The following is a 57,671-nucleotide window of genomic DNA, read 5'->3' as shown; positions in this document are numbered from 1 at the left end:
ATTCCTGATTGCTAATACCAAGCAGATTATGGGTTACGGCGAAACCGCCGATGAGCCATACGTCAGCATGGAAGGTAAACGCGTTGTCGTACTGGGTGGTGGTGATACGGCGATGGACTGTGTGCGTACCTCTATTCGTCAGAATGCCGCGCACGTAATCTGTGCTTATCGTCGTGACGAAGAGAACATGCCGGGCTCTAAGCGCGAAGTGAAAAACGCGCGTGAAGAGGGCGTGGAGTTCCAGTTCAACATCCAGCCTCTGGGTGTTGAAGTGAATGCCAACGGTAAAGTGAGTGGCGTGAAGATGGCGCGTACTGAGATGGGTGCGCCAGATGCGAAAGGCCGTCGTCGTGCGGAAATCGTGGCAGGCTCAGAACATGTGATCCCGGCCGATGCCGTTGTGATGGCGTTCGGTTTCCGTCCTCACAGCATGGAGTGGCTGGCGAAGCACAGCGTGGAGCTGGACTCTCAGGGCCGCGTGATTGCACCGGAAGGCAGCGACAACGCTTTCCAGACCAGCAACCCGAAAATCTTCGCCGGTGGCGATATCGTTCGCGGCTCTGACCTGGTGGTCACCGCGATTGCCGAAGGTCGTAAAGCGGCAGACGGGATTATGAATTTCCTGGAAGTGTAATTCGCAGAAAGTAAAAAGCCGGATGGGTAACCATCCGGCTTTTTTTCGCCAAAATAACGGCACTATTTCGCCGCTAATCGCCAGGTTAACTCGCTTTCCAGGGACGTCTCATCAGTATTATTACTAAAAGCAGAGTCATTAAGGACGGGGAAAACCGTCACCTTAAAACTCATCTGTTGGCCTGAGGGAACTTGATCATTCTCTACGGCGATCACGCCTTCGTTATTGCGAATATAGAAAGGTGATTCCGTTTTGCTGTCAGGCGTAAAGTTCACCTGGTCGTTCGTCTTGCCTACACTGTAGCTTTTTCCGTCAAGGGTCAAATTATCGACTTTTACCCCAAGTCCCCCATTCAGTCCAAACTGGAAACGCCCTTTCTCTCCCGCGGTACCTTGCACAAAAACGGCCATTTTCTGTTTTTCCGGGCAAAAAACATTCACGTTCACTTCACGTTCGGACATTTTGTGCCAGTTTTGTTGGGTAGTTACGACGTTATCTCGTCTCATCTGTCGATAATCCACCAACGGCTGCGATAGCGTGATCTGACAATCTTCAGCGTAAGTCAGGCCTGGCAGGCACAGCGTCATTAAAAACAGGATCCCGGTTAAACGCTGCATTTTCATCGGCACACTCCATTCACTTCTTCGTAGAAAACGTCTTCATCCCGCTTGTCGCTTAATGTGTAATCAATCTTACAGAGGCGGTTGTTGTTATCATCCATGGCATAAATGGCGCTGAGCTGCTGAGCAGCATTAATAAAGACGTGCCCATCATCAACCGTGGTAACAATGTAGTTTCCTTTGTCATCCACAATCGAGAGCCCTTTAGCCAGAGGTTTACCGTCGGCTCGTTTTACACGCAGCATGACACGTCGACTATTCAGGACGTTAAATGTCACTTCGCTTACTGACGCATTGGCGGCGGCGATATATTTTGTCCCGTTAGCTAACGTCATACTTGGGGGTAACTTGTTGGCATTGACCTCAATGCGGGAATTTCGCCATTCATTCAGGCCAGGAACGACGGCCTGTCCCCAGCGATCCGTCCAGACGGTTCCCTGAGGCGTAGATATTTCTACGCCACTTTTCGGCTCATTCAGTTTGGCAATCGCGAAGGTGTCTCTGATGGTATAAGGCGAGAAGGTGACACCATCTTTGTGCATCGCAATACCGCCGGACAGCGTGGTGCTGTAGTTACGCTGTTGACTACCGTTACTGCCAGCCCCCACACTCAACTGCGTATAGTGCAGGTTAGTATTGATGTTGCCGTTAAAGCTATTGTCCTGTGACTCTTGATCGCGATCGGCAGAAATATAGTAGTTCGTGTTATCTCCCAGTGAGCCACTGTTCGCGACGCCATAATTCGTTCTGTCACCTTGTTTGCGCATATAAGTGCTGACGCTTTGTGCCCCTCCAAGCGGGATGCTCAGGTTCACGTACAGCAGATCATCGTCCTGATCGTCATCGACGTTGCCGACCGCACTTTGCCAGTTAACCGTCACAGAAGCATATTTGAAGGTTTTCCCCCATGAGAGCAGGACGTAACGGGTGTCTTTTTCACCGCTGTTGCTTTGGTTGTAGTTAAATCCAAAACTGAAACTACCGGCCAGAGGGGAAGCAAAATTCAACGTTGATGAGTACGTATTGTCATACCCCTGGTAGCCATCATCCATCGCCTCAGCCAGTTCGCGGTAATTCCCGCTAAAGTGTGTAGCGCTTGCCGACAGTCCAACCTGCTCAGCCAACGCAATCGTGCTTTGTAATTCCGTTTTCAGCCCACTGTTTTCATCACCGAACTGTTCTTTGCTTGCCGCCACGGTGGAGGAAACACCCCATCCCTCTATAAGCTGGAGCTCAGCACTCCCTCCTGCCGCCTGATACTTTTCAGCCGCGACACCCGAAGCCAAAAAATTCATCCAGGGCAGAAGTCTCCAGCCGTTTGAAATATTCAGGACCAGCGGATCACCATAATCGCTGTCAATACTGCGCACCTGACCAGCTGACACAGTAAGCCCCTGTGGGCGCGATAAATTCTGAGCTTTTACTGCAGAAGCCGGAACAATGTAGTGACTAGTTGACCCATCGGATTCTACAACGGTGACATCCAGATCCACGTTACTGCGGACCATTGGGACATCATCTAAGGTGAACGGCCCTGCGGGAACTAACGTACTGAAGATAAGCCGGTTGTTTTGCCGTACCTCAACGCGCGCCTGCGCGGAGCGAGCAATACCTGAAACACTGACACCGGAACCCTCTTTCTGTAATTCACGGGTTGGCATAAGTTGCACCCCCGTGATAGGCACACCGCTCAGGACTGTAGAATAGGCATTAATTTCACCGACCTGCATAGTCAGCTTCTGCAAAGCAAAAACATGCTCAGCGTAGGTGTAAATACTGTCAGCATTTTTTTCGCCATCATCATCCGTCAGGATATAGCGACTACGCAGCGACCAGTCCATGGCGTTCAACCCAGCTTCAAGGCTTGCCTGCGAATAACGACTGGCATCACTGCCTTCATACTCGTTTCGCGTGCTGAAAAGAGAGTAATTAAGCAACCCCGCTGTGCCACCATGCTGGAAATTTTTGATATCCGTATCTAGGCCATTGATCGCTTCTTGTGGCAGATACAGTTCAACCGCTTCCTGATTAGGCAACGCATTCACTACCGCCTGCGCATAATCATGGCGAATATCATGGCAAGCGTCATCTGCCTTCAGCGGAACAGGCACCAGCCCTGCAAACTCAATAAAATCTACATCAATACACAGCACACCGTCATCGTTAAAGCGTACAGCAGCCGTTCCACGATCTTTACCATTCACCTTCACAGAAACTGAGTGTACACCAGGCAGAAATCGAGGTGCCTTAGCGAAATAGCGGTTAAGATCAGCGCTCAACCCACGCGATTCCAGAATACCGGTGTCGAATGTCACTTCCCTCGCCATGACGCAGGAAGAAGAAAGGAATACCAGAGGTAAGGTGCCGCAAAGAAGAGCGCGGACACAAAATACGAGGTGGTTTATTTTACACACCGTTATTTCCCTTTTTTATTTATTGAGCTCAGAGACAAAACTTGGCACTTCAACGCCATAGCGGCTCGCTGGGAAAAACTTGACTTTATTGTCGTTACCAAAGGATTTTTTTAACGTAATAGGCAATGTTTCGCCGGGCAGAATATACGTTTTTGCCAGCGTCCCGCTGATACCTGAAGGTTGTAATACAACATTCTGTGCAAGACGAACCACATACTTGCTGGGGTTAGTCACCTGAACTGACGCCCCCGCAGCTGACCATTTCAGCATCTTCCAGGCATCTGTCACGACGGCTAACTTTGCCGGACGAATGAGTACAGGAATATCCTGTCGAATATTGATGCCGATTTTAATTTTATTCTCATTGTTTTTAGGGGGAATACCTTCAAACGTCACCCGTTTATAATGTTCAACGTCCAATGGAACATTATTTTGTAAAATGAAGCGGAGCTGCTGTGTTTGTCCGGGTTCCAGACGTACCACAGGCTGAGTGACAACCAGCTTCAACCCGTTATCATCCGTTAGGTCGATGACATTCGTATACAGAAGCGAAGGATAGCTATCCGAGTTCTTAATATTAATTGTGCCGCTGTGGGTGGCTTCATCGATAACAAGCAAGCTGGTTTCCGGAACCATTCCTGCGGAATGAGCTGAAAACTGCAGTGATAATATAGCCGTCGCAAAAATAGCTTTAAGTAAATTCGATTTTAAAATGAACATAGCCAAATTCCTTGAATATTACACTCCAACACTCCGTGTTTATCGTGCATTTAAAAAGAGTAAATGCAGCGCATTTACTCTCAGTATAAACTCCCTGGCTAAATACCTACTTCGCCAATTACAGGTATTTCAGGCTAATAGTCAGTTGACCATCCAGCGGGGTATCGTCGGTAATGGCCAGAGTTGTGGTGTCTCTAATCGCCAGAGACGTTACCATCGGGAAAGTCGCGGTCTGGAATGCCAGCGGCTCTAAACTACCCATTGCCGCCACGGTGAAGTCGCGGTAGTTATCGCCCTGGGTGGAACCGTTGGTGCTCTTAATCCAGGTGGTGCTACCATTCTGTTGATACACGGCGTCAACTGCGTTACCGTCGGCAGTTACGCTGTCAAGTTTGACAAACATAGCGTAGTTACCAATATTGACGTCACCGGCAGTTTTACCTACACCATAAATTTGGGATGCTGATGCTGGAGTTACAGACCCGCCTGTAAACAGAGCATTATCTACAGTGATCCCTGCACGAGATGACGCGCGATCGTCAACCATATTCCAAGAAACTTTAGTTGCTGCAGTACAGTTGATTTTCAGATCGATATTTTTCTGGCCCAACTGGTTATTTGCCGAAGCGCTCAGTTCTCCCAGCCGAATGAAACCATAATCAACCACACCGCCATTGCTTAATTCCGGTGTACAGGCAGCATTAGTCAACGTACCCTTAACTTTCAGAACAGCCGTTGGTTCTGCTGCAAGTGCAGAGCTAACAGAAAGTGCTAGCGTGGTGGCGAGAATAACGTTTTTCATTTGTTAATCCTTAACTAAGACTAATAATTTAATAAATAATCCAGACGAATTGAATTAGATGCAGTCTAAAAAATATTATTTAGCGCGTGCAATGTTATTGATTTTGTAAATGTTATCAAGTTAGAAAAATTAATTATGAAATTTAGAAGTTATAAATAAATAGATAATAGATATCAAATAGTCGAGATATCAGGTCAATGAGTATTTTATGTATTAGAAAATGTGATATATAAAATAAATTTTGAGTAATAAGATTAAGCTCAACTATTTGAAATATTTATATTATGTTTCATTACCAATAAATTTTATACATAAAAAAACCAGCCAATATGTAATTGACTGGTTTTCATAACGATTAGAAAAATATATATTTATTTCACAACACGTAACGCCGGACGACCACCGCGCGGAGGCGGATCGTCATCAGGATCATTGTCGTCATGATGATCAGGTTTATCGCCATCGATAAGTGACATCACCGTGTCGCTTTCGCGCTCATCGGATGCATTGTCATCATTCAGGCTGGCAACATCCTCGTCGTATGCCGCTTCCGGCTCAAACATCGTACCCGCGCCGTTTTCACGCGCGTAGATCGCCAGTACCGCAGCCAGAGGAACGGACACCTGACGCGGCACACCGCCAAAGCGCGCATTAAAGCGCACTTCGTCATTCGCCAGTTCCAGGTTGCCCACCGCGCGCGGCGCGATGTTCAGCACGATCTGTCCGTCACGCGCATATTCCATTGGAACCAGCACACCTGGCAACGTCACATCCACAACCAGGTGCGGCGTGAGCTGGTTATCCAGCAGCCATTCATAGAAGGCGCGCAGCAGATACGGACGGCGTGGGGTAAGTTGTGACATTTCCACAGTCATTAGCCTCGGCCAAGACGCATTTCACGTTCAGGTTCAGTTAACGATGCCAGGAATGAATCACGCTCAAATACGCGAGTCATGTAACCCTTCAGCTCTTTCGCACCCGGACCGCTGAACTCTACGCCCAGAGTCGGCAGACGCCAAAGCAGCGGTGCCAGGTAGCAATCCACCAGGCTGAACTCATCGCTCAGGAAGAATGGCTTCTGACCAAACACAGGGGCAATTGCCAGCAACTCTTCACGCAGTTGCTTACGTGCTGCGTCGGCTTCAGAAGAGGAACCGCTAACGATAACGTTCATCAGCGAGTACCAGTCTTTCTCGATACGCTGCATGTACAGGCGGCTTTCACCACGCGCGACAGGGTAAACCGGCATCAACGGCGGATGTGGGAAACGCTCATCCAGATATTCCATAATGATACGGGATTCCCACAGGGTCAGCTCGCGATCCACCAGCGTCGGTACGCTTTGGCTCGGGTTGAGATCGATCAGATCCTGAGGTGGGTTATCCTTTTCCACATGCTCGATCTCAAAACTGACACCCTTCTCGGCCAGCACGATACGAACCTGATGGCTATAAATGTCAGTAGGACCAGAAAACAGCGTCATTACCGAACGTTTGTTGGCAGCGACAGCCATGAAAACCTCCAGGTATATTCAGAATTTTTACTGCTACCGGCCCAACAGGGGCCAGCCAGATGTTGTATCGCCCATCCCAGAGAAGACACATTGTTCAAGAATCGAACAAAAATCGAGTATTCACCGATATTTGGGCAGAAAATTGGATGATAGTTTACCAGATTTTGATGGCTTTGTGGTGAGGGGATTCTGGAAATGTGGAAAAAGAGGAGATATATGAATTTATATTGTGGATAACCTGCACATTATCCATAAAAAAACCCGCCGAAGCGGGTTTTTCGCCAATCGTTCTGCGTAAGCAGAAAATGATTAACGTTTGGAGAACTGTGGACGACGACGTGCTTTACGCAGACCCACTTTCTTACGTTCAACCTGACGAGCGTCACGAGTAACGAAGCCAGCTTTACGCAGTTCAGAACGCAGGGATTCGTCGTACTCCATCAGAGCGCGGGTGATACCGTGACGGATCGCACCAGCCTGACCGGAGATACCACCACCTTTAACGGTGATGTACAGATCCAGTTTTTCTACCATGTCAACCAGTTCCAGCGGCTGGCGAACTACCATGCGGGCAGTTTCGCGACCGAAGTATTGTTCCAGAGAACGCTGGTTGATTACGATTTTACCACTGCCCGGTTTGATGAAAACGCGAGCTGCGGAACTTTTGCGGCGACCAGTGCCGTAGTATTGATTTTCAGCCATTGCCTATAATCCCGATTAGATGTCAAGAACTTGCGGTTGCTGTGCCGCGTGGTTGTGCTCGTTACCTGCGTAAACTTTCAGTTTACGGAACATAGCACGACCCAGCGGGCCTTTTGGCAGCATGCCTTTAACCGCGATTTCAATCACACGCTCAGGACGGCGAGCAATCATCTCTTCAAAGGTCGCTTCTTTGATACCACCGATGTGGCCGGTGTGGTGGTAGTACATTTTGTCAGTACGCTTGTTGCCGGTTACAGCAACTTTATCAGCGTTCAGAACGATGATGTAATCACCGGTATCAACGTGCGGAGTGTATTCCGCTTTATGCTTACCGCGCAGGCGACGAGCCAGTTCAGTAGCCAGACGGCCCAGAGTTTTACCGGTCGCGTCAACAACATACCAGTCGCGCTGTACGGTTTCTGGTTTAGCTGTAAAAGTTTTCATTAAAAGCTTACCCAAATAATAAGTTACACGTTGGTGAACACCCAAACGTTTAGTCAGTTGAGGTTCACACGACAAAGTCCGGCAAACCTACCCCTTCGAATAGCTAATGCCGACACATAGAAAGTTTCGGGAAAAAAACCTTCTCGTAACGTGGGGTCGCAAGATTATAGAGAAGTTGAGGTCAAAGATCGACCCTTAAATGTGATTTGGAATGGGTTTTTCGAGGGTGGGTATTGTGCGGTCGGGTGCCCTTACCCCCAGCCCCTCTCCCACCGGGAGAGGGTGGCATTTGTTACGGCATATGCTCAAGCTTGAGGTATTCCTCGCTCTGCATCTCCTGCAGGCGCGAGAGGCAACGCTGGAACTCAAACTTCAGCCGCTCTCCCTGGTAGATCTCATATAAAGGTACCTCAGCGCTAATCACCAGCTTGACGTGACGCTCATAAAACTCGTCCACCAGCGCAATGAAGCGTCGTGCTTCGCTCTCCATCAGCCGCGTCATGACCGGAACATCCAGCACCATCACGGTATGAAACAGGCGTGAAAGCGCAATATAGTCATGCTGACTGCGGGCATCCACACACAGTGTTGTAAAGGAGACGGCCAGCGTTTGATTCTCTACGCCAAGCGTGGGCAACGGGCGGTGGTTAATCTCAAGCTCCGGAGCGTTTTCACGTTTTGCCCCCGCCAGCGCCAGCCAGAGTTTATCCATTTGATGGGTAGTCTCGGCATTCAGTGGTGAGAGCCACAGGTGCGCCTGGGTCAGTGTGCGCAGCCGGTAATCCACCCCGGCATCCACATTCATAATGTCACAATACTGTTTGATGGCATCAATGGCAGGCAGGAAACGCGCCCGTTGCAAACCATTGCGATACAGTTCATCAGGCGGGATATTTGACGTGGCAACCAGCGTAATCCCGCGAGCAAACAGCGCTTTCATCAGGCCGCCTAACAGCATGGCATCAGTGATGTCAGAAACAAAAAATTCATCGAAGCAGAGCACGTCCGTTTCCGCCTTGAACCTGTCGGCCACAATCTCCAGCGGATCACTTTTGCCCTGCAGTGCGGTCAGTTCTTCATGAACCCGCAGCATAAAGCGATGGAAGTGCAGACGCTGCTTACGTGCGCCCGGCAGACTCAGATAAAACAGATCCATCAGCCAGGTTTTTCCGCGCCCTACGCCGCCCCACATATATAAGCCGCGCACCGGAGCATGAATCTGTGGCTCTTTTTTCCCGAGCAACCGCCCTAACGCCACCTTCAGCCCACCACGTTGTTCCGCTTCTGCGGGTTTTACCGTGAGTTCCTGATAAATCATCTCCAGGCGGCTTACCGCCTCACGTTGAACGTCATCCGCTTGATGAGTTCCCTCGTTAAGGGCCAGTTGATAACGCGATGCAGGGGACAGGTTTTGCATAATCTTATTGTTATTCCTTCAATTAAACCTCACCAGCAGCCGTGACTGATGAAAAAAAGGCCGTTCTACACTACGCGATGATACGTCAGGATTCCACTTCTACAGAAATAGCGGTTATAGTGGCATTATCAGGCACAGGCAGGAGCCGAGCCAACACCCTACGGAACAACAAGACAACGGGAGAAGTTCATGACCTGGGAATATGCGCTAATCGGTTTAGTCGTCGGCATCGTCATCGGTGCTGTAGCCATGCGTTTCGGTAATCGCAAATTGCGTCAGCAGCAGTCACTGCAGTACGAACTGGAAAAGAACAAAGCGGAACTGGAAGAGTATCGTGAAGAGCTGGTCAGCCACTTTGCCCGTAGCGCCGAGCTGCTGGACAACATGGCGACCGACTATCGTCAGCTGTATCAACATATGGCAAAAAGCTCCAGCAGCCTGCTGCCGGAAATGACCGCGGAAACCAATCCGTTCCGCAACCGTCTGGCAGACTCTGAAGCTGGTAACGATCAGGCGCCCGTTCAGATGCCTCGTGACTATTCAGATGGTGCTTCCGGCCTGCTGCGTGGCGGTGTAAAACGCGATTAATCGCACAACCTGAATTTATTTTACGGGCGCAGCGATTGCGCCCGTCCTTTCTTCATGACCCCAGCTATCATTTAGTTAAACACCTCATTGTTCAGCGGTTTAAAATTCAATAACATCAACGTGTTTTTGGGGCCGTTTTTCCTTTATTCCAGGTTACGAGAGTCAACATCGATGAAGAAAAAAAACCAGCTGTTGAGCGCTATCGCGTTAAGTGTCGGGTTATCTCTCTCGGCGTCCTTCCCTGCCCTTGCCGCCATCCCCTCTCAGGTGCCCGGTCAGGCGGCCATTCCAAGCCTCGCGCCGATGCTGGAAAAAGTGTTGCCTGCGGTCGTCAGCGTACAGGTTGAGGGTACGGCTGTACAAAGCCAACGCGTACCGGAAGAACTGAAAAAATATTTTGGCGATGAGGCTCCCGACCAGCAGGCTCAGCCTTTTGAAGGTCTGGGTTCAGGTGTCATTATTGATGCGGCCAAAGGCTATATTCTGACCAACAACCATGTCATCAGCCAGGCCGATAAAATCAGCGTACAGCTTAATGATGGACGTGAATTTGATGCCAAACTGATTGGCGGCGATGACCAGAGCGACATCGCGCTGTTGCAGGTGCAAAACCCGAGCAACCTGACTCAGATTGCCATTGCGGACTCCGACAAACTGCGTGTTGGTGATTTTGCCGTTGCCGTAGGCAACCCCTTTGGTTTAGGACAGACCGCCACCTCCGGGATCGTCTCGGCACTGGGTCGTAGCGGCCTGAATCTGGAGGGGCTGGAAAACTTTATTCAGACGGATGCCTCCATCAACCGTGGGAACTCCGGTGGGGCATTGCTCAACCTGAATGGCGAGCTGATTGGGATTAACACGGCTATTCTGGCCCCGGGAGGCGGCAGCATTGGGATTGGTTTCGCCATCCCCAGTAACATGGCCAAAACGCTGGCCCAGCAGCTGATCCAGTTCGGTGAAATCAAGCGCGGACTGTTGGGGATCAAGGGAATGGAGATGAGCGCGGATATCGCCAAAGCGTTCAACATCAACGTGCAGCGGGGCGCATTTGTGAGTGAAGTGCTGCCAAACTCCGGTTCGGCAAAAGCCGGCGTGAAGTCAGGCGATGTGATCGTCAGTCTGAACGGTAAACCGTTGAGCAGCTTCGCAGAGTTGCGTTCACGCATTGCCACGACAGAACCTGGTGCCAAAGTGAAACTGGGACTGATTCGTGACGGCAAGCCGCTGGACGTTGAAGTCACACTGGATAAGAGTACCTCGTCATCTGCCAGTGCTGAGCTTATCGCCCCGGCGTTACAAGGGGCAACGTTAAGCGATGGGCAACTGAAAGACGGTACGAAAGGCATTAGCATCGACACCGTTGAGAAGAGCAGCCCTGCCGCGCAGGCCGGATTACATCAGGATGATGTCATCATTGGCGTAAACCGCAATCGCGTGCAATCCATCGCCGAGCTGCGCAAGGTACTGGAAAGTAAACCAGCGGTCATTGCCCTGCAGGTTATGCGTGGTAATGAGTCTATCTATATTCTGTTGCGCTAAGCATTTGCGATGCCGGACATCACCGCTGCGTGTGATGTCCGGATAACTCATGTTATGCTGCAAATCGTCCCTTTTTTAACGACACGCGCATCATGCTTTTAAAGCTCTTACGTTCAATTGTCATCGGTTTGATTGTCGGCGGCCTGTTGCTGGCGGCAATGCCGTCTTTACGTCAGTTCAATAAGCTGACGGCTCCCGAGTTCGACAGCACGGATGAAACGCCGGCTACCTATAACCAGGCCGTTCGCCGTGCCGCACCTGCCGTGGTGAATGTCTATAACCGCGGCCTTAATAGTGCAACCCATAACCAGCTGGAGATCCGCACCCTCGGCTCCGGGGTGATTATGGACGAACGCGGCTACATTATTACCAACAAGCACGTGATTAACGATGCCGACCAGATTATCGTTGCCCTGCAGGATGGCCGCGTGTTTGAGGCGTTACTTGTGGGGTCTGACAGCCTGACCGACCTGGCCGTCCTGAAAATCAACGCCACGGGCGGTTTGCCGATCATTCCAATTAATCGTAAACGCACCCCTCACATTGGTGACGTCGTCCTGGCTATCGGTAACCCTTATAACCTGGGCCAGACGATTACCCAGGGAATTATCAGTGCGACGGGTCGTATTGGCCTCAACCCATCCGGGCGGCAGAACTTCCTGCAAACCGATGCGTCGATCAACCGCGGTAACTCCGGCGGTGCACTGGTTAACTCACTGGGTGAGTTGATGGGCATCAATACCCTCTCGTTCGACAAGAGCAACGACGGCGAGACACCGGAAGGGATCGGCTTTGCCATTCCGTTCCAGCTGGCGACCAAAATTATGGATAAACTGATCCGCGATGGACGGGTGATCCGTGGTTATATCGGAATTGGTGGCCGTGAAATTGCACCAATGCATAACCAGGGCGGCGGTATTGATCAGATTCAGGGCATCGTGGTCAACGAAGTGTCACCTGGCGGCCCGGCAGACAACGCGGGAATTCAGGTTAACGATGTCATTGTGTCGGTTAATGGTACGCCAGCGGTCTCGGCACTGGAAACCATGGATCAGGTCGCAGAGATCCGTCCGGGGTCTATCATCCCTGTTGAAGTTATGCGCAACGATAAGAAACTCACGCTGCAGGTGACGGTTCAGGAATACCCGGCAACAAACTGACAGCCATAAAAAAACCGAAGCCAGTGAGTGCTTCGGTTTTTTTTGCCGGGTGGCGCTAACGCTTACCCGGCCTACGTGAGACGGTTCGTTTTACTTGTTAACGAACTCTTCGCCCAGGGTGATATCTTTCTTCAGGGTATCCAGCATGCCTTCCATCGCGTGTTGTTCAAACGCGCTCAGCTTGCCGATAGGCTGACGTTCTTCGATACCATTTTTACCCAGCAGCAGCGGCTGAGAGAAGAAGCGAGCGTGTTCGCCATCGCCTTCAACATAAGCGCATTCTACAACGCCTTTCTCGCCCTGCAGAGCGCGAACCAGTGACAGGCCGAAACGTGCAGCCGCCTGGCCCATAGACAGGGTTGCAGAACCGCCACCCGCCTTCGCTTCCACCACTTCGGTGCCCGCGTTCTGGATACGTTTGGTCAGGTCAGCCACTTCCTGCTCGGAGAAGCTTACGCCTGGGATCTGCGACAGCAGAGGCAGAATGGTGACACCAGAGTGTCCACCGATCACCGGAACTTCAACGTCTGTTGGCTGTTTGCCTTTCAGCTCAGCCACGAAGGTGTTGGAGCGGATGATATCCAGCGTGGTCACGCCGAACAGTTTATTTTTGTCGTAAACACCGGCTTTCTTCAGCACTTCTGCTGCGATAGCAACAGTGGTGTTCACCGGGTTAGTGATAATACCGATGCACGCTTTCGGGCAGATTTCAGCGATCTGCTGTACCAGGTTTTTCACGATGCCCGCGTTGACGTTGAACAGGTCTGAACGATCCATACCTGGCTTACGCGCCACGCCTGCAGAAATCAGCACCACGTCGGCACCCTGCAGAGCAGGACGCGCGTCTTCACCGGAGAAGCCTTTGATTTTCACAGCTGTCGGGATGTGGCTCAGGTCAACCGCCACACCAGGGGTTACCGGAGCAATATCGTACAGGGAGAGTTCTGAGCCTGAAGGCAGTTGGGTTTTCAGTAGTAGGGCAAGCGCCTGGCCGATACCACCAGCAGCGCCGAGGACTGCGACTTTCATCCTAAACTCCTTATTATGGTTAACTTAAGTATCTGTAACTCCGTTGCGGCGACCATAATTCAGCGAGTAAATAATTACAATTTTCGTAGCTAAAGAATTTGAGGTCACGCGACTTTATCTCTCACCAGAAGACTATCTGACGACAGACGGCAACGAATTAAGAGGTGGTTACAATACACCCTGCCCCGCCACCAAAACAACATCATTTTGATAACATTTAATTTACTTTTAAGCTTATTTGCGCGGCGTGACCCAGGCATGTTTTCTGATAACGAAATCTGATAAAATCACTCCCTTTCATAACATTATTTCAGACTACCTCCCGGTAGATAATTTGCATAAAAATTCATCCACATGCATAATAATGTTGTTTCTATCGTCATATTCCGGGTGACTTATGCGAAGCTCGTCTAAGCAAGAAGAATTAGTAAAGGCGTTTAAAGCGCTACTCAAAGAAGAGAAATTCAGTTCTCAGGGAGAGATTGTTCAGGCGTTACAGGAACAAGGCTTCGATAACATCAATCAGTCGAAAGTCTCCCGCATGTTAACTAAATTTGGCGCGGTGCGTACCCGTAACGCCAAAATGGAGATGGTCTATTGCCTGCCAGCTGAACTTGGCGTGCCGACGACCTCCAGCCCGCTGAAGAATCTGGTACTGGATATCGACTATAACGACGCCGTGGTGGTGATCCACACCAGCCCTGGTGCTGCGCAGTTGATTGCTCGCCTGCTGGATTCCTTAGGTAAAGCGGAAGGTATTCTCGGCACGATTGCCGGGGATGACACTATCTTTACCACCCCGGCAAATGGTTTCTCCGTCAAAGATCTCTACGAGGCAATTCTGGTTCTGTTCGAACAGGAACTCTAATCTCCTCTCCCCGTAGCACCGCTGCGGGGATCGTTCTGCTCCCGCTGCGTTTCCCTCTCGATTCCACTGCCCTGACTTTGACAAATAGTGCTTTTTACTACCTATTAACATTCATCTGGTGAATGCTAAATCAAAAAATCGCACAAAAAATCAAAATCAGATATCCATATGATTTAATTAGAGTTCAATACATAAAGTGGACAAAAAACACCCAATATTATGCAATTTGGTTATAAAAAACGCATTGGTTAACACGTAATAACAACTGGAACAATTAGCCTGGTATTAATTTTTACCGTTATTAGTGTATACTTGATTTTGTGATGAGGGTCACGAAACAAGACCCCACTAAAAAATTCGACGAGGTAAAAATCATGAACATTAAAACTACTGTAGCGGCGCTGAGCGTCCTGTCTGTCCTGTCATTCGGTGCTTTCGCTGCTGACTCAATCAATGCTGAACAGGCGCAATCCCGCCAGGCAATTGGTACGGTTTCTGTCGGTGCGATCGGTACATCCCCGATGGACATGCATGAGATGCTGAACAAGAAAGCGGAAGAACAGGGTGCATCATCCTACCGCATCATTGAAGCACGTTCAGGTGACCACTGGCACGCGACTGCTGAGCTGTATAAATAAGTTTTAGCAATAACTGAAGACATAAATCTCCACTCAACGGCACCAGGCATAAAAATAGCTTTTCAACCCTTCTCGCCGTTGAGCAACAACCCTATTCAGGAGTAAAGACTATGAAAACCAAATTGATCATCGCAACCCTCGGTCTGGCCTCAGTTCTCTCTTTCGGCGCAAGTGCAGCCGTACAGCAAGTGAATGCCGACCAGGCACAAAATCTGCAGTCTATGGGCAGTGTATCCGTAACGTCTGTCACTGGTTCACCCATGGATATTCGTCACGAACTGGCCGCAAAAGCTGAAAAAGCAGGCGCCAGCAGCTATCGTGTCACCGAACTGAATCAGGGTGACCACTGGCATGCAACAGCAGAGCTGTACAAATAAACCCTCGTCGTATTTCATCATACGACTTGCCCCTGACCTGCTGGTCAGGGGCTTTTTTTATGCAATTCAATGGCGCGCGTTAAAACGCAGTTGCCCTTCCAGCTCTTCTTCCGCTTCATCGAACAGTAATATCAATGCGCCAAAACGTCTGCGCAGCTTATCGGGTAAATGAATGAACTCAATCTCCAGCGGGAGTGGCAACAGACTGCCGGTCACCACGTCCCACAGGGTATCCAGATTCGTCACGCTTTCCCGTTCAAGATCAAACACCCGGATAAATTCACGATAGAAGTCTTCCTGACTGTCGATCTCGTCAAAATCAAAGGTATAGGTTTTCATTGCCAGCCACCCAGTCCACGCGAACGGCAGCTGCCGCCGCCCTGTCTATTATAATCCCCCGATATGCAGGGTTTTGACTTCCAGATACTCTTCCAGCCCAAGCACGGAGCCCTCGCGTCCAAGACCTGACTCTTTTACGCCGCCAAAGGGTCCCAGTTCCGTGGAAACGGCACATTCGTTAATGCCAATCATCCCGCTCTCGATAGCCTGAGAAACACGGAAAACGCGTGAAAGATTCTGGGTATAGAAGTAAGCCGCCAGGCCATAAGGCGTGTTGTTGGCACGCTGAATGACCTCATCTTCTGAGGTGAAACGGAAGCATGCCGCTACCGGGCCAAACGTCTCTTCTTCTGCCAGCTTCATGCCTTCATGGCAGTCACCCAGTACGGTTGGCATCCAGAAATTTCCGCCAAGTGGATGGGGTTTCCCCCCTGCCAGTACGGTTGCCCCGCGGGCAACGGCATCGTCGACATGCTCACGTACCTTGTTGACCGCAGCAGGTTCAATCAGTGGTCCGACGACAACCCCCTCTTCAAGACCATTACCCACCTTCAGCGCCTTCACCGCATCGGCAAGTTTATTCACAAACTTGTCGTAGACGGTTTCCTGAATATAGAAACGGTTAACGCTCACGCAGACCTGCCCGGCATTACGGAATTTGTTGGCGATAGCACCTTTAACCGCTGCGTCGATATCCGCATCCTCAAAAACGATATACGGGGCATTTCCCCCCAGTTCCATCGAGACTTTTTTCATGGTGTCTGCGGCGTTACGCACCAGCGTTTTGCCGACGGAAGTCGAACCGGTAAAGGAGATTTTACGTACGTCCCGGCTGGCCATGATCGCGTCACTGATTTCATGGGTATTCCCGGCCACGGCGTTGAGGACACCGTCGGGCACACCGGCCTGTTTAGCCAGGGTAAGCAGCGCAAAAGCACTGAGCGGCGTGTTATTGGCTGGTTTGATCACCCCGGTACAGCCCGCAGCAAGCGCCGGGCCTAATTTACGGGTGAGCATCGCCATCGGGAAGTTCCACGGTGTAATCGCCGCGACCACACCAATGGGCTCGCGGGTTGCCAGAATGCGGGAACCGGGTTTGATCGGCGGAATAATTTCCCCGTTAGCGCGCTTGGCCTCTTCGGCAAACCACTGGATAAAGCTGGCGGCGTACTCTACTTCACCTTCCGCTTCTTTAAGAGGCTTGCCCTGCTCGGAGGTCATTAGCTGCCCGAGCCAGTGTTTATTTTCAATAATCAGTTCGTACCAGCGGTAAAGGATCGCCGAACGCTCTTTCGCGGTTTTGGCTCGCCATGCCGGGAAAGCATTAGTGGCTGCGGCAATCGCAACTTCGGTTTCCGCTTTACCCGCTTTCGCGACTTTAGCGATGACCTCGCCGGTCGCCGGGTTAAGCACATCAAACGTCGTGTCCAGCGTTTTCCAGATGCCATTAACCAGATAACCGGTCTGAAAAAGGATGTGGTCCTGAAGCGTCTCAGTCGTCATGTGTCCTCCCTTTCTGAATGTAAGAACGTGCTGGAATTAAGTATAGCCACAAAAAAACCGACGCTTTTGGCGTCGGCTTTTTTACTTCAGTCAGTTATCTGTGAGGGCATTCTGGTAGCGATGCAGCATAAACACCAGCCGTCCTACTGGCTCGGTCACCTGAGGCGGTGCTTCCCAGACCTTCAGCTTCTCCTGGTAGATATCGAGCTCTTCAAGCAGTTGCGTAAAGTAACGACGACGTTTGTCATCGCTGGTCGCGGAAAGCACATGGTCGGCAGTGCGGCGTAGCTGACGGTGGAAAGCCGACAGATCGTCGTTGATCGGCACAGGCGCGTTACGCAGACGCTGGTGCGCGATGATCATGGTTAATGCCAGCCGGAACTTAGCGATGTCACCCGGGAACTTGTTCAGTAGTAAAAACAACTGCTGATAGAGCGCTGGTAAGTGGTTTTCTTTGCGACGTGCGGTATTGGTGGTCATCGACGACACGGCAGCTGAAACAAACTGGTTCAACAATACACGGCCCGTTCTTGCCTGTGAGTTATCGCGCACCAGCAGAATAACCATCATTGCCAGGAAACACCCCACCAGTTGACCCAATGCGCTGTCGAGGAACTGGCTGAAATGGAAGGTCATCGGGTTATCCAGCACAATGATGTTAATCGTACTGGCCAGCGCCCCCAACGATCCCAGACGGCGCTTTTGCACTTCTATACCGATAAAGAACGCCATTACCGCCAGGCTTATGCAGAGCAGCAACATGCTCTGTTGCGTGGAAGGGATGATCACCAGGAAATAGAGCGCGCCTATTGGCAGAGCGGCAATGGTGCCGTACAGGAAATCAATCGCGACCATACGCGGGTTAGGCAGACGCATCGCCAGTGCAGTCACAACGGCGATCATCACCATTGCACCGCTGCCGGACGTCCAGCCGGTCCACAACCAGAACAGCGTACCGAGCATGCAGGCGAGCGTCGTACGCCAGAAGTTGACCATCGCGTGATGACGCTCGGCGGATTCCGCCTTAATCACCACTTCTCCCTGCAGCACCTCTTCTTCCGTAGCGCTGATTTTGGTATTGCTAACCACGCCGCGTTTCAGCAGCAGGTAACGCGTCGCGGCCCCGACCCAGGTGTAGATGGTCACTGGTGTGTCACGTTCCCCTGTCCAGGCAATGACCCGGCGCATGCGCTTAAGCTGCTTATGCACGTCCTGCACGGTTTCCACCGGCTCGGCAAACAGTTCTCGGAAGGTATTGGTGACCGCTTCCGGACGGGTGTTCTGGATCAGATAGGTTTCGCACGCCTGGGTAATCAGCGTTAAGGAGACCGTATTGAGGGCTTTAAGGCGACGGTTAGCCCGGGCCCAGCGCGAAGACTCCATATTAAGGTTACTGCGCATTCCTTCCAGCGCCTGCGTGCGACGTACCAGCCCGCTCCAGGCCTTATCCACCTCTTCACTGTCACCATGCTTGATGCAGAGCTGCATCAGCTGGTACTGGGCAACAATCAGCGCATCCAGCTCGCGATCCACCTCTTGCTTGATAGAGCGAGGGGAGAAAAGCAGGTCAGCAACAATCGCGCAGACAATACCAATCACAATCTCACTGCAACGCTCCACCGCAAACTGTGGTGCAAGCAGCGGCTCGCTTTGGATAGTGATGACGATAATCAGCGCGGTGTAACCCGCCAGTCCCCAGGCGTAGGAGTTTTCCACTTTCACCAGAGACGAGACCCAGGTGCAGAAGCCCGCCCAGATACAGCACACCATCAGCATCAGCAGTGGGGTGCGGATCATCAAAATAATAATGGTCAGCGCCGCGAAACAACCGATAAACGTCCCAATGATACGCAGCATCCCGCGATAGCGGATCGCGCCAGAGTAAGGTTCACCACCGGCCGCGAATGCCGGACCAGCCGCGACAATTGCCGCCGTCAGCACCGCCCAGCGCGGGGTTTCAAGCTGGAAGTGGAAGCCGACAAACAGTGCCAGCACAATGGCACTCGCCAGCTTCACGGCAAAGCGAATGTGCTGGTTGGCGATGGAAAAGATACCCATAGCGATTAGCCAAACTCGCGCAGACGGTGGGCAATTTTACGGAAGATCGACTCCTGGCTGGCATCCCGGTCTTTCGCGCCGGTAATCACCACCGTCGCCGTGGTACCCGCAGGCCACACATTTCCTTGCTGTTCGTCCAGATGGATACGCACCGGCACACGCTGAGCCAGACGCACCCATTCCAGATTGGAGTCCACTGTCGCCATCCCTTTTGCATCCTTAGAACTGCTGGCGTTGGTCACCCCTGCGGCGACGCTGTCGACGGTACCTTTAAAGACGCGGTTGCTGCCCAGCGGTGTAATTTCGGCACGATAACCCGGACGCACGCCCTCGAGCTTAGTCTCTTCCATATAGGCGAGCACGTAGAAGGAGTTCTGTTTAACCAGTGCCACGGCCGTTGAGCCGCGGGTGATAAATTCCCCGGCATAGACATTAAGGTTAGTGACCCAGCCATCGGCCGGCGCGCGGATCACGGTGCGCTCCAGATCGAGCTTTGCCAGATCGCGCGTCGCTTGCGCTTTGGCCATCTGGTGCAGCACGGTTTGCAGTACGTTATTGGACTGGTCAATCTCTTCGCGGGACATGGCCTGAACACCCAACTGGTTACGACGGCCAGCCTCACGGCGTTTCTCTGCCGCCAGCGCCTGATAATAGGCCACGTCAGCTTCCGCTTCTTCCAGTGCTTTCTGGTAGCGAGGCTGGTCGATGGTGAACAGTACCTGATCTTTTTTTACCAGTTGGTTATCGTGAACGTTGACCGCCGTGATAAGACCGGCCACGTCGGGGGCTATGGCCACGACATCGGCGCTGAAACGCGCATCACGTGTCCACGGTGATTCTGTGTAATAGACCCAGGCCCGAAAAATAGCGATGAAGGCGAGGATAACCAACGCCATGGTGATGGCGGTTCGGGAGATTTTTCTTGTTAGTGTTTTCACATCAACCTCAGACAAACATGCGCGATATCAGGTAAAACAGGCAGCAATACAGCGCGGTATTGAACAATGCAGGGTGCCAGACGAAATCGTAGATCCCGGTAGGAACCAGCACCTTGCGCACCAGCCAGAAGATCGCCAGTGATAAAAGAAGCTCGAAAAATATCGGTGGGAACGACAGACCGAACACCACGATAACGGGAAACAGACTCATGTTGACCTTGATAAGAGAGAGTGCAGGCTACAGAATTTTTTAGCGCACGCCATCGCAGGAGAGCAAGATATGCCGGGCGAGAATGGCGCAGCCGTTAAGTAATTAATAATATATTAACGTAACTGTTATGCTGTTATCTATAATATGTGATCTAAATCACTTTTAAGCCAGAGTGAACAATGGAACGTTTAAAACGCATGTCGGTTTTCGCCAAAGTGGTTGAACTGGGCTCTTTTACCGCTGCTGCACGCCAGCTTCAGATGAGCGTCTCTTCAATCAGCCAGACGGTGTCCAAACTGGAAGATGAGCTTCAGGTCAAGCTGCTCAATCGCAGTACCCGCAGCATTGGGCTGACAGAAGCGGGTAAAATTTACTATCAGGGTTGTCGCCGCATGCTGCTTGAAGTGCAGGATGTCCACGAACAACTCTATGCTTTCAACAACACACCTATCGGCACACTGCGCATCGGTTGTTCTTCAACTATGGCACAAAATGTCCTCGCTGCCATGACAGCGGACATGCTGAAAGAGTATCCCGGATTAACCGTGAATCTGGTGACAGGTATTCCGGCACCGGATCTGATTGCCGATGGTCTGGATGTGGTTATCCGCGTTGGAGCGTTGCAGGATTCCAGCCTTTTCTCGCGCAGGCTGGGCAGCATGCCGATGGTGGTTTGCGCCTCGAAAAGCTATCTGGCGCAGTACGGGGTCCCTGAGAAACCCGCCGACCTCACCAACCACTCATGGCTGGAATACAGCGTTCGACCGGATAATGAATTCGAACTGATTGCTCCGGAAGGGCTCTCCACCAGACTGTTGCCAGAAGGCCGCTTTATCACCAACGATCCAATGACCATTTCACGTTGGTTAGTGGCAGGAGCCGGGATCGCCTACGTACCGTTGATGTGGGTGATCAACGAGATCAACAGCGGTGTACTGGAGATCCTCTTCCCTCGCTACCAGTCCGATCCGCGCCCGGTATACGCCCTGTACACAGAAAAAGACAAGCTACCACTCAAGGTGCAGGTGTGTATTAACTATCTGACCGACTATTTTGTGGACGTGGCGGAGTTATTTCAGGGGATGCGCGGAAGAAGTAAGGAATAATCTATTAGTCGCGGAACACATATTTTGCACGAATATGTCCTGGATGAGACGCGCATTCATTCAGGAATTTTCCCTCGCCACTATCAGTAATAGCTAATTGACACTTCAGTTACCCTCCCATTACCTTATAAGAAGTCTGTCATTCAGACTGTTATTAATTTGTTACTAATATGAATAATAAAATGTATTTCGCAGGATGACATTAAACAAGGAAAAGAAATGAATATATTTGAACAAACACCACCTTCGCGCAGGCGCTATGGACTCGCCGCGTTCATTGGTTTGATAGCCGGAATTGTCTCGGCCTTCGTGAAATGGGGAGCCGAGGTTCCGCTTCCGCCACGTAGTCCCACCGATTTATTCACTGGCGCATGCGGACCAGAGCAATTAATTAGAGCCGCAAGTCAGATTGATTGTTCGCGCAATTTTCTCAACCCACCTTATGTATTTTTACGCGACTGGCTGGGTATTGCCGATCCTAACGCGGCGGTTTATACATTTGCCGGTCATATATTTAACTGGGTCGGCGTAACACATATTATTTTCTCAATTGTATTCGCTGTAGGATATTGTGTAGTTGCGGAAGTCTTCCCGAAAATTAAACTCTGGCAAGGTTTGCTTGCAGGTGCGTTAGCCCAGCTTTTTGTCCACATGATCTCCTTCCCGCTGATGGGTCTGACACCGCCGCTGTTCGAACTTCCATGGTACGAACACGTCTCAGAAATCGTGGGTCATTTAGTCTGGTTCTGGTCGATCGAAATCATTCGTCGTGATTTGCGTAATCGCATCACACACGAGCCCGATCCGGAAATACCATTAGGTAACTTGCGTTAAAAAAAAGGCGCTACCTCTGTAGCGCCATTTTTTATGCATCGTCAGATCAGGCGGTGCCACCCACCGTCAAATTGTCGACTTTCAGCGTCGGCTGGCCTACGCCAACCGGCAGGCTCTGGCCCTCTTTACCACAGACTCCCACACCGTTATCCAGCTTCAGATCGTTACCGACCATGGAGATCTGCTGCATGGCTTCAATACCGGAGCCAATCAGCGTCGCACCTTTCACCGCTTTGGTCACTTTGCCCTTCTCAATCAGATACGCTTCTGAGGTAGAGAAGACAAATTTACCGGAGGTGATGTCCACCTGGCCGCCGCCAAAGTTTGGTGCGAAGATACCGTAATCGACGGATTCGATAATCTCCTGCGGTGTGGATTTGCCCGGCAGCATGTAGGTGTTAGTCATACGCGGCATCGGCAGATGCGCATAGGACTCACGACGACCATTACCCGTTGGCGCTACGCCCATCAGGCGCGCGTTGAGTTTGTCCTGCATATAGCCTTTCAGCACACCGTTTTCGATCAGCACATTGTACTGGCCAGGCGTACCTTCATCGTCGATAGCCACCGAGCCACGGCGATCGCGCATGGTGCCATCATCCACCACGGTGCAAAGCTCAGACGAGACAAGCTGCCCCATCTGGCCGCTGAATACGGATGTACCGCGACGGTTAAAGTCACCTTCCAGACCGTGGCCCACCGCTTCGTGCAACAGCACGCCCGGCCAGCCAGCACCCAGAACGACCGGGAATGTCCCCGCCGGTGCTGCAACGGCATTCAGATTCACCAGCGCCATGCGCACGGCTTCTTTTGCCCACGCGTCAGCGCGTGCTTCACCGTCAACATCGCCCAGGAACCAGTCATAGCCGAAACGACCGCCACCGCCGCTTGAACCGCGCTCGCGTTTGCCGTCGTCATCAACCTGTACGCTGATGGAGAGACGGACCAGCGGACGAACATCCGCCGCCAGAGTACCGTCCGTCGCCGCAACGAGAATCAGCTCATAGACACCGCTCAGGCTGGCAGAGACTTCCTGCACACGCTTGTCGGCAGCACGCGCCACTTTGTCCACGCGGCGCAGAATATCCAGCTTCTCTTCACGGCTCATGCTCTGCAGCGGATCAATGCTGGTATAGAGCGCAGAGTGCTGCACTTCACCCAGCGTTTTCACACGACCATCGCCGGTATCACGCACAATGGTACGCGCAGCCTGAGCACTCTGCTCCAGGGCGGCCAGGCTAATCTGATCGGCATAGGCAAAACCGGTTTTCTCGCCGCTGACGGCACGGACACCGACGCCCTGGTCGATGTTATAAGAGCCGTCTTTGATGATGCTGTCTTCTAAAACCCAGGATTCGTGATAGCTCGACTGGAAATAGAGATCGCCGTAGTCGAGACGGCGTTCGGTCAGTTGACCAAGAATGGAGAACAGGTCCTGATGGCTCAGGCCGTTCGCTGCGAGCAAATGTTCACTTACCAGGTTCAGACTCATCGTATTGCTACTCGTTCGTTGCCGCCTGTGGCGGTATAAAGATCGTATTTATTGAGAGTGAGGCAATTACCTGCCCACGTCAAATCATTGCTGTGCTTCTTTGCGCGGCTGGCGCAGCACTTCATTAATCTGCGGTTTATCTACCGGGCCGGTAATGTGGTAGCGCAGAATGGAGACCTTGCTCCACAGCGGCCCCAGCACTTTACTGGCGGCAAACACCGCCGCACCGACAATCGGGTTCACCACAAAGGCTGCTGCCACGCCAACGCTCGCGGAAATTTCCGGCGCCACCACGGCTTCCATATCCAGCTCGCGACGCACGAGGTTGACCGAGCCTTTCATCGCGATATCCGCTTCCAGGCCGTCCACCAGCGTGTCGTCCGTATGCATAACGCCGTCTTTGATCCACGCCGTGCTGCGGATGGAATCGTAGTAGAACCCTTCGCTGAAGGTATCGCTAAAATCAAAGCGCAGCTTGCGCAGCAGCGCATCAAAACTCAGCAGTCGCAGGATCTGCCCGGCGCGCCCTGTGCTTACGTCGGCGATTTCACCTTTACCGAAGCGGGTTTTCAGGATGCCGTTCAGCGAGGCTTCGTCCGGCGTCCACGGCGCGGCACGCCAGTGAAGATCGTAATCAACGTCAAATGATGAGCCACGCAACGGTGTGGTGATGCCAAAGAAATTGGCCGCAGCATCCAGTTTGTTGCCTTTAAGGTCGCCCTTCAGAGAGGTACGTTGCTCGCCCGGGTTATTCACCCATTCTCCGGCAGCCGTCATGCGACCAAAACCGGTATCGACCAGGCCGCCGGTGAGCGTGAGCGTATTTCCCTGAATAGCGAAATCACCGTCGATACGGCCATATTTTTGCCCCCACAGCCAGCATTCGGCACAGCGCAACTGGAGATCAGGCCAGCCAGTAAAATCGACGCGGGATGTATTACTTAACGGCGATGTATTTGCCGGTTGACCGTTCCCGCTCGCAGCTGTCGGGTTGTAGTAGAGGTAGCGGATCGCTGCCTGCCACGGCGCGTGATTACGCATGGTCAGCGCGCCGTTGATCTCTCTGCCCTGGGCCTCGACTTTCGTGCCGTTAGCCGTTGGCTGAGAAACAATACTCAGGTTGTTCCACTGTTGCCCACCCAACATCAACGACGGTGTACGTACGGTAATGGTCTGCGGGAACTGAGCGGTTTCATCAACGTTTTGTCCAACGCCTTTCTGGAACAGCGCCAGCCACTCTGCACCGTCCAGCGGTGGGAGATTCAGCTCAATGCCCGCCTGCTCCGGCAGCGGCGGTGTCGAGCGGCTATCTGTTGTCCAGATGGCTTTGTCGAGTGTGAGCTTATGGTTAAGCAGCCAGCGGCTGTTGAAGTGATTTTTCCCGGCCGTGCTTCCGGTCAGCTCGAAGCTGTTCAGGTTGCCATCGACGTTAAGCTTGACTGGCAGCGGCTGTCCGGCCTGTTTATCCAGCGGCGCAGGTAGCTGGCTATGGAGGTTTTTCAGGTCTCCCGTGATGTCGACCTTATAATGTGCGCCAGCGTGATAAGGCAGTTCGATTGCCACGTTCCCCTTCCAGGATGCCGACCCATCCACTGACGCTTCAATCGGCTTCGGCAGGACATCCATACGCGCTGGCTGCCAGTTACCATCGAGATTGACAGCCACCTGATACGCCTTTTCACCCTCAGTGGTCGTAAAGTCGATATTTACGGGCTGATTAAACCAGCTGGCAGTGAGCGGCTCGCTCTTCAGGTTACCGTTCACAAAACTGAACTGCCCACTGAGATTTTTCAGCGTACTTTCAAGCGGTTTGATATACAGGCTGTTATTCTTCAGACGGACGTCGCCTTTGGCAGTGGTCATCTCACCGTCCAGCGGGATATCGAGATGTAAGCGAGCATTCACATCGCCATCAAGCTGCAGTTGCTGAAGCGTCGCCGCCAGCGACGCTTTCAACGGCGTCTCCTCAAAATACGGTCCTACTGCTTTGCCCGGGCCGTTGATGTCGGCATCAATCAGCAGTTTTTCTTTTGAATAATCCGGGATGTTGGCCGTCAGATTGCTGGCCGTCACGCCACCCAGCGCGACGCTGTCTGACTTCATCCATAATCCGTCATTGAGGAAGTTAAGCTCGATATCCAGGTTTTTCAGTGCTGGCCAGCCTGGCTGGAACGCAAAGGTGGCATTGTGCAACGGCACAAGGACCTGGAACTGACCTTCATTATGTTTGTACGGGAAAAGATGCGGGTTACCGCCATAGACCAGCGTGGCGTTATCCGCCTGTCCGCCCTGGATCGCGCCGCTCAAATAGTCCACCAGCGCTTTCCCCATCAGGTTTTCCGGGAAATAGCGCCAGGCCTGAGAACCATCGTTGGTACTGATCCCGGCCAGAATCCCCAACCACGGCTCATCACCTTCTGGTTGCAGATAGCGAAAATCACCGCGCGCATGCACGGCTTTGGCTTTTACGTCGATATGGCGGCCATCAAGCTGGAAGCCCTTATCATTCTTGAGCCAGTTAAGTACCGCACTGCCTTGTTCAATTTCCAGTGGCGCGCGGAAGACCGTCTCGTAAGGCATTCTGGCGTCATGCATATCGACCGTCAGCCTGCCGTTCTCTACGCTGCCTTCCAGCTTGCCGCTAAAGTGCTCCGCGCCTGGCAGTAACTTCCACTGCTTCCAGGCAAGATCTTTCCAGGTAGCCTGGAAGCGGGTTTTTTCCGTCGCCTGGAGCGGAATATCCAGCGCCAGCGTATCAATCTTTCCGCTCGGCTGCGTGGCCTGCCAGATTTCCCCGAGATCCGAAGAGAGCTTCGCCGCCATTGAGCGCAGACCTTCTATTGCGGCCAAATCCAGGTTACTGGCGCGAATGCGCAACTCATCACTGCGTTTACTGGCCGCTCCTCCCACATCCTGCTCCGGCATCCAGGCAAGCATCAGCGCGCCACGCGGCCACGGCTTGTTGTCCATGGTGATGCGCGTATCCGGAATAGCAAACTGCCAGCCCCCTTTCTCCTGCGTCACGTGCGCGGTGAGGTTATCGACGGAAAGCTGATGCTGCTGTTTCTCACCCTTCCAGCTTGCTCCACCCTTTTTCAACCAGATATCGCCGCTGGCAAATTTCCCTTTCGTCAGGGTCATCCAGCCTTCAAGGCTGAAACGGGCGGTTTCCAGCTGCATATTTTGCTGAAGCCAGTCTCCCAGCCACGGTTTCACATCCACATCGTCGGCCTGAAGCCATACCTTGCCGTTGTTGAGCAAGCCGTCATCGTCTCGCAGATCCATGCGCACCTGCATCACGCCGTGCTGACCGTTCAGACTGGAGAGATTCACCTGTCCTTCCGCGCGGTGCCGATCCTTACCGTTGAGCCAGGTCAGTTGTGGGATCGCCAGTTCAGCACGCTGGCCAGAAAGCGTAATAAAGCTCACTTCGCTGTCACGAAGATCGAAATGATCGAACTGGCGCAGGAAGAGATCGCTGAAACGGTTGGCTTCAAGACCCTGGCTACTGTCTCCACCGGACAGCGGCGTATTGGTCAAAAACTGGAGTTGATAAAAGGTGAGATCGCGAAACTGCCAGCGAAGATGCAGCAGGCTTTGCCAGACGTCCAGCGCCAGGGTCACGCGTTTGATTTTCAGGTAGCCGCCATCTTTCAGGCTGGCGTTGATATCCCGGACATCGAGCGTCGGGCCAAAATTCTGCCAGTTAGCACTGATCTGGCTTACGTCCACCGGCACGCCGGTGGTGGATTCGATTTTCGCCAGCAGTTGCGGACGCCAGCTGTCCAGATGCGGTAAAACGAGGCGTAGCCCGCTCACGAGCAACGCGACAATCACGACCAGCGTTGCCCCTGTAAGCAATAAAATCCCCGGCAATCGCCTCACGCATCTCTCCTTGTCAGCTTTGGTCACGCAGCGTACTGCGTCTTACATCATCACGACGTCAAACTGCTCCTGGTTATAGAGCGGTTCAATTTGTACTTTTACCTGTTTGCCGACAAAGATTTCCACTTCCGCCAGCGCGTGCGACTCTTCGCCTTTCAACGCTTCAGCCACCGCAGGGGAAGCATAGACCAGAAAACGATCGGAGTCGTAGGCATGGTGAACACGCACGACTTCACGCATGATTTCGTAGCAGACAGTCTCAACCGTCTTTACCGTTCCGCGGCCATGGCAGGTTGGGCATTCATTACACAACACATGTTCAACACTTTCACGGGTACGCTTACGCGTCATTTCCACCAGCCCGAGCTGTGAGAAACCGTTGATGCTGGTTTTCACGCGATCTTTACTCAGCGCCTGCTCCAGCGAGTGCAGCACGCGGCGGCGATGGTCTTCATTACTCATATCGATAAAGTCGATGATGATAATGCCGCCGAGGTTGCGCAGACGAAGCTGGCGCGCAATCGCCTGTGTGGCTTCAATGTTGGTATTGAAGATAGTGTCATCCAGATTGCGGTGACCAACAAACGCGCCGGTATTGATATCAACGGTGGTCATCGCTTCGGTCTGATCGATGATCAAATACCCGCCAGACTTCAGTTCAACCTTGCGCTCCAGCGCACGCTGGATCTCGTTTTCGACATCATAGAGATCGAAGATCGGCTGACGCCCTGAGTAATGCTCCAGCAGGCCAGGCATCTCAGGGATGTATTCAGCAGTAAATTCCAGCAGGGCTTCATACGTCAGACGGGAATCCACGCGAATGCGGTCAAGCTGTGCATCGGCAAAGTCACGCAGAACACGTTGAGCAAGTGCCAGCTCACCATAGAGCTGGTAGCGGGTCTGGTTGCGTTTTTTACGCTCCATCACTTTGGTCCAGACACGCTTCAGGTAAGCCGCATCAGACGCCAGGTCTTCTTCGCTGATCCCTTCCGCGGCGGTACGGATAATAAACCCACCCTGCTCATCACAGTAAGCGCTGACCACTTTCTTCAGACGCTCACGTTCGCTTTCGCTCTCAATACGCTGTGAAACGCCCACGTGCGACGCACCTGGCATAAAGACCAGATAACGGGAAGGTAAAGTGATGTCGGTCGTCAGACGAGCACCTTTGGTGCCGAGGGGATCTTTAACCACCTGCACCATCAGATCCTGCCCCTGACGCACCAGTTCAGAAATATCGCGGACGGCAAATTGCTTTTGCTCTTCACCTGCAACGCACTCGGTGTGCGGCATGATATCGGAGGCATGTAAAAATGCCGCCTTATCCAGTCCAATATCTACAAAAGCCGCCTGCATACCCGGTAGTACACGACTGACACGACCTTTGTAGATATTGCCTACTATTCCGCGTCGCGCTTCACGCTCAATATGAATTTCCTGAAGAATGCCACCATCAATGTAGGCCACACGGGTTTCCGATGGCGTTACGTTTACCAACAATTCAGCCGTCATAATTATCCCTTCCCTCACGCAGTGAGTTAAAATTGCTCAGCAACTCATACGTTTCCACCAGCGGTAAGCCGACTACGGCGTGATAGCTGCCATTAATCTTCCTGACAAAACAGCCACCCAGCCCCTGAATACCGTATGCACCTGCCTTATCCATCGGTTCACCGCTGGCAATGTAAGCGGTGATCTCGTCGTCGGTAAGCACTCTGAATGTCACATCCGTCACGACCAGGCAATCCAGCACGTTCTGGCTGTCTGCCAGTGCGACGGCCGTCATCACCTGATGCGTTTGTCCGGACATTTTGCGCAGCATACGCGCCGCATGATCGGCGTCGCGCGGTTTCTCAAGCACTTCACCGTTAAGAATAACGATGGTATCTGCCCCCAGCACCGGAAGGTCACGTGGCACACTGGCTACGCCAGCCTGCGCTTTCTCGCGCGCAAGGCGAGACACGTACTGTTGAGCACTTTCGCCCTCAGCACGTTTTTCTTCAATGCCGGTCACGATGCATTCAAAAGATACCCCTAACAGCGTCAGGAGTTCCTGACGGCGCGGGGAGCCAGAAGCGAGATACAAAGACGTCATAGAAACCTTTTATTGCACGGCAAACTGCTGGCGAATCTTACGCATCAGCAGGAATAACCACGGCCAGAGCACACCGTTTACTACACTACTCCAGAACACTTCCGGTCGGAAAGAGACGTTGATCACTAAAAACTCTGCCCAGAAAACAACGATATCCGCAGCAAGCGACAACAACATCACTACCAGGGCCTGTTGCCAGAGCGCGAGGTTACGAAAGAGCTGGAATTTAAGTGCGACGAGGTACGCAATAATGCTCATGGACAACGCGCGCACGCCAAGCGTAGAGCCACTAATGAGATCCAGTATGGCACCCATCACAAAACCTGTGCCGACATTTACGCGATGCGGCAGGGCAAGGATCCAGTAGAGCAAAATGAGTAACACCCAGTTTGGCCGGAAAACAAGAATGTCATCCGGCCAGGGCATAACCTGCAGTAACAGCGCAATGAGAAACGAGAGCCAGATGACCCAGCGTCCCTGGCTACGATAACTTGCCACTACTGCCCTCCCGAAGAGAGTTTAGGCGGTGGTGGCGCATCCGGCAGCGGCTGCGTTAACCCTGTTGCTGGCGCCGGGACTGGCGCAGGCGGCCCCATGGAATCTGCAGGCGGGAGAACCTGCGGCATCATCTGCATCAGACGCTCATTCGCCACACGATGCACCTCTTCAGGTGTCATCGGGTTAGCACCATTACGATCGGCTCCCCACAGCAGCAGCAGATAGCGCAGACGCTGTAAACCTGCGGTTGGACGCGCCTGAATCACGGTATAGGCACGCTGAGTATCGAGTTTCACCGAAGAGACCACCGCAACCGGATAGCCTTCCGGGAAACGTCCACCCAGACCGGAGGTCACCAGTACGTCACCGACACGGATATCCGTGTTCGCTGGCAGGTGTTCCAGTTGCAGATCATCCGTACAACCGTTACCGGCGGCGATCACGCGAATGTCGTTACGCAGGACCTGAATCGGCAGCGCATGGGTAGCATCGCAAATCAGCAGAACGCGGCTGGTCAGTTTGGCCACGGCAACAACCTGGCCCACAACGCCTTTATCACTGATGACAGGCTGACCTTCATACACACCGTTTACGCTACCTTTGTCGATCACAACCTGATCGCTGTAAGGGTCGTTTACGGTGGAGATCACCTGCGTCACCATCTTCTGCTCATCCTGACGCAGCGGTGAGCCGAGCAGTTCACGCAGACGCGCATTTTCCTGCTTATATTGCCCCAGCATCAGCAGTTCGCTGTTTTTCAGCAACAGTTCCTGACGTAATGCCCGGTTTTCGAGTTCGAGTTGGTCGCGCGAAGACAGCGTTTGAGAAACGGAGTCGAGTAGTTCGCGGGGACCATTTGATACAAAGTAGAAAGGACTGACGGCGGTATCCATGTACGTTCTGATCTGACTGAACGTACCGAGGCGGCTATCGGCAATAATGACCCCAAGCGCCACCAGAACCGCCAGAATGAGGCGAAACTGTAGCGATGGGCCACGGCTAAAAATTGGCTTCATAGGCTATGCGTATTCTCGTGTCAGAGAGAAAGGGTAGCGATACGCTACCCTTTCACAATGACTACTCTTCGCTGAACAAGTCGCCGCCGTGCATGTCGATCATTTCCAGCGCCTTGCCACCACCACGGGCGACGCAAGTCAGTGGATCTTCTGCAACTACGACAGGAATACCTGTCTCTTCCATTAACAGGCGGTCGAGGTTACGCAGCAGCGCACCACCACCGGTCAGAACCATACCGCGCTCGGAGATATCGGACGCCAGTTCTGGCGGGCACTGTTCCAGCGCAACCATTACCGCGCTTACGATGCCGGTCAGCGGTTCCTGCAGTGCTTCCAGAATTTCGTTGGAGTTCAGGGTGAAACCACGTGGAACACCTTCAGCCAGGTTACGGCCGCGTACTTCAATCTCACGCACTTCATCGCCCGGATACGCAGAGCCGATTTCGTGTTTGATACGCTCTGCAGTGGCTTCACCGATCAGAGAGCCGTAGTTACGGCGAACGTAATTAATGATGGCTTCGTCGAAGCGGTCGCCACCAATACGCACGGAAGAGGAGTAAACCACACCGTTCAGAGAGATAACGGCGACTTCAGTGGTACCACCACCGATATCCACCACCATAGAACCCGTTGCTTCAGACACAGGCAGACCTGCACCAATTGCCGCAGCCATTGGCTCTTCAATCAGGAATACTTCACGAGCACCTGCACCCTGAGCAGATTCACGGATTGCGCGACGCTCAACCTGGGTTGCGCCAACCGGCACACACACCAGAACACGCGGGCTTGGGCGCATGAAGCTGTTGCTGTGAACTTGCTTAATGAAGTGCTGAAGCATTTTTTCAGTCACGAAGAAGTCAGCGATAACGCCGTCTTTCATTGGGCGAATTGCGGCGATGTTGCCAGGGGTACGACCCAGCATCTGCTTCGCGTCATGACCCACTGCAGCAACGCTTTTCGGCGAGCCTGCACGATCCTGACGAATGGCCACAACAGAAGGCTCATTCAATACGATGCCTTGTCCTTTTACATAAATAAGGGTATTCGCGGTACCCAGGTCAATGGACAGGTCATTGGAAAACATGCCACGAAATTTTTTCAACATACTAAGGGATAATCCTGAAAGCTGGGGCGGAAAACAAAATCCGCTTACTTTACCAACCACACGCAGCAGCGACAAGGCGCAAAAATCATCTGCAACGGTGAAAATTTGTGCAGTACGTTTCCTGATGTTACAAAATCATCCCCTGACTCCCTCAGGGCTGAGTAAACAGTAGCGTTCCCCACTGACGTTTGTAACCCGTTAAAGGTCGTTCACTGGCTTTTTGCTCGACATACTCAAAGCTACAGGCGCGATATTCTACGTGAAAACAGCGTAAACGGCAGGTCAAACAGAGTATCTTTGCAAATATTTTTTCACGTTGGTGTCAAGCGGCTGAGAGGCGGCAAAAAAATCCCCCTGACCACCCATCACACCGCGCTCTGTTAACATCTGCCATTCACCTCTGGAGCGCACACCTGTGGCAAATACTTGCGTTCGCGTTCCCTTGCACGCTTCAACCAGACTCTGTACCAGCAGCTGGTTTTCCGTACGCTTCTCAATATTCCTTACCAACCCCGGATGTAACTTTAATAACTCTACATCCAGCTCTTTGATCCAGTTAGTACTGACCAGCGTCAGCCCGGCATGCGTAACGGCTACACGCGCGCCGAGCGCATTGATCAAACGTACCACCGGTCGCAACCGGCTGATGTGTTGACCAACATCTGCCTCTGCAAGTTCAAAAATAATATGTTTGCGTTGCGATTTTTCGCATTGCATTAATGTATCACGCAGCCAGCGCTGAAAACGCGGGCGTATTAACGACTCTACGGTGACCTGTAACGCCAGGGTTTCTTCTGGCCAGAAGGATAAAAACGGAATCAAACGGCTAATTTGCTGGCGGTCATACTCTTCGGAGAGCCCAAACTGCAGCACCATCGGCAGGTATTCCGCAGAAATAACTTCTTCCGTGCCGTCAAAAATACGGCACATCAATTCACGATGATGAACATGACCGTTTTTCATGACTGCAGGTTTTTGATAAATACGTGGCCCCCCGCGACTTAGCATCTGTTCTATCAGGGTTCGCCAGCGCACATTGCCACGCCCTTTTTCCGGTAGCGAGTCGTCATAAACCGCCCACCCGTTCGCCCCTTGTAACACGGCGTTGCGGGTGGCCGCTTCCGCGTGTTCCATCACTTGTTCTGTTGATTGCCCGCCGCGCCAGGCACAGATCCCCATATGCACCATATCGTCCCTGTCGAGCATTTTGCTCTGCGGCAGCGCATCCACCGCCTTCAGCAACTGACTGGCGATGCTTTCCGATTCCTTCAACGTACGATGAGGCAACAATACGGCAAAGTCGCTGCGGTGATAGCGGGCCAGTAGCGCCCCCGGGTAGCGCATAATAAAGGTGGAGAGCAGGTTGATCAGCGTAAAGAGATTTTCTTCCGCAACCCGTTGTCCCCATGTGTCGCGAAGGAGATCAAAATCAGGCAGGCGAATCATCATTACCACCCCGTGCGTCCCCACCTTTTCCGGATCCTCAAGCAATGTGGCCAGTTGGTTGTCAAAGAACAGGCGGTTGTTAAGGCCGGTTTTATTATCCTGCGCAGCATAGGAGCGGATCAGCGTATCCATACGGCTGCGCTGGTCACTGGCGAACTGGATTTCTGAGAGCAACGTATCCAGCGCGCTACTGGCGCGTGAAGGCCATTCATGGACGGAACCGCGCACCTGGGGGCCGCGTTCACCGTTAAGGATCCGCACAGAGCGAACCTCCAGCAGCTCCTGCCCGGAGAGCTGGCGTCGCAGCCAGCGAACAGCAAGAAAAATAAGCAGGACGATAAACGCAACAGCAATGGTGAGTGGCGCAGTGGTCATCATGGAGCGGAAGTAACTGGCCATCGGATCAAGGTAGACCATGTGCAGGGTCATCCCAGGATTTTTAAGTGAGTGTACCGTCACTTCCCGATACTGACTCACCGCACCTGCAGGCCGATAACTATCGTGACGTATATGACTAAAAACCCGATGCTTTCCCTGCTGGATGTCGATCTGAACAATATCAACAGGTGCCATCAACTCATCCAGTTCGCGAGAAAGTTCTGGCAGCGGCGTCGTCAGCAGACGGGCATCAATCACCGAAGCAACCGCCTGGACCCGGTTGACCAGTTTGCCCTGAATGGCGTTATAAAAGCTAAGAGAGCAGCCAAGTAGCGTGACAAAAATGGTAAGCCCCGTCAGCAAGGTGATAAAAGCTGAGAACTTCGTCGTTAATCGCATCCTTGAGATTACTCCGTAGGTTGATGGGGTAGCGAGTAAGCGCTAACTTGCATTTCAAATGCGGCATACTATCAAATCGGCTGTAACTGGCAATTTATTGCGTTAAATCGACATTGCTTTTCCCTGAGCGAGTATAGTCTTCAGAAATTATTTTCCAATCATCTGAGTCGTGGGGACCCCATATGCAGGCTTTGATCTTAGAACAGCAGGACGGCAAAACGCTTGCCTCAGTGCAAACCGTTGAAGAGACTCGCTTGCCGGAAGGCGAAGTCACCGTCGACATCGACTGGTCCAGTTTAAATTATAAAGATGCACTGGCTATCACCGGCAAAGGGAAAATCATCCGAAATTTCCCTATGGTGCCCGGTATTGATTTTGCTGGCCGGGTTCATACCAGCGAGGATCCGCGCTTCCATCCAGGCCAGCAGGTACTACTCACTGGCTGGGGTGTGGGTGAAAATCACTGGGGTGGGCTGGCCACGCAGGCGCGTGTTAAGGGGGACTGGCTGGTCCCCATGCCGAAGGGGATGGATGGCCGCAAAGCAATGATCATTGGCACAGCAGGCTTTACCGCCATGCTGTGCGTGATGGCGCTGGAAGATGCGGGCATCCGCCCGGAATCGGGTGAAATTGTCGTGACCGGTGCCAGCGGTGGTGTGGGTAGTACAGCAGTCACGCTGCTGCACAAACTGGGTTATCAAGTCGCCGCGGTTTCGGGTCGTGAAAGCACCCACGATTACCTGCGCAAACTCGGCGCTGACCGCATACTTAGCCGCGACGAGTTTGCCGAAACCCGCCCACTGGAAAAACAGGTCTGGGCAGGTGCAGTGGACACCGTCGGTGACAAAGTGCTGGCGAAAGTGCTGGCGCAGATGAACTACGGTGGCTGCGTGGCAGCCTGCGGACTGGCGGGGGGATTTGCCCTGCCAACAACGGTGATGCCATTTATTTTGCGTAACGTTCGTCTGCAGGGTGTCGATTCCGTGATGACGCCAGCGGCCCGTCGTCATGAAGCCTGGGAACGACTGGTGCGCGATCTGCCAGAATCCTTCTATACCCAAAGCGCAACGGAAATTAGCCTCAGCCAGGCACCGGAATATGCCAGTAAGATCATGGATAACCAGTTCCACGGTCGCGCGCTGGTGAAAATTGCCTAATCTTCAAATTTTCGTGACATATTCGCGCGAATCCTTCTCCTCCGTCATGCTTAGAAAAACGCATGACGGAGGATGCCATGAAAACCAGAAAACTGACGGAAGCCGACGTAACGTCTGAATCTGTCTTTATGTTACAACGCCGCCAGATCCTGAAAATGCTTGGCATCAGCGCCACAGCCCTGACACTTTCCCCAACGGCACACGCCGACCTGCTCGACTGGTTTAAAGGCAACGACAGGCCGAAAGCCCCTTCTGGTGCTCCACTCACCTTTACCAAACCGGCCCAGTGGCAAAACACGCTGACGCTCACACCGGAAGATAAAGTCACCGGCTATAACAACTTCTACGAATTCGGCCTCGACAAGGCCGATCCTGCCGCCAACGCAGGAAGCCTCAAAACCGATCCGTGGACACTGAAAATTGACGGTGAAGTGGCAAAACCCCTGACGCTGGACCATCACGATCTCACCACCCGCTTCCCGCTCGAAGAACGTATCTACCGCATGCGGTGTGTGGAAGCCTGGTCGATGGTAGTGCCGTGGGTTGGCTTCCCGCTGCATAAGCTGCTGGCAATGGCGGAGCCCACCAGCAATGCAAAATATGTCGCTTTCCAGACGCGTTATGCTCCTGACGAGATGCCTGGGCAGAAAGACCGGTTCATCGGCGGTGGGCTTGAGTATCCTTATGTCGAAGGGTTACGCCTCGACGAAGCAATGCATCCGCTTACCCTGCTGACCGTTGGTGTTTACGGCAAAGCGCTTCCACCGCAAAACGGTGCCCCCATTCGTTTAACCGTACCGTGGAAATATGGTTTCAAAGGGATTAAATCTATTGTCAGCATTAAGCTCACCCGCGAACGTCCGCCAACCACCTGGAATCTGGCCGCCCCGGGCGAATACGGTTTCTTCGCCAATGTGAATCCGCATGTGGATCATCCACGCTGGTCGCAGGCAACTGAGCGTTTTATTGGTTCCGGCGGTGCGCTGGACGTGAAGCGCCAGCCGACGCTGCTGTTTAACGGTTATGCGGATGAAGTGGCTTCACTTTACCGTGGTCTCAATTTACGGGAGAACTTCTGAGTGCGTTTAACAGCAAAGCAGATAACCTGGCTGAAAGTGCTGCTCCACCTGGCCGGGTTGCTTCCTTTTATCTGGCTGTTCTGGGCCGCCAGCCAGGGATTCTTTAGCGCAGACCCGGCGAAGGATATCCAGCACTTTACGGGTAGGATGGCTCTGAAATTTTTGCTGGCGACCTTGCTCGTCTCGCCGCTGGCGCGCTACGCTAAACAGCCATTATTGATACGAACTCGTCGGCTTTTGGGGCTATGGTGTTTTGCCTGGGCGACGCTGCATCTCACCAGCTACGCCCTGCTGGAGCTGGGAATTAACAATCTGACACTGCTTGGCCGTGAACTGGTGACGCGTCCTTATCTGACACTGGGTATCGTTAGCTGGCTGGTTTTACTGGCATTAGCGCTAACATCCACGCAATATGCGCAGCGTAAACTGGGCAGACGCTGGCAACTGCTGCACAACTTCGTCTATCTTGTCGCGATCCTCGCCCCCATTCATTATCTATGGTCGGTGAAGATCCTCTCGCCGCAGCCAATCCTTTATGCGCTGGTGGCCGTTGCGCTTTTAGCATGGCGTTATAAGAAGTTCCGTCAGTGGTTGCGATAGTTCGCGAAACTGTGCGTTTTCCCGCAGATTACCTGTCAACCGCTAATCTTTTTCGGATAGCGGTTGATAATCTTCCCTGATAAGACCAGTATTTAGCTGCCAAATGCTACGAAATCGTTATAATGTGCGACTTTGGTTCACCCGACAGCGGGTTTAGGCCTCTGAAAAGGTGACAATTGCGTTTCGAAGGTATATTTTGTTTTTTACCGGAAAATCGCAGGAGATAGCAGCACAATGGCTGATAAATTCCATATCTTAGTTTTAAACGGACCGAACCTGAACATGCTCGGTACCCGCGAGCCGGAGAAGTACGGCACGCTAACATTGGGTGAAATTGTTAACCGTCTGGGAACGGAAGCCGCGTCGCTCAATGTGGATTTGGATCATTTTCAGTCAAACGCGGAGTACGCACTCATCGACCGTATTCATCAGGCTAAAGACAATGTGGACTATATCCTGATCAATCCGGCCGCGTTTACGCACACCAGTGTTGCTATCCGCGACGCACTGCTCGCGGTGAATATCCCGTTTATCGAGATCCACCTGAGTAACGTGCACGCCCGAGAGCCGTTCCGCCACCATTCGTATCTGTCAGATATCGCTGCTGGCGTTATCTGCGGACTGGGCGCTGACGGCTATTCATACGCTTTACAGACAGCGGTAAAACGCTTGTCACAATCACACTAAACAAGAGTACGGAACCCACTCATGGATATTCGTAAGATTAAAAAACTGATCGAGCTGGTTGAAGAATCAGGCATCTCCGAACTGGAAATTTCTGAAGGCGAAGAGTCTGTACGCATCAGTCGTGCAGCACCCGCCGCTAGCTTCCCGGTAATGCAGCAAGCTTATGCTGCGCCAGTGCAGCAGCCTGCGCTTTCCGCAGCCGTTGCGCCAGCCGCTGAAGCCGCACCTGCCGCTGCTGCAGAAATCAGTGGTCACATCGTACGTTCCCCAATGGTTGGTACTTTCTACCGCACCCCGAGCCCGGACGCGAAGGCGTTCATCGAAGTGGGTCAGAAAGTCAACGCAGGCGATACCCTGTGCATCGTTGAAGCGATGAAAATGATGAACCAGATCGAAGCAGACAAATCAGGTACTGTGAAAGCGATTCTGGTCGAAAGTGGTCAGCCGGTTGAATTTGACGAGCCGCTGGTCGTCATCGAGTAACGAGGCGAACATGCTGGATAAAATTGTTATCGCCAACCGCGGCGAGATCGCACTGCGTATTCTTCGTGCCTGTAAAGAACTGGGCATCAAGACTGTCGCTGTGCACTCAAGCGCGGATCGCGATTTAAAACACGTATTGCTGGCGGATGAGACGGTCTGTATTGGCCCGGCTCCGTCCGTAAAAAGCTATCTGAATATCCCGGCTATCATCAGCGCCGCTGAAATCACCGGCGCGGTGGCAATTCATCCGGGTTACGGCTTCCTCTCTGAGAACGCCAACTTTGCTGAGCAGGTTGAACGCTCTGGCTTTATCTTCATCGGCCCGAAAGCTGACACCATCCGCCTGATGGGCGACAAAGTGTCTGCCATCACCGCGATGAAAAAAGCTGGCGTACCAACCGTACCAGGCTCTGACGGCCCTCTGACCGACGACATGGATGCTAACCGTGCGCATGCTAAACGCATTGGCTACCCGGTGATCATCAAGGCGTCTGGCGGCGGCGGCGGTCGCGGTATGCGCGTTGTGCGCAGCGATGCCGAACTGGCACAGTCCATCTCCATGACCAAAGCTGAAGCGAAAGCCGCTTTCAGCAACGACATGGTGTACATGGAAAAATACCTGGAAAACCCACGCCACATCGAAATTCAGGTGCTGGCTGACGGTCAGGGTAACGCAATCTATCTGGCAGAACGTGACTGCTCCATGCAGCGTCGTCACCAGAAAGTGGTCGAAGAAGCACCAGCACCGGGTATTACCCCGGAACTGCGTCGCTACATCGGCGAGCGTTGCTCCAAAGCGTGTGTCGATATCGGCTATCGCGGTGCAGGTACCTTCGAGTTCCTGTTCGAAAACGGCGAGTTCTACTTCATTGAAATGAACACCCGTATTCAGGTTGAACACCCGGTTACCGAAATGATCACCGGCGTTGACCTGATCAAAGAACAGCTGCGTATCGCTGCAGGCCAGCCGCTGTCCATCAAGCAGGAAGAAGTTGTGGTGAAAGGCCATGCGGTAGAATGCCGTATCAACGCCGAAGACCCGAACACCTTCCTGCCAAGCCCGGGTAAAATCACGCGTTTCCACGCTCCGGGTGGCTTTGGTGTGCGTTGGGAGTCTCATATCTACGCCGGTTACACCGTACCGCCGTACTATGACTCAATGATCGGCAAGCTTATCTGCTACGGCGAAAACCGTGACGTGGCGATTGCCCGCATGAAAAATGCCCTGCAGGAGCTGATCATCGACGGTATCAAAACCAACGTTGATCTGCAGATGCGTATTATGAGCGACGAGCATTTCCAGAATGGTGGAACCAACATCCACTATCTGGAGAAGAAACTCGGTCTGAACGAGAAGTAATACAGCATCTTTGCGAAAAGGCCGGATTATCCGGCCTTTTTTATTTCTGGGGCCTGGAAAGCCTCATCATGTACAATCCCCGCTTTCTTCATCCACAAGGGACAAAAAATGGACAAACGTTTTGTTCAGGCCCATAAAGAAGCGCGCTGGGCGCTGTGGCTGACCCTTCTCTATCTTGCCGCGTGGTTAGTAACCGCTTACTTACCTGATTCAGCTATTGGCATTACCGGCCTGCCGCACTGGTTTGAAATGGCGTGCCTGCTCATGCCGCTGGTGTTTATTGTTTTGTGCTGGGCAATGGTGAAGTTCATTTATCGCGATATTCCGCTGGAGGACGATGATGCAGCTTGAAGTCATTCTGCCACTGATTGCGTATCTGCTCGTCGTGTTTGGATTGTCGGTTTATGCCATGCGTAAAAGAGCGACGGGCACCTTTCTGAACGAGTATTTTCTTGGCAGCCGCTCCATGGGCGGGGTCGTGCTGGCCATGACACTCACCGCTACCTACATCAGTGCCAGCTCGTTTATCGGCGGCCCAGGTGCAGCCTATAAATACGGGCTAGGCTGGGTGCTTTTAGCGATGATCCAGCTGCCCGCAGTCTGGCTCTCGCTGGGTATCCTCGGCAAAAAGTTTGCCATTCTGGCGCGCCGTTACAATGCTGTGACGCTCAACGATATGCTGTTTGCACGTTACCAGAGCCGTTTACTGGTATGGCTGGCAAGTTTAAGTCTGCTGGTGGCCTTTATTGGTGCGATGACGGTGCAGTTTATCGGTGGCGCGCGTCTGCTGGAAACGGCTGCAGGTATCCCTTACGAAACGGGGCTACTGATCTTTGGGATAAGCATCGCGCTGTATACGGCATTTGGTGGCTTCCGTGCCAGTGTACTTAACGACACCATGCAGGGAATGGTGATGCTTATCGGGACGATTGTCCTGCTGGTGGGCATTGTGCACGCTGCGGGTGGCCTGAGCCACGCTGTTGAAACGCTGGAAGCGATCGATCCAAAACTGGTCTCTCCTCAGGGTGCAGATGACATTCTTTCTCCGACCTTTATGACGTCATTCTGGGTACTTGTTTGCTTTGGCGTGATTGGTCTGCCACATACTGCAGTGCGCTGTATCTCGTATAAAGACAGCAAGGCGGTTCATAAAGGCATCATCATTGGTACCATTGTGGTTGCCATTCTGATGTTTGGCATGCATCTGGCGGGTGCATTAGGCCGCGCTGTGATCCCTGATCTCACCGTGCCGGATCTGGTGATCCCTACGCTGATGGTAAAAGTGTTACCGCCATTTGCTGCCGGGATATTCCTTGCCGCACCGATGGCCGCCATCATGTCGACGATCAATGCCCAGTTACTGCAAAGTTCCGCTACGATCATTAAAGATCTCTATCTCAATTTACGTCCTGAACAGGTTGAGAATGAACTACGTCTGAAGCGTATGTCCGCCGTGATTACGCTGGTGCTAGGGGCTTTGCTGCTGTTAGCCGCATGGCGTCCGCCTGAGATGATCATCTGGCTCAACCTGCTCGCGTTTGGTGGTCTCGAAGCTGTTTTCTTGTGGCCGCTGGTGCTTGGTCTCTACTGGGAGCGTGCAAATGCTGCGGGCGCGTTAAGCGGTATGATCGTCGGTGGCGTGCTGTATGCCGTCCTGGCGACATTTAAAATTCAGTATCTGGGCTTCCATCCGATTGTGCCTTCGTTACTGTTAAGTTTGCTGGCGTTTGTGGTGGGGAACCGTTTTGGTCAACCCGTCCCACAACCCGCTATGATTTCTACTGATAAATAAAGAGTTTTGCCATGCCGTGGATCCAACTAAAACTGAATACAACTGGTGCAAACGCCGAAGAGCTGAGCGATGCGCTGATGGAGGCCGGTTCGGTCTCCATCACCTTCCAGGACACGCATGACACGCCTGTCTTCGAACCACTTCCGGGCGAAACCCGCCTGTGGGGTGATACCGACGTTATTGGCCTGTTTGATGCCGAAACCGACATGAAAGAGGTCGTCGCAATTCTGGAAAACCATCCTCTGCTCGGCGCGGGTTTTGTACACAAAATCGAACAGCTGGAAGACAAAGACTGGGAGCGCGAGTGGATGGATAACTTCCACCCCATGCAGTTCGGCAAACGTCTGTGGATCTGCCCAAGCTGGCGCGACGTTCCGGATGAGAACGCGGTTAACGTGATGCTCGATCCGGGCCTGGCATTTGGTACCGGCACCCACCCAACCACCTCCCTGTGCCTGCAGTGGCTGGATGGTCTGGATCTGGACGGCAAGACGGTGATCGACTTCGGTTGCGGATCCGGGATCCTGGCCATTGCAGCTCTGAAACTGGGTGCGGCAAAAGCCATCGGGATCGATATCGATCCGCAGGCAATTCAGGCCAGCCGTGATAACGCCGAGCGTAACGGTGTCTCCGATCGTCTGGAACTGTATCTGCCGGATGCGCAGCCAGAAGCCATGAAAGCCGATGTGGTGGTCGCAAACATTCTGGCAGGCCCATTACGCGAACTGGCTCCGTTAATCAGCGTGCTGCCCGTTGAGGGCGGTCTGCTTGGACTTTCAGGTATCCTGGCAAGCCAGGCTGATAGTGTTTGCGAAGCCTATGCCGATCTCTTTGCGCTCGACCCGGTGGTGGAGAAAGAAGAGTGGTGTCGTATTACCGGCCGTAAAAAATAAGCCCTGGGCGTGGCCATCTGGCCACGCCTTATCTCGTTTTGCTGCATAAAACCCCCTCACTCACCTCTGAAGATCTTGTCCTAAAATGAGAGCCAGATCTCAAAGATGGCGGTAAAACTGTTGCTAAAAACAGCAGATTATCCCGCTTCAGTGAAGCATTTATTCAGAAATGATGAGAAGTTACGGGAAATTGTAAGCGTACATAAAACAAGCATTATCGCATAACATAATGATTTACATGGTGAATAATTTTTAACAGAGTGATTGAGCGGCGATTCCTTGATCTACAACAGAGGATTGTTCAAAGTTTGGCCTTTCATCTCGTGCGAAAAATGCGTAATATACGCCGCCTTGCAGTCACAGTATGGTCATTTCTTAACTCATGCGCATCGGACACCACCAGCTTAGAAATCGCCTGATCGCAGCCCCTATGGCAGGTATTACCGACCGGCCGTTCAGGACGCTGTGCTATGAGATGGGAGCCGGTTTAACCGTATCCGAGATGATGTCGTCTAACCCGCAGGTATGGGAAAGCGATAAATCCCGCCTTCGGATGGTGCACATTGATGAACCAGGTATCCGCACCGTGCAAATTGCCGGAAGCGTGCCTGAAGAAATGGCAGATGCCGCGCGTATTAACGTGGAAAGTGGTGCCCAGATTATTGATATCAATATGGGTTGCCCGGCCAAAAAAGTGAATCGCAAGCTTGCAGGTTCAGCCCTTCTGCAATACCCCGACCAGGTGAAATCTATCCTGACGGCGGTTGTCAGCGCAGTGGACGTTCCTGTTACGTTGAAGATTCGCACGGGTTGGTCGCCGGAACACCGTAACTGTGTAGAGATTGCCCAACTGGCCGAAGACTGTGGCATTCAGGCCCTGACCATTCATGGACGCACTCGCGCCTGTTTGTTCAATGGTGAAGCTGAATACGACAGCATTCGGGCAGTTAAGCAGAAAGTTTCCATTCCGATTATCGCGAATGGCGACATAACTGACCCGCTTAAAGCCAGGGCTGTACTCGACTATACGGGAGCTGATGCTCTGATGATAGGACGTGCAGCTCAGGGAAGACCCTGGATCTTCCGGGAAATCCAGCATTATCTGGACACTGGGGAGCTGCTTGCCCCGCTGCCTCTGGCAGAGGTTAAGCGCTTGCTTTGTTCGCATGTTCGGGAACTGCATGACCACTACGGTCAGGCAAAAGGGTACCGAATTGCGCGTAAACACGTCTCCTGGTATCTCCAGGAGCACGCTCCAGATGACCAGTTTCGGCGCACATTCAACGCCATAGAGGATGCCAGCGAACAGCTGGAGGCGTTGGAGGCATACTTCGAAAATCTTGCGTAATGAAATAAAGAGCTGACAGAACTATGTTCGAACAACGCGTAAATTCTGACGTACTGACCGTTTCTACCGTTAACTCTCAGGACCAGGTAACTCAAAAGCCCCTGCGTGACTCGGTTAAACAGGCACTGAAGAACTATTTTGCTCAACTGAATGGTCAGGATGTTAATGACCTGTATGAGCTGGTACTGGCTGAAGTTGAACAGCCACTGTTGGACATGGTGATGCAATACACCCGCGGTAACCAAACCCGCGCTGCGCTGATGATGGGTATCAACCGTGGTACTCTGCGTAAGAAACTGAAAAAATACGGCATGAACTAATTTCGATTAGCGAAATGCTTGTTTAAAAAGGCGCTACCTGGCATGGGGATGCGCCTTTTTTATTGCCCGAACCTGTCACCGTCAACGCTTTGTAAACCTTCACTTATCCCGCTTTTAAACCGCGACTTTTCGTGTATATTTCCACCACTTTACTGACTCTCTTCTCGCGGAATGACACAATGATTCGTAAATACTGGTGGCTGGTTGTCTTCGCAATCTCCGTTTTCATTTTCGATGCACTCCTGATGCAGTGGATTGAACTGATGAGCACCGAAACCGATAAGTGTCGCAATATGAACTCCGTCAATCCGCTCAAATTAGTGAACTGTTCAGAACTCGACTAAGCCTCTTCCCCCGTCAACTCCCTGTTATCTCCTACTAAAAACAGGGATTTAAATCCCTTTGAGCCGTTCCCTTCCGATGATAATGTCTCGCCCTTCTCAACCGCTCTGGCGTAACGTCAAACTCGAGTAGAACCGACCATGCTGGTTAGTCAATTCAACCATATCCTTGTAGTCCTCTCCTTTGTTGTTGCTATCCTTGCCGCGTATACCGCACTGAATATGGCCGCGCGCGTCGCGGGGAGCCAGGGTGTCGCAGCCCGTATCTGGCTGGCTGGCGGTGGTATTGCAATGGGTATTGGCGTGTGGGCTATGCATTTTATCGGCATGCTGGCGATGGACCTCTCCATGAGCATGAGTTACAACGCCAATCTGACGGTGTTATCCATGATCATCGCTGTGGGTTCGTCACTGTTTGCTCTATGGCTCGTCAGCTGCGAGCGATTGCGTTTACGCCGTCTGTTGCCCGGTGCGTTAGTAATGGGAAGTGGCATCGTGGCCATGCATTACACCGGCATGGCAGCGCTGGAGGTCACACCGGGCATTATCTGGGACAAGATATGGGTAGCCATTTCGGTCGCCATTGCACTTGCCGCTTCACTCGCTGCATTGTGGCTGACGTTCCGTCTGCGCCAGGAAGCGGCTCAGGTTGTGCTGATGCGCATGGGTGCTGCCATCACCATGGGGATTGCCATTGCAGGTATGCACTACGCCGGAATGAAAGCCGCACAGTTTCCGATGTCGACGATGGTTCACCATGACGGTATTAATGGAAGCTGGCTGGCGGTGCTGGTTAGCGTTGTTGCTCTCTCTATTCTGGGGATCAGCCTGCTGGTATCGATGCTGGATGCCCGCCTTCAGGCGCGTACCGCCCTTCTTGCTTCATCACTTGCCGAAGCGAACCGTGAACTCGCGCAACTGGCACTGCACGATACCCTGACGCGTCTGCCCAACCGTATTCTGCTGGAAGACAGACTCGATCAGGCCATCAGCAAAGCCGACCGTGAAGGCAGCAATTTTGCCCTGATGTTTATGGATCTTGACGGTTTTAAAGCCATCAATGATGCCTACGGCCATGATATCGGTGACAAGTTGCTGGTCGCCGTTACGCAGCGTCTGTTGCATCCCCTGAAAGGTCAATTCACCCTTGCACGTATCGGTGGTGATGAGTTTGTTCTGCTGGCAGAAGGAGAAAGTCCGGACGATGCGGCTTCCCTGGCAAGCTCACTGGTTCGCGCGATTGATAGCCCGTTCAATCTCGATCCTTATGAACTGGTGGTGACACTCAGCATTGGTATCGCTTTTTATCCTCACGATGGCAAAACCGAACGTGAGCTGATGTTTAATGCGGATGCGGCGATGTACCACACCAAACATATGGGGCGAAATGGCTACCACTTCTTCCAGCCCTCCATGAATACCCTGGCGCAGACCCATCTCCAGTTAATGAACGACCTGTGGATGGCTATCGATCGTAATGAGCTCCGCCTGCTTTACCAGCCAAAATTTCACGCACCCGCTGGCCCTGTCCTCGGTTTTGAAGCGTTACTGCGCTGGCAGCATCCTAAGCAAGGATTACTGACGCCAGACCTTTTCCTGCCACTGGCGGAAAAAACGGGGCTCATTATTCCCATCGGTAACTGGGTAATCAATGAAGCCTGTCGCCAGTTGAGGGAATGGCATCTTCAGGGGCATCAAAGCTGGTCGATGGCGGTAAACCTGTCGACATTGCAGTTTGAGCAGCCGTCGCTGGTTAAAACCGTTCTCGACTGCCTGGCACACCACAATGTGCCACCGGAAATGTTGATCCTCGAAGTGACGGAAACCACAGCAATGAGTAACCCGGATGAGAGTGTACGAGTGTTGACGGAGTTAACGGATGCGGGCGTGAAAGCCTCCATTGATGACTTTGGTACCGGATATTCGAGCCTGCTGTATCTCAAGCGTTTACCGGCCTGTGAATTGAAGATCGACAGAGCATTCGTGAAAGAACTCAGCGGGGAAAGCGAAGATGCAACCATTGTCTCTGCGATTGTGGCCCTCGCAAAAACACTGAATCTGAAAGTCGTGGCTGAAGGTGTAGAAACCGAGGCACAGCAAACCTTTTTGACGAAGCTAGGCTGTAATACCCTTCAGGGTTATCTGTTAGGTAAACCTGTCAGCGCACAGACCATAGAGGCGCTTTGTGCCAGGGGAGAAATGTTACCTGACGCTAAGTAGTAAGCATCATGGGGCGATACTCGGATGACAGGGAGTGTCGCCAGAATACTATCGACCAGGGCCGGAGCCTGCTGATATAGATTAAAACTGTCGTTATTCATTAACCAGTTTTTAATTATTCCGCTAAAAAAACCGTGGAATACGATCAACGTGAGATCAACATTTACCTGTGCCGAAATGATTTTCCGCGCAATGCATGCCTCCAGCGTGGCACGTAAATAGTCATAATTGAATCCAATACGTTTTCTGATTTCACTCTCTGCAATCATGTCACTACTAAATTCACACTTATGATACAGAATTTGTAAAAGTGCACATTGCCGGGGTTCACGCGCAATATACTGCAAGGCAATAATAAATTGCTCACGAAGCATTAACAACGGATCATCGTTTTCTGAAACAGAAAGTCTGTCGCGAATAATGTCACGAAGCGGTAATTGTTGTTCCCAGATGGCATTAAATATTTCTGCTTTACTGGCAAAGTGCCAATAGATCGCACCGCGCGTAACCTTAGCAGCATCCGCGATATCCGTCAGCGTCGTACTGGCCACGCCACGCATCGCAAACTGTTCAATAGCCGCCTCAATCAGCTGCTGTCGGGTTTGTTGAGCCTCTTCTTTCTTTTTACGCGCCATAGATAACTACTCGTTACTCACAAAATTTATACGTCATACCGGGTTCAGATGAAGGAAAGTATTCACTAAAATCAGTTTTAATTTTGCACAAAAAAAGTCAATTCACTTAATTTATAATTAAGACAAATACATAACCCCCATTAAATTCACCAAATGAATAGCATAAAAAATTAAATCCTATTTACCTGATTAACATGCCAGAAGTATAAGGCTGATTGCACCGGGTCTGATTCTGATTTTTCCAGCATGCCTGGTCATTCGCACTTATAAATTAAAAAACATTAAATACCCTCATTATTATACGCAGCTACATTTTATTTTTATCTCTCTGCCCCAGCTACCGAGCCACGGCAAATATCGGTTAATGGGTATTTAAAGGAACAGTAATGACGAATCATTTCAGACGCTTGCCCTTATCCGGTCTCATTGTCTGTGCGGTATTGCTCACTGGATGCGATGGTCAGGAAAACCAACAACAACATCCACAGGCACCTCAGGTCAGCGTGCATATAGTGAAAAGCGCCCCTCTCGCTGTCACCACTGAACTCCCGGGCAGAACAGATGCATTTCGCGTTGCGGAGGTTCGCCCGCAGGTTAGCGGCATCATCCTGCGTCGCAACTTCACGGAAGGTAGTGATGTAAAAGCAGGTGAGTCACTTTACCAGATTGATCCCGCGACCTGGCAGGCGGCTTATGACAACGCAAAAGCCGAACTGTTAAAGTCTCGGGCTGCAGCGAATATCGCGCATCTGACGGTGAAGCGTTATCTCCCGCTGGTTGGCACACAATATGTCAGCAAACAGGAATACGATCAGGCAGTGGCGACGGCTCAACAGGCAGACGCCAGCGTTGCCGCCGCCCAGGCGGGTGTGGAATCGGCACGTATCAATCTTGCCTATACCAAAGTCACGTCACCTGTCGCTGGTCGCATCGGTAAATCCAGCGTCACCGAGGGCGCGCTTGTCACGAGCGGACAAGCCACCGCTCTGGCAACAGTCCAGCAGCTTGATCCGATTTATGTCGATGTCACCCAGTCCAGCAATGATTTCATGCGCCTGAAACAGACAAGCCTGCAGAAAGGCGACGCCACCAGCACCGTTGAACTGCTGATGGAGAATGGTCAGCCCTATCCGCTGAAAGGCACATTGCAATTCTCTGATGTTACCGTCGACGAAAGTACCGGTTCGATTACCCTTCGTGCCATTTTCCCTAATCCTCAACACCTGCTGTTACCCGGTATGTTTGTTCGCGCCCGCATTGATGAAGGTACACAACCGGATGCCATTCTGGTTCCACAGCAAGGCGTGACCCGCACACCGCGAGGCGATGCAACCGTACTGGTGGTAAACAATAAAAACCAGGTGGAGTCGCGTACCGTCGTTGCCCCTCAGGCGATTGGCGATCGGTGGCTGGTGACGGAAGGGCTGAAAAACGGTGATCGCGTGATTGTCAGCGGTTTACAGAAAGTCAGACCGGGGGCTACCGTCGTCGCCACGCCTGATACCACCACGACGCCAGCCGGGTAAAGGACGACGACATGGCTAATTTCTTTATTCAGAGGCCTGTTTTCGCCTGGGTACTTGCCATCATTTTGATGATTGCTGGCGGACTGGCCATTCTCAAGCTTCCCGTCGCGCAGTATCCGACCATTGCCCCTCCCGCCGTTGCCATATCCGCAACCTACCCGGGAGCAGATGCTCAAACGGTGCAGGATACCGTGACCCAGGTTATCGAACAGAATATGAACGGTATTGATAACCTGATGTATATGTCTTCCACCAGCGATTCAGCCGGTAACGTCACCATCACCCTGACTTTCCAGTCAGGAACCGATCCGGACATCGCCCAGGTGCAGGTTCAGAACAAACTGCAACTTGCCATGCCACTGCTACCGCAAGAAGTACAGCAGCAAGGGATTGGCGTTGAGAAATCCAGTAGCAGCTTCCTGCTGGTCGCAGGTTTTGTTTCAGACAACCAAAATCTCACGCAGAACGACATCTCCGACTATGTCGCCTCGAACGTCAAAGATGCTATCAGCCGAACGTCTGGTGTAGGCGATGTCCAGCTGTTTGGTGCCCAGTATGCGATGCGCATCTGGCTCGACAGCAACGCGATGAATAACTACCAGCTGACTCCGCTGGATATTATCAACCAGCTGAAAACGCAGAATGACCAGATAGCGGCAGGCCAGTTGGGAGGGACGCCATCCATCCCAGGACAGCAACTGAATGCCTCGATCATCGCACAAACCCGTCTGAAATCACCGGAAGAGTTTGGCCGCGTGACGCTCAAGGTGAATCAGGACGGCTCGATGGTTCATCTGAAGGATGTGGCTCGCATTGAGCTGGGTGGCGAAAACTACAATATGGTCACTAAAATCAACGGGCAGGCGGCAACTGGTCTGGGGATTAAGCTGGCAACCGGGGCAAATGCACTGGATACGGCAGCAGCCATTAAGAGCAAGCTGGCACAACTGCAACAGTTCTTCCCGCAAGGACTGAAGGTCGTCTACCCGTATGACACCACCCCTTTTGTGAAAATCTCCATCCACGAAGTGGTGAAGACGCTGTTTGAAGCGATCATTCTCGTCTTCCTGGTCATGTACCTGTTCCTGCAAAACCTGCGGGCGACGCTTATCCCGACAATCGCGGTGCCGGTCGTCCTGCTGGGCACTTTTGCGGTGCTGGCAGCATTCGGCTTCTCCATCAATACCCTCACAATGTTCGGGATGGTGCTGGCGATAGGTCTGCTGGTTGATGACGCTATCGTGGTTGTCGAGAACGTTGAACGTGTCATGGTTGAAGACAAACTGCCGCCAAAAGAGGCAACGCAGAAATCAATGAGGCAGATCCAGGGTGCACTGGTGGGTATAGCCATGGTGCTCTCAGCGGTCTTTATTCCGATGGCCTTTTTTGGCGGTTCGACGGGGGCGATCTATCGCCAGTTCTCACTGACTATCGTCTCGGCGATGGCGCTGTCCGTGCTGGTCGCGCTGATCCTGACGCCAGCGCTGTGTGCGACATTGCTTAAGCCAGTTTCCAGCGACCACCATGAGAAAAAAGGTGGCTTCTTTGGCTGGTTTAATGCGCGCTTTGATAAGAGCGTGGAGCACTACAGCAACAGCGTGAGCGGTATTTTGCGTAAGACCGGTCGCTATCTGGTGGTGTACGTCATTATTGTCGGTGGGATGGCGGTGCTCTTCCTGCGTTTACCCACCTCCTTCCTGCCAGAGGAGGATCAGGGGGTGTTTATGACGATGGTTCAACTCCCGGCAGGTGCGACCCAGACGCGGACTCAGCAGGTCCTCGATCAGGTTCAGGACTACTATCTGAATGACGAGAAGGCAAATGTTGAGTCCGTCTTTACCGTTAACGGCTTTAGCTTCAGCGGCCAGGGCCAGAACTCCGGTATCGCGTTCGTCAGCCTGAAGCCCTGGGAGGAGCGTCCGGGGGAGAAAAATGGCGTCGAGGCTATTGTCGGTCGCGCGACCAAAGCCTTCAGTCAGATTAAAGATGGCCTTGTGTTCCCGTTTAACCTGCCTGCGATCATTGAGCTGGGTACCGCTACGGGCTTCGACTTTGAGTTGATTGATCAGGCTAACCTGGGACACACCCAACTAACCCAGGCACGCAATCAACTACTCGGCATGGTGAAAGAGCATCCTGACCTGCTGGTTCGTGTGCGCCCTAACGGTCTGGAAGATACCCCCCAGTTCAAACTGGATGTTGACCAGGAGAAAGCACAGGCGTTAGGTGTCAGCCTTTCTGACGTTAACCAGACGATCTCGACTGCGCTGGGTGGCACCTATGTGAACGACTTTATCGATCATGGTCGCGTGAAAAAGGTTTACGTGCAGGCCGATGCCCGATTCCGTATGCTGCCAGGGGACATTAACAGCCTCTACGTGCGCAGCGCGAATGGAGAAATGGTCCCATTCTCAGCTTTTAGCAACGCTCACTGGGTTTATGGTTCGCCCCGTCTGGAGCGCTATAACGGGATGCCCTCCATGGAGATCCTCGGTGAGTCTGCACCGGGTAAAAGTACCGGTGAAGCGATGGCTATGTTGGAGAGTCTTGCCGCAAAACTGCCCTCCGGCATCGGCTATGACTGGACTGGCATGTCATACCAGGAGCGGCTTTCCGGTAACCAGGCGCCTGCACTGTATGCTATTTCATTGATAGTGGTGTTCCTGTGTCTGGCTGCCCTGTACGAAAGCTGGTCCATTCCCTTCTCCGTCATGCTGGTAGTGCCACTGGGTGTCATTGGGGCTCTGCTCGCAGCGTCATTGCGTGGGCTAAACAATGACGTCTATTTCCAGGTCGGTCTGCTGACAACGATTGGTTTATCGGCGAAAAACGCCATCCTGATCGTCGAATTTGCTAAAGACCTGATGGATAAAGAAGGTAAAGGCCTCATTGAAGCCACACTGGAAGCCTCAAGAATGCGCCTTCGACCGATCCTGATGACGTCCCTTGCCTTTATTCTGGGTGTCATGCCACTGGTGATCAGCACCGGGGCCGGGAGCGGCGCGCAAAACGCCGTCGGCACAGGCGTCATGGGTGGGATGCTTTCCGCCACTCTTCTGGCGATTTTCTTCGTGCCGGTCTTCTTTGTGGTTGTCCGGCGACGGTTTACTCGCCATAAGGATTAATTTCTCCCTGAAAGGCACCTCTGGTGCCTTTTTTATTTTTTAATGTAAACAAGGAATTAGACATTACAAAATAATAACCTTAAAAAACGCTTATTTGCATTAAGTAAGAACAGCTTCTTGCGACTTCACAATTCCTCCATTAATTCCTCCTTCAAACGACTTTTCTCCACGATTTTTACAAACTACATAATTTGAGATTATTCCTCGTGTAACGAGGACTTACCCTGGTGGTAAAATAATCTCCAGTTCGTTAATAGCCCTCCTGGCTTTATAGCGAATGAGAAATAATACTGAGGTAACATCATGAAAAGATTCATTTCCGTTGCACTACTCGCTGCGCTGCTTGCTGGTTGCGCGCACGATTCTCCATGTGTGCCGGTTTACGACGACCAGGGCCGACTGGTTCATACCAATACCTGTATGAAAGGCACCACCCAGGATAACTGGGAGACTGCAGGCGCTATTGCCGGTGGTGCTGCCGCAGTCGCGGGCTTGACGCTGGGTATCGTTGCCCTGACTAAGTAACATCTGTTCAGAAAGCGCGGCTTTGGCCGCGCTTTTGCTTTTAATTAGTGCAATATTTTCAAATAAGTAAAAAAATAGCCCCGTCTTTATCCGCATGATTAATTCAAGCCTGAAGGCAATCACATCTTTTTAGTGAATCCATTTAAATTGCACACTCTATCGTGATGATTTTCACATAGTAATAGCATTTAATACCCTGCCAATATTCACACCTGAAACTATCCGTTCTTCCCATCCAAATGGCATTGAAACTTTTGCTCCGATTTGTGGCACAGGTTGTAATTTCGCACTGTTTCGGGGCGCTCGTTTTATTTAAGCCTGTCTACACTCTGCATTATGCGTTCACTTATCACTTATTTTGTTGGACGCAAAACCTGGCATTACGTTTGCTTTATAAACGTTGGCCAAAGCCACAGACAGGTAAAGCGTTTAAAACGCCTCTATAACGATAAATTTCGCCACACAGGATGCATTATGAAAAAGACGATGATAGCCAGCCTGGCCGCTGCAGGCATGTTGTTTGCTGTAGCCGGTCAAGCCCATGCGGGAACGACACTGGATGCCGTTAAAAAGAAAGGTTTTGTTCAATGTGGTATCAGTGACGGTTTGCCTGGCTTCTCTTATGCCGATGCTAATGGCAAATTTACCGGGATTGATGTGGATGTCTGCCGTGGCGTCGCCGCTGCCGTTTTTGGCGATGACAGCAAAGTAAAATATACCCCGCTGACAGCGAAAGAACGCTTTACGGCACTGCAGTCCGGCGAAGTTGACATGCTCTCCCGTAATACGACCTGGACCTCTTCCCGTGATGCAGGTATGGGGATGTCATTTACTGGCGTCACCTATTATGACGGTATCGGCTTCCTCACTCACAATAAAGCCGGCCTGAAGAGTGCCAAAGAACTGGATGGGGCGACTGTTTGTATTCAGGCGGGTACCGATACCGAGCTGAACGTCGCGGATTATTTCAAAGCCAATAACATGAAATACACCCCTGTCACATTCGACCGCTCGGATGAATCGGCCAAAGCGCTGGAATCTGGTCGTTGTGACACACTGGCCTCTGACCAGTCACAGCTGTATGCGTTACGTATTAAGCTGAGCAACCCAGCGGAGTGGATTGTCCTGCCGGAAGTGATCTCGAAAGAACCTCTTGGACCGGTTGTCCGACGTGGCGATGAAGACTGGTTCTCCATCGTTCGCTGGACGCTGTTTGCCATGCTGAACGCGGAAGAAATGGGCATCAACTCGAAAAACGTCGATGAGAAAGCCGCTAACCCGTCCACCCCGGATATGGCTCACCTGCTGGGTAAAGAGGGCGATTTCGGCAAGGATCTGAAGCTGGATAACAAGTGGGCTTACAACATCATCAAAAAGGTGGGCAACTACTCTGAGATCTTTGAGCGCAACGTGGGATCGGAAAGCCCTCTGAAGATCAAACGCGGCCAGAACAACCTCTGGAACAACGGCGGTATTCAGTACGCTCCACCAGTACGTTAAGTCATTGCTGTAACGGGCACTGCGAAAGTGGTGCCCACTCCAGAGTCATGGTTACTGAGGTTTCTTTATGTCCCATCGCCGCTCAGCCGTAAAAGGATCGCTATCCTTTTCTCATCCCGCGGTCCGCGCCTGGTTATTCCAGATTATTGCTATTGTTGCGGTTGTTCTCATCGCCGTATATCTCATCCATAACACCATCACCAACCTGAATAATCGCGGTATTACCTCCGGTTTTGCGTTTTTAGATCGCAGCGCAGGGTTTGGTATTGTTCAGCATCTTATTGATTACCAGGAAGGTGACACGTACGGACGCGTGTTCGTGGTCGGTTTACTGAATACGCTGCTGGTATCGGCGCTTTGTATCGTCTTTGCTTCAATACTGGGTTTCTTTATTGGCCTGGCGCGTCTTTCTGAAAACTGGCTTCTGCGAAAACTTTCGACTGTTTATATCGAGACGTTCCGCAATATCCCCCCACTCCTGCAGATCTTCTTCTGGTATTTCGCCGTACTGCGTAACCTTCCCGGTCCACGCCAGGCCGTCGACGCGTTTGATCTGTTTTTCCTGAGTAACCGAGGGTTGTCCATTCCTTCTCCTCTACCAGGTGAAGGGCTGTATGCTTTCATTTTCGCGATAGTGTTAGCGCTTGCTCTCTCTGTTGGAGTATTCCGCTTTAACCGCAAGCATCAGATAAAAACTGGTCAGCTTCGTAAAACCTGGCCAACGGCTGCAGTCTTGATCATCGGCCTGCCGCTTTTGACACACTGGCTCTTTGGTGCCGCACTACACTGGGATATTCCGCATCTGCGTGGCTTTAACTTCCAGGGCGGGATGGTATTGATCCCTGAACTGGCATCCCTGACGCTGGCACTTTCGATTTATACGTCCGCCTTTATTGCTGAGATTATCCGTTCAGGGATCCAGGCCGTACCACATGGACAACACGAGGCAGCACGATCTCTGGGGTTGCCCCATACCGTGACGCTTCGCCAGGTCATCATTCCTCAGGCATTAAGGGTCATCATTCCGCCCCTGACCAGCCAGTATCTCAATATTGTCAAAAACTCATCGCTGGCCGCTGCCATTGGTTACCCCGATATGGTGTCACTGTTCGCCGGAACCGTGCTTAACCAGACCGGGCAAGCCATTGAAACCATCGCCATCACCATGTCTGTCTATCTGATCATCAGCCTGGTGATTTCATTGCTGATGAACCTCTATAACCGTCGTATAGCACTGGTCGAGCGCTAAGGAACTATGATGACAAAAGCGATACTGTCGCACTCCTCGCGCCCAGCCCACTCGACAGGTGGACGTTTCATTCTCTGGGCGCGTAAGAATCTGTTCTCCAGTTGGAGCAACAGCCTGCTGACGATTGTCTGCCTGTGGCTCATGTGGGAATTGATTCCTCCCCTGCTGAACTGGGCGTTTTTACAGGCCAACTGGGTCGGTTCAACCCGTGCAGACTGCACAAAATCCGGTGCCTGCTGGGTGTTCATTCATGAGCGTTTCGGGCAATTCATGTATGGATTGTATCCGCACGAACAACGCTGGCGGATTAATCTGGCGCTGGTTATTGGCCTGATCTCAATCGCTATCATGTTCTGGAAAAAGCTGCCTCATCGTGGACGCTATATTGCCGTCTGGGCAGTGGTCTATCCGATTATTGTCTGGGTGCTGTTGTATGGCGGTTTCCTGGGGCTGGAACGCGTTGAAACCCGCCAGTGGGGCGGTCTAACGTTAACGCTGATTATCGCTTCAGTGGGGATAGCCGGTGCTCTGCCGTGGGGGATTTTACTTGCCCTGGGACGGCGTTCAAAAATGCCAGTCGTGCGTGTCCTTTCCGTTATTTTCATTGAGTTCTGGCGCGGTGTACCGCTTATCACCGTTCTGTTTATGTCGTCGGTCATGCTGCCGCTGTTTATGGCAGAAGGTACAACGATCGACAAACTAATCCGCGCCCTGGTCGGGGTGATTCTCTTCCAGTCCGCCTATGTCGCTGAAGTTGTACGTGGTGGTCTTCAAGCATTGCCTAAAGGTCAGTATGAAGCAGCAGAATCACTGGCACTCGGCTACTGGAAAACGCAGGGGCTGGTCATTCTTCCCCAGGCACTCAAGCTGGTTATCCCGGGTCTGGTCAACACGATCATTGCCCTCTTCAAGGATACCAGCCTTGTGATCATCATCGGATTGTTCGATCTCTTTAGCAGTGTGCAACAGGCGACCGTTGACCCCGTCTGGCTGGGTATGTCCACCGAAGGATATGTCTTTGCTGCCCTAATCTACTGGATCTTTTGTTTTAGCATGTCGCGCTATAGCCAGCATCTGGAAAAGCGCTTTAACACCGGGCGTACACCGCACTGAGGAAATTATGAGCCAAATTACTATGACACCCGCTGACGCGATGATTACGCTGGAAGACGTTAATAAATGGTATGGACAGTTTCATGTCCTGAAAGACATCAACCTGAAGGTTAAACAGGGCGAACGAATTGTACTTTGTGGGCCTTCAGGTTCAGGTAAATCCACGACAATTCGCTGTATTAACCATCTGGAAGAACATCAACAGGGGCGTATTGTTGTTGATGGTATTGAGCTGAATGAAGATATCCGCAATATCGAACGTGTTCGTCAGGAAGTAGGAATGGTGTTTCAGCACTTTAATTTGTTCCCACATCTGACCGTTCTGCAAAACTGTACGCTTGCGCCAATTTGGGTACGAAAGATGCCGAAAAAGGAAGCAGAGGCGCTGGCAATGCACTATCTGGAACGCGTCCGCATTGCAGAACATGCCAATAAATTTCCAGGCCAGATATCGGGTGGCCAACAGCAGCGTGTGGCTATCGCCCGCTCGCTGTGTATGAAACCTAAAATCATGCTGTTTGATGAGCCTACCTCAGCGCTGGATCCTGAAATGGTGAAGGAAGTACTGGATACTATGATTGGGTTGGCACAATCCGGGATGACCATGTTGTGCGTGACACATGAAATGGGATTTGCCAGAACCGTAGCAGACCGGGTGATCTTCATGGATCGTGGCGAGATTGTCGAGCAGGCACCGCCAGATGAGTTCTTTGCTCATCCGAAGTCAGAACGCACACGGACCTTCTTGTCGCAGGTGATTCATTAGTCGTTTTCTCTGCCGGGTGGGGGTTTCGCCTTGCCCGGCCTACAGTTTTTTCGGCGTAAAACGCAAAAAGGCCATCCTTTCGGATGGCCTTTTCACTTATTTGATGTCTGGCAGTTCCCTACTCTCACATGGGGAGACCCCACACTACCATCGGCGCTACGGCGTTTCACTTCTGAGTTCGGCA

The 57,671-nt window shown here is 52.1% G+C and carries 53 protein-coding genes and 1 rRNA gene (1 of these 54 running past the window's edge); 29 read left to right on the top strand and 25 right to left on the bottom strand.

Annotated elements, in window-relative coordinates; translation table 11 throughout:
* Positions 1-634 carry the final stretch of a glutamate synthase subunit GltD gene (gltD, locus tag V6E55_RS10390; RefSeq protein WP_316942761.1) on the top strand. The gene continues 785 nt to the left of window position 1, outside the view, so 634 of the gene's 1,419 nt are visible here — the last part of the coding sequence; its start codon lies beyond the left edge, outside the window; its stop codon occupies positions 632-634.
* A 62-nt stretch (positions 635-696) separates the two neighbouring features.
* Here gltD and V6E55_RS10385 read toward each other — a convergent pair whose 3' ends face one another.
* The 9 genes from V6E55_RS10385 to zapE form a co-directional block, all read right to left on the bottom strand.
* Entirely contained in the window at positions 697-1,257 is a 561-nt protein-coding gene (locus tag V6E55_RS10385; protein WP_316942760.1) for a hypothetical protein, read from the bottom strand.
* Complete coding sequence (locus tag V6E55_RS10380; protein WP_410493447.1) at positions 1,254-3,668, bottom strand: fimbrial biogenesis usher protein; 2,415 nt, start codon at positions 3,666-3,668, stop codon at positions 1,254-1,256. Before V6E55_RS10380 ends, V6E55_RS10385 begins: the two co-directional genes overlap by 4 nt.
* 15 nt (positions 3,669-3,683) lie before the next feature.
* Positions 3,684-4,388, bottom strand: a complete 705-nt coding sequence (locus V6E55_RS10375) for a fimbria/pilus chaperone family protein (protein WP_316942759.1) — start codon at positions 4,386-4,388, stop codon at positions 3,684-3,686.
* 118 nt (positions 4,389-4,506) lie between these two features.
* Positions 4,507-5,190 carry a DUF1120 domain-containing protein gene (locus V6E55_RS10370; protein WP_316942757.1) on the bottom strand — a complete coding sequence of 228 codons (684 nt, stop codon included), beginning with the start codon at positions 5,188-5,190 and terminating at the stop codon, positions 4,507-4,509.
* 371 nt (positions 5,191-5,561) lie between these two features.
* Positions 5,562-6,059: a ClpXP protease specificity-enhancing factor gene (gene sspB, locus V6E55_RS10365; RefSeq protein ID WP_024906337.1), complete on the bottom strand. Its 498-nt coding sequence runs from the start codon at positions 6,057-6,059 to the stop codon at positions 5,562-5,564.
* A gap of 5 nt (positions 6,060-6,064) precedes the next feature.
* Entirely contained in the window at positions 6,065-6,703 is a 639-nt protein-coding gene (gene sspA / locus V6E55_RS10360) for a stringent starvation protein SspA (protein WP_028017010.1), read from the bottom strand.
* Positions 6,704-7,012: 309 nt separating this feature from the next.
* The gene (gene rpsI / locus V6E55_RS10355; protein ID WP_003860436.1) at positions 7,013-7,405 is read right to left on the bottom strand and encodes a 30S ribosomal protein S9; all 393 of its coding nucleotides are present in this window, start codon (positions 7,403-7,405) and stop codon (positions 7,013-7,015) included.
* Positions 7,406-7,420: 15 nt separating this feature from the next.
* Entirely contained in the window at positions 7,421-7,849 is a 429-nt protein-coding gene (gene rplM, locus V6E55_RS10350) for a 50S ribosomal protein L13 (protein ID WP_003860434.1), read from the bottom strand.
* 292 nt (positions 7,850-8,141) lie between these two features.
* Positions 8,142-9,266 carry a cell division protein ZapE gene (gene zapE, locus V6E55_RS10345; protein WP_129994879.1) on the bottom strand — a complete coding sequence of 375 codons (1,125 nt, stop codon included), beginning with the start codon at positions 9,264-9,266 and terminating at the stop codon, positions 8,142-8,144.
* A gap of 189 nt (positions 9,267-9,455) precedes the next feature.
* Here zapE and zapG point away from each other — a divergent pair, with 189 nt between their 5' ends.
* The 3 genes from zapG to degS all read left to right on the top strand — a co-directional run bounded on the left by zapG (position 9,456) and on the right by degS (position 12,553).
* Positions 9,456-9,854: a Z-ring associated protein ZapG gene (gene zapG / locus V6E55_RS10340; protein WP_008502832.1), complete on the top strand. Its 399-nt coding sequence runs from the start codon at positions 9,456-9,458 to the stop codon at positions 9,852-9,854.
* Positions 9,855-10,025: 171 nt separating this feature from the next.
* Entirely contained in the window at positions 10,026-11,393 is a 1,368-nt protein-coding gene (gene degQ, locus V6E55_RS10335) for a serine endoprotease DegQ (protein ID WP_114978868.1), read from the top strand.
* Positions 11,394-11,485: 92 nt separating this feature from the next.
* Positions 11,486-12,553, top strand: a complete 1,068-nt coding sequence (gene degS / locus V6E55_RS10330) for an outer membrane-stress sensor serine endopeptidase DegS (protein WP_114978869.1) — start codon at positions 11,486-11,488, stop codon at positions 12,551-12,553.
* 90 nt (positions 12,554-12,643) lie between these two features.
* Here the strand turns inward: degS and mdh are convergent, their stop codons facing one another.
* Entirely contained in the window at positions 12,644-13,582 is a 939-nt protein-coding gene (gene mdh / locus V6E55_RS10325) for a malate dehydrogenase (protein WP_114978870.1), read from the bottom strand.
* 397 nt (positions 13,583-13,979) lie between these two features.
* Here mdh and argR point away from each other — a divergent pair, with 397 nt between their 5' ends.
* The 3 genes from argR to yhcN (V6E55_RS10310) all read left to right on the top strand — a co-directional run bounded on the left by argR (position 13,980) and on the right by yhcN (V6E55_RS10310) (position 15,465).
* On the top strand, positions 13,980-14,450 hold the full coding sequence (gene argR / locus V6E55_RS10320; RefSeq protein WP_003860428.1) for a transcriptional regulator ArgR: 471 nt from the start codon (positions 13,980-13,982) through the stop codon (positions 14,448-14,450).
* A gap of 374 nt (positions 14,451-14,824) precedes the next feature.
* Positions 14,825-15,088, top strand: coding sequence for a peroxide/acid stress response protein YhcN (yhcN, locus tag V6E55_RS10315; protein ID WP_114978871.1), 264 nt, complete (start codon positions 14,825-14,827; stop codon positions 15,086-15,088).
* Between the two features lie 110 nt (positions 15,089-15,198).
* On the top strand, positions 15,199-15,465 hold the full coding sequence (yhcN, locus tag V6E55_RS10310) for a peroxide/acid stress response protein YhcN (RefSeq protein ID WP_111964988.1): 267 nt from the start codon (positions 15,199-15,201) through the stop codon (positions 15,463-15,465).
* A gap of 66 nt (positions 15,466-15,531) precedes the next feature.
* Here yhcN (V6E55_RS10310) and V6E55_RS10305 read toward each other — a convergent pair whose 3' ends face one another.
* The 5 genes from V6E55_RS10305 to aaeX form a co-directional block, all read right to left on the bottom strand.
* On the bottom strand, positions 15,532-15,804 hold the full coding sequence (locus tag V6E55_RS10305; protein ID WP_008502839.1) for a barstar family protein: 273 nt from the start codon (positions 15,802-15,804) through the stop codon (positions 15,532-15,534).
* Positions 15,805-15,852: 48 nt separating this feature from the next.
* On the bottom strand, positions 15,853-17,307 hold the full coding sequence (locus V6E55_RS10300) for an NAD-dependent succinate-semialdehyde dehydrogenase (RefSeq protein WP_316942755.1): 1,455 nt from the start codon (positions 17,305-17,307) through the stop codon (positions 15,853-15,855).
* Positions 17,308-17,397: 90 nt separating this feature from the next.
* The gene (gene aaeB, locus V6E55_RS10295) at positions 17,398-19,365 is read right to left on the bottom strand and encodes a p-hydroxybenzoic acid efflux pump subunit AaeB (protein ID WP_114978874.1); all 1,968 of its coding nucleotides are present in this window, start codon (positions 19,363-19,365) and stop codon (positions 17,398-17,400) included.
* Positions 19,366-19,370: 5 nt separating this feature from the next.
* Positions 19,371-20,303, bottom strand: coding sequence for a p-hydroxybenzoic acid efflux pump subunit AaeA (gene aaeA, locus V6E55_RS10290; RefSeq protein ID WP_129994875.1), 933 nt, complete (start codon positions 20,301-20,303; stop codon positions 19,371-19,373).
* 7 nt (positions 20,304-20,310) lie between these two features.
* Positions 20,311-20,514: a p-hydroxybenzoic acid efflux pump operon protein AaeX gene (gene aaeX / locus V6E55_RS10285; RefSeq protein ID WP_003860416.1), complete on the bottom strand. Its 204-nt coding sequence runs from the start codon at positions 20,512-20,514 to the stop codon at positions 20,311-20,313.
* Between the two features lie 179 nt (positions 20,515-20,693).
* Between aaeX and aaeR the strand changes: the two genes are divergently transcribed.
* Together aaeR and V6E55_RS10275 are read left to right on the top strand one after the other, a co-directional pair.
* Positions 20,694-21,620 (top strand): HTH-type transcriptional activator AaeR, encoded by a 927-nt coding sequence (aaeR, locus tag V6E55_RS10280; RefSeq protein WP_028017000.1) that lies wholly within the window; start codon positions 20,694-20,696, stop codon positions 21,618-21,620.
* Positions 21,621-21,839: 219 nt separating this feature from the next.
* Positions 21,840-22,454: a YagU family protein gene (locus V6E55_RS10275; protein ID WP_114978875.1), complete on the top strand. Its 615-nt coding sequence runs from the start codon at positions 21,840-21,842 to the stop codon at positions 22,452-22,454.
* 46 nt (positions 22,455-22,500) lie between these two features.
* Here the strand turns inward: V6E55_RS10275 and tldD are convergent, their stop codons facing one another.
* The 8 genes from tldD to csrD form a co-directional block, all read right to left on the bottom strand.
* Entirely contained in the window at positions 22,501-23,946 is a 1,446-nt protein-coding gene (tldD, locus tag V6E55_RS10270; protein ID WP_028016998.1) for a metalloprotease TldD, read from the bottom strand.
* Positions 23,947-24,030: 84 nt separating this feature from the next.
* Positions 24,031-27,831: an AsmA2 domain-containing protein YhdP gene (gene yhdP, locus V6E55_RS10265; protein WP_316942754.1), complete on the bottom strand. Its 3,801-nt coding sequence runs from the start codon at positions 27,829-27,831 to the stop codon at positions 24,031-24,033.
* 42 nt (positions 27,832-27,873) lie between these two features.
* The gene (gene rng, locus V6E55_RS10260) at positions 27,874-29,343 is read right to left on the bottom strand and encodes a ribonuclease G (RefSeq protein WP_114978877.1); all 1,470 of its coding nucleotides are present in this window, start codon (positions 29,341-29,343) and stop codon (positions 27,874-27,876) included.
* Positions 29,333-29,926: a Maf family protein gene (locus tag V6E55_RS10255; protein WP_129994873.1), complete on the bottom strand. Its 594-nt coding sequence runs from the start codon at positions 29,924-29,926 to the stop codon at positions 29,333-29,335. Before V6E55_RS10255 ends, rng begins: the two co-directional genes overlap by 11 nt.
* 9 nt (positions 29,927-29,935) lie before the next feature.
* A complete protein-coding gene (gene mreD / locus V6E55_RS10250) occupies positions 29,936-30,424 on the bottom strand; it encodes a rod shape-determining protein MreD (protein WP_028016994.1) in 489 nt (162 codons plus the stop codon).
* Positions 30,424-31,440, bottom strand: a complete 1,017-nt coding sequence (mreC, locus tag V6E55_RS10245) for a rod shape-determining protein MreC (protein WP_023309400.1) — start codon at positions 31,438-31,440, stop codon at positions 30,424-30,426. The genes mreD and mreC overlap by 1 nt, the downstream gene beginning before the upstream one ends.
* 61 nt (positions 31,441-31,501) lie before the next feature.
* Positions 31,502-32,545 carry a rod shape-determining protein MreB gene (gene mreB, locus V6E55_RS10240; RefSeq protein ID WP_000913396.1) on the bottom strand — a complete coding sequence of 348 codons (1,044 nt, stop codon included), beginning with the start codon at positions 32,543-32,545 and terminating at the stop codon, positions 31,502-31,504.
* A 282-nt stretch (positions 32,546-32,827) separates the two neighbouring features.
* Positions 32,828-34,768 (bottom strand): RNase E specificity factor CsrD, encoded by a 1,941-nt coding sequence (csrD, locus tag V6E55_RS10235; protein ID WP_316942753.1) that lies wholly within the window; start codon positions 34,766-34,768, stop codon positions 32,828-32,830.
* A gap of 182 nt (positions 34,769-34,950) precedes the next feature.
* On the opposite strand from csrD, the gene acuI reads away from it, so the two are divergent.
* From acuI to V6E55_RS10170, 13 genes are all read left to right on the top strand, one after another.
* Positions 34,951-35,925, top strand: coding sequence for an acrylyl-CoA reductase (NADPH) (gene acuI, locus V6E55_RS10230; RefSeq protein WP_114978879.1), 975 nt, complete (start codon positions 34,951-34,953; stop codon positions 35,923-35,925).
* Between the two features lie 77 nt (positions 35,926-36,002).
* A complete protein-coding gene (gene msrP / locus V6E55_RS10225) occupies positions 36,003-37,004 on the top strand; it encodes a protein-methionine-sulfoxide reductase catalytic subunit MsrP (RefSeq protein ID WP_129994870.1) in 1,002 nt (333 codons plus the stop codon).
* Positions 37,005-37,604: a protein-methionine-sulfoxide reductase heme-binding subunit MsrQ gene (msrQ, locus tag V6E55_RS10220; protein ID WP_129994869.1), complete on the top strand. Its 600-nt coding sequence runs from the start codon at positions 37,005-37,007 to the stop codon at positions 37,602-37,604.
* A gap of 234 nt (positions 37,605-37,838) precedes the next feature.
* Positions 37,839-38,291, top strand: coding sequence for a type II 3-dehydroquinate dehydratase (gene aroQ / locus V6E55_RS10215; RefSeq protein ID WP_236919848.1), 453 nt, complete (start codon positions 37,839-37,841; stop codon positions 38,289-38,291).
* 21 nt (positions 38,292-38,312) lie between these two features.
* Complete coding sequence (accB, locus tag V6E55_RS10210; RefSeq protein ID WP_014171866.1) at positions 38,313-38,774, top strand: acetyl-CoA carboxylase biotin carboxyl carrier protein; 462 nt, start codon at positions 38,313-38,315, stop codon at positions 38,772-38,774.
* Positions 38,775-38,784: 10 nt separating this feature from the next.
* On the top strand, positions 38,785-40,134 hold the full coding sequence (gene accC, locus V6E55_RS10205; protein WP_023333644.1) for an acetyl-CoA carboxylase biotin carboxylase subunit: 1,350 nt from the start codon (positions 38,785-38,787) through the stop codon (positions 40,132-40,134).
* A 108-nt stretch (positions 40,135-40,242) separates the two neighbouring features.
* A complete protein-coding gene (locus tag V6E55_RS10200) occupies positions 40,243-40,485 on the top strand; it encodes a YhdT family protein (protein ID WP_114978883.1) in 243 nt (80 codons plus the stop codon).
* Complete coding sequence (gene panF, locus V6E55_RS10195) at positions 40,475-41,926, top strand: sodium/pantothenate symporter (RefSeq protein WP_316942795.1); 1,452 nt, start codon at positions 40,475-40,477, stop codon at positions 41,924-41,926. The genes V6E55_RS10200 and panF overlap by 11 nt, the downstream gene beginning before the upstream one ends.
* A gap of 11 nt (positions 41,927-41,937) precedes the next feature.
* Positions 41,938-42,819 carry a 50S ribosomal protein L11 methyltransferase gene (gene prmA / locus V6E55_RS10190; protein WP_029741742.1) on the top strand — a complete coding sequence of 294 codons (882 nt, stop codon included), beginning with the start codon at positions 41,938-41,940 and terminating at the stop codon, positions 42,817-42,819.
* A gap of 382 nt (positions 42,820-43,201) precedes the next feature.
* Positions 43,202-44,167, top strand: a complete 966-nt coding sequence (gene dusB, locus V6E55_RS10185) for a tRNA dihydrouridine synthase DusB (protein ID WP_014885445.1) — start codon at positions 43,202-43,204, stop codon at positions 44,165-44,167.
* A 23-nt stretch (positions 44,168-44,190) separates the two neighbouring features.
* On the top strand, positions 44,191-44,487 hold the full coding sequence (fis, locus tag V6E55_RS10180) for a DNA-binding transcriptional regulator Fis (RefSeq protein ID WP_000462905.1): 297 nt from the start codon (positions 44,191-44,193) through the stop codon (positions 44,485-44,487).
* Between the two features lie 179 nt (positions 44,488-44,666).
* Complete coding sequence (locus tag V6E55_RS10175) at positions 44,667-44,831, top strand: DUF2556 family protein (protein WP_114978886.1); 165 nt, start codon at positions 44,667-44,669, stop codon at positions 44,829-44,831.
* A gap of 138 nt (positions 44,832-44,969) precedes the next feature.
* Positions 44,970-47,048 carry a putative bifunctional diguanylate cyclase/phosphodiesterase gene (locus V6E55_RS10170; RefSeq protein WP_114978887.1) on the top strand — a complete coding sequence of 693 codons (2,079 nt, stop codon included), beginning with the start codon at positions 44,970-44,972 and terminating at the stop codon, positions 47,046-47,048.
* Here V6E55_RS10170 and envR read toward each other — a convergent pair.
* Positions 46,967-47,683, bottom strand: coding sequence for an acrEF/envCD operon transcriptional regulator (gene envR / locus V6E55_RS10165; protein ID WP_114978888.1), 717 nt, complete (start codon positions 47,681-47,683; stop codon positions 46,967-46,969). The genes V6E55_RS10170 and envR overlap by 82 nt on opposite strands.
* 386 nt (positions 47,684-48,069) lie before the next feature.
* Here envR and V6E55_RS10160 point away from each other — a divergent pair, with 386 nt between their 5' ends.
* The 7 genes from V6E55_RS10160 (at position 48,070) to V6E55_RS10130 (ending at position 57,487) form a co-directional block, all read left to right on the top strand.
* Positions 48,070-49,209, top strand: coding sequence for an efflux RND transporter periplasmic adaptor subunit (locus V6E55_RS10160; protein WP_316942750.1), 1,140 nt, complete (start codon positions 48,070-48,072; stop codon positions 49,207-49,209).
* A gap of 11 nt (positions 49,210-49,220) precedes the next feature.
* On the top strand, positions 49,221-52,334 hold the full coding sequence (locus V6E55_RS10155) for an efflux RND transporter permease subunit (protein ID WP_316942749.1): 3,114 nt from the start codon (positions 49,221-49,223) through the stop codon (positions 52,332-52,334).
* Positions 52,335-52,637: 303 nt separating this feature from the next.
* Positions 52,638-52,859, top strand: a complete 222-nt coding sequence (locus V6E55_RS10150; protein ID WP_008502867.1) for a lipoprotein — start codon at positions 52,638-52,640, stop codon at positions 52,857-52,859.
* 474 nt (positions 52,860-53,333) lie between these two features.
* Positions 53,334-54,359 (top strand): amino acid ABC transporter substrate-binding protein, encoded by a 1,026-nt coding sequence (locus tag V6E55_RS10145; RefSeq protein ID WP_114978891.1) that lies wholly within the window; start codon positions 53,334-53,336, stop codon positions 54,357-54,359.
* 67 nt (positions 54,360-54,426) lie between these two features.
* Positions 54,427-55,608 (top strand): amino acid ABC transporter permease, encoded by a 1,182-nt coding sequence (locus V6E55_RS10140; protein WP_114978892.1) that lies wholly within the window; start codon positions 54,427-54,429, stop codon positions 55,606-55,608.
* A 9-nt stretch (positions 55,609-55,617) separates the two neighbouring features.
* Positions 55,618-56,721 carry an amino acid ABC transporter permease gene (locus tag V6E55_RS10135; RefSeq protein ID WP_316942794.1) on the top strand — a complete coding sequence of 368 codons (1,104 nt, stop codon included), beginning with the start codon at positions 55,618-55,620 and terminating at the stop codon, positions 56,719-56,721.
* Between the two features lie 7 nt (positions 56,722-56,728).
* Complete coding sequence (locus V6E55_RS10130) at positions 56,729-57,487, top strand: amino acid ABC transporter ATP-binding protein (protein WP_114978893.1); 759 nt, start codon at positions 56,729-56,731, stop codon at positions 57,485-57,487.
* A 105-nt stretch (positions 57,488-57,592) separates the two neighbouring features.
* Here the strand turns inward: V6E55_RS10130 and rrf are convergent.
* A 5S ribosomal RNA gene (rrf, locus tag V6E55_RS25820) occupies positions 57,593-57,671 on the bottom strand; the annotation flags it as partial.

This window comes from Enterobacter sp. 342, from assembly GCF_036663495.1.
In the GTDB taxonomy this organism is placed as follows: domain Bacteria; phylum Pseudomonadota; class Gammaproteobacteria; order Enterobacterales; family Enterobacteriaceae; genus Enterobacter.
The sequence above is the reverse complement of the archived record's forward strand: the minus strand, read 5'-3'. Positions and strand labels throughout refer to the sequence as shown.

Excerpts from the sequence above, each read along its gene's own strand:
- V6E55_RS10385 (WP_316942760.1), bottom strand. The coding sequence starts at position 1,257 with ATGAAAATGCAGCGTTTAACCGGGATCCTGTTTTTAATGACGCTGTGC.
- V6E55_RS10375 (WP_316942759.1), bottom strand. The coding sequence starts at position 4,388 with ATGTTCATTTTAAAATCGAATTTACTTAAAGCTATTTTTGCGACGGCT.
- V6E55_RS10370 (WP_316942757.1), bottom strand. The coding sequence starts at position 5,190 with ATGAAAAACGTTATTCTCGCCACCACGCTAGCACTTTCTGTTAGCTCT.
- sspA (WP_028017010.1), bottom strand. The coding sequence starts at position 6,703 with ATGGCTGTCGCTGCCAACAAACGTTCGGTAATGACGCTGTTTTCTGGT.
- rpsI (WP_003860436.1), bottom strand. The coding sequence starts at position 7,405 with ATGGCTGAAAATCAATACTACGGCACTGGTCGCCGCAAAAGTTCCGCA.
- rplM (WP_003860434.1), bottom strand. The coding sequence starts at position 7,849 with ATGAAAACTTTTACAGCTAAACCAGAAACCGTACAGCGCGACTGGTAT.
- zapE (WP_129994879.1), bottom strand. The coding sequence starts at position 9,266 with ATGCAAAACCTGTCCCCTGCATCGCGTTATCAACTGGCCCTTAACGAG.
- zapG (WP_008502832.1), top strand. The coding sequence starts at position 9,456 with ATGACCTGGGAATATGCGCTAATCGGTTTAGTCGTCGGCATCGTCATC.
- degQ (WP_114978868.1), top strand. The coding sequence starts at position 10,026 with ATGAAGAAAAAAAACCAGCTGTTGAGCGCTATCGCGTTAAGTGTCGGG.
- degS (WP_114978869.1), top strand. The coding sequence starts at position 11,486 with ATGCTTTTAAAGCTCTTACGTTCAATTGTCATCGGTTTGATTGTCGGC.
- mdh (WP_114978870.1), bottom strand. The coding sequence starts at position 13,582 with ATGAAAGTCGCAGTCCTCGGCGCTGCTGGTGGTATCGGCCAGGCGCTT.
- argR (WP_003860428.1), top strand. The coding sequence starts at position 13,980 with ATGCGAAGCTCGTCTAAGCAAGAAGAATTAGTAAAGGCGTTTAAAGCG.
- yhcN (WP_114978871.1), top strand. The coding sequence starts at position 14,825 with ATGAACATTAAAACTACTGTAGCGGCGCTGAGCGTCCTGTCTGTCCTG.
- yhcN (WP_111964988.1), top strand. The coding sequence starts at position 15,199 with ATGAAAACCAAATTGATCATCGCAACCCTCGGTCTGGCCTCAGTTCTC.
- V6E55_RS10305 (WP_008502839.1), bottom strand. The coding sequence starts at position 15,804 with ATGAAAACCTATACCTTTGATTTTGACGAGATCGACAGTCAGGAAGAC.
- V6E55_RS10300 (WP_316942755.1), bottom strand. The coding sequence starts at position 17,307 with ATGACGACTGAGACGCTTCAGGACCACATCCTTTTTCAGACCGGTTAT.
- aaeB (WP_114978874.1), bottom strand. The coding sequence starts at position 19,365 with ATGGGTATCTTTTCCATCGCCAACCAGCACATTCGCTTTGCCGTGAAG.
- aaeX (WP_003860416.1), bottom strand. The coding sequence starts at position 20,514 with ATGAGTCTGTTTCCCGTTATCGTGGTGTTCGGTCTGTCGTTCCCACCG.
- aaeR (WP_028017000.1), top strand. The coding sequence starts at position 20,694 with ATGGAACGTTTAAAACGCATGTCGGTTTTCGCCAAAGTGGTTGAACTG.
- V6E55_RS10275 (WP_114978875.1), top strand. The coding sequence starts at position 21,840 with ATGAATATATTTGAACAAACACCACCTTCGCGCAGGCGCTATGGACTC.
- tldD (WP_028016998.1), bottom strand. The coding sequence starts at position 23,946 with ATGAGTCTGAACCTGGTAAGTGAACATTTGCTCGCAGCGAACGGCCTG.
- rng (WP_114978877.1), bottom strand. The coding sequence starts at position 29,343 with ATGACGGCTGAATTGTTGGTAAACGTAACGCCATCGGAAACCCGTGTG.
- V6E55_RS10255 (WP_129994873.1), bottom strand. The coding sequence starts at position 29,926 with ATGACGTCTTTGTATCTCGCTTCTGGCTCCCCGCGCCGTCAGGAACTC.
- mreC (WP_023309400.1), bottom strand. The coding sequence starts at position 31,440 with ATGAAGCCAATTTTTAGCCGTGGCCCATCGCTACAGTTTCGCCTCATT.
- mreB (WP_000913396.1), bottom strand. The coding sequence starts at position 32,545 with ATGTTGAAAAAATTTCGTGGCATGTTTTCCAATGACCTGTCCATTGAC.
- csrD (WP_316942753.1), bottom strand. The coding sequence starts at position 34,768 with ATGCGATTAACGACGAAGTTCTCAGCTTTTATCACCTTGCTGACGGGG.
- acuI (WP_114978879.1), top strand. The coding sequence starts at position 34,951 with ATGCAGGCTTTGATCTTAGAACAGCAGGACGGCAAAACGCTTGCCTCA.
- msrP (WP_129994870.1), top strand. The coding sequence starts at position 36,003 with ATGAAAACCAGAAAACTGACGGAAGCCGACGTAACGTCTGAATCTGTC.
- aroQ (WP_236919848.1), top strand. The coding sequence starts at position 37,839 with ATGGCTGATAAATTCCATATCTTAGTTTTAAACGGACCGAACCTGAAC.
- accB (WP_014171866.1), top strand. The coding sequence starts at position 38,313 with ATGGATATTCGTAAGATTAAAAAACTGATCGAGCTGGTTGAAGAATCA.
- accC (WP_023333644.1), top strand. The coding sequence starts at position 38,785 with ATGCTGGATAAAATTGTTATCGCCAACCGCGGCGAGATCGCACTGCGT.
- V6E55_RS10200 (WP_114978883.1), top strand. The coding sequence starts at position 40,243 with ATGGACAAACGTTTTGTTCAGGCCCATAAAGAAGCGCGCTGGGCGCTG.
- panF (WP_316942795.1), top strand. The coding sequence starts at position 40,475 with ATGCAGCTTGAAGTCATTCTGCCACTGATTGCGTATCTGCTCGTCGTG.
- prmA (WP_029741742.1), top strand. The coding sequence starts at position 41,938 with ATGCCGTGGATCCAACTAAAACTGAATACAACTGGTGCAAACGCCGAA.
- dusB (WP_014885445.1), top strand. The coding sequence starts at position 43,202 with ATGCGCATCGGACACCACCAGCTTAGAAATCGCCTGATCGCAGCCCCT.
- fis (WP_000462905.1), top strand. The coding sequence starts at position 44,191 with ATGTTCGAACAACGCGTAAATTCTGACGTACTGACCGTTTCTACCGTT.
- V6E55_RS10175 (WP_114978886.1), top strand. The coding sequence starts at position 44,667 with ATGATTCGTAAATACTGGTGGCTGGTTGTCTTCGCAATCTCCGTTTTC.
- V6E55_RS10170 (WP_114978887.1), top strand. The coding sequence starts at position 44,970 with ATGCTGGTTAGTCAATTCAACCATATCCTTGTAGTCCTCTCCTTTGTT.
- envR (WP_114978888.1), bottom strand. The coding sequence starts at position 47,683 with ATGGCGCGTAAAAAGAAAGAAGAGGCTCAACAAACCCGACAGCAGCTG.
- V6E55_RS10160 (WP_316942750.1), top strand. The coding sequence starts at position 48,070 with ATGACGAATCATTTCAGACGCTTGCCCTTATCCGGTCTCATTGTCTGT.
- V6E55_RS10155 (WP_316942749.1), top strand. The coding sequence starts at position 49,221 with ATGGCTAATTTCTTTATTCAGAGGCCTGTTTTCGCCTGGGTACTTGCC.
- V6E55_RS10150 (WP_008502867.1), top strand. The coding sequence starts at position 52,638 with ATGAAAAGATTCATTTCCGTTGCACTACTCGCTGCGCTGCTTGCTGGT.
- V6E55_RS10145 (WP_114978891.1), top strand. The coding sequence starts at position 53,334 with ATGAAAAAGACGATGATAGCCAGCCTGGCCGCTGCAGGCATGTTGTTT.
- V6E55_RS10140 (WP_114978892.1), top strand. The coding sequence starts at position 54,427 with ATGTCCCATCGCCGCTCAGCCGTAAAAGGATCGCTATCCTTTTCTCAT.
- V6E55_RS10135 (WP_316942794.1), top strand. The coding sequence starts at position 55,618 with ATGACAAAAGCGATACTGTCGCACTCCTCGCGCCCAGCCCACTCGACA.
- V6E55_RS10130 (WP_114978893.1), top strand. The coding sequence starts at position 56,729 with ATGAGCCAAATTACTATGACACCCGCTGACGCGATGATTACGCTGGAA.